54 protein-coding genes and 5 pseudogenes (2 of these 59 running past the window's edge) are annotated in these 54,511 nt (G+C 69.0%); 39 read left to right on the top strand and 20 right to left on the bottom strand.

Annotated elements, in window-relative coordinates; all coding sequences use genetic code 11:
- Nucleotides 1–3,232, top strand: the 3' portion of a protein-coding gene (locus ASC98_RS30765) for a M48 family metallopeptidase (RefSeq protein ID WP_082596148.1). 593 nt of this gene lie to the left of the window's left edge; the window shows 3,232 of its 3,825 coding nt (coding positions 594–3,825); its start codon lies beyond the left edge, outside the window; its stop codon occupies nt 3,230–3,232.
- Here ASC98_RS30765 and ASC98_RS22600 read toward each other — a convergent pair.
- Nucleotides 3,220–4,125 carry a LysR family transcriptional regulator gene (locus tag ASC98_RS22600; protein ID WP_056810640.1) on the bottom strand — a complete coding sequence of 302 codons (906 nt, stop codon included), beginning with the start codon at nt 4,123–4,125 and terminating at the stop codon, nt 3,220–3,222. The genes ASC98_RS30765 and ASC98_RS22600 overlap by 13 nt on opposite strands.
- Before the next feature lie 101 nt (nt 4,126–4,226).
- Between ASC98_RS22600 and ASC98_RS22595 the strand changes: the two genes are divergently transcribed.
- Nucleotides 4,227–5,648, top strand: a complete 1,422-nt coding sequence (locus tag ASC98_RS22595; RefSeq protein ID WP_056810645.1) for an aldehyde dehydrogenase family protein — start codon at nt 4,227–4,229, stop codon at nt 5,646–5,648.
- A gap of 6 nt (nt 5,649–5,654) precedes the next feature.
- Here ASC98_RS22595 and ASC98_RS22590 read toward each other — a convergent pair whose 3' ends face one another.
- Nucleotides 5,655–6,314 (bottom strand): NADPH-dependent F420 reductase, encoded by a 660-nt coding sequence (locus ASC98_RS22590; protein ID WP_056810648.1) that lies wholly within the window; start codon nt 6,312–6,314, stop codon nt 5,655–5,657.
- A 100-nt stretch (nt 6,315–6,414) separates the two neighbouring features.
- Here ASC98_RS22590 and ASC98_RS22585 point away from each other — a divergent pair, with 100 nt between their 5' ends.
- Nucleotides 6,415–7,368: a LysR family transcriptional regulator gene (locus tag ASC98_RS22585; RefSeq protein ID WP_056810652.1), complete on the top strand. Its 954-nt coding sequence runs from the start codon at nt 6,415–6,417 to the stop codon at nt 7,366–7,368.
- Between the two features lie 3 nt (nt 7,369–7,371).
- On the opposite strand, the gene ASC98_RS22580 is transcribed toward ASC98_RS22585, so the two are convergent.
- Nucleotides 7,372–8,874, bottom strand: a complete 1,503-nt coding sequence (locus ASC98_RS22580; protein WP_056810654.1) for an AMP nucleosidase — start codon at nt 8,872–8,874, stop codon at nt 7,372–7,374.
- Between the two features lie 108 nt (nt 8,875–8,982).
- Between ASC98_RS22580 and ASC98_RS22575 the strand changes: the two genes are divergently transcribed.
- The gene (locus ASC98_RS22575) at nt 8,983–9,744 is read left to right on the top strand and encodes a hypothetical protein (RefSeq protein ID WP_056810657.1); all 762 of its coding nucleotides are present in this window, start codon (nt 8,983–8,985) and stop codon (nt 9,742–9,744) included.
- A gap of 6 nt (nt 9,745–9,750) precedes the next feature.
- Here the strand turns inward: ASC98_RS22575 and ASC98_RS22570 are convergent, their stop codons facing one another.
- Nucleotides 9,751–10,461: an SDR family oxidoreductase gene (locus ASC98_RS22570; RefSeq protein WP_056810659.1), complete on the bottom strand. Its 711-nt coding sequence runs from the start codon at nt 10,459–10,461 to the stop codon at nt 9,751–9,753.
- A gap of 129 nt (nt 10,462–10,590) precedes the next feature.
- Here ASC98_RS22570 and ASC98_RS22565 point away from each other — a divergent pair, with 129 nt between their 5' ends.
- Nucleotides 10,591–11,178 (top strand): TetR/AcrR family transcriptional regulator, encoded by a 588-nt coding sequence (locus tag ASC98_RS22565; RefSeq protein WP_056810662.1) that lies wholly within the window; start codon nt 10,591–10,593, stop codon nt 11,176–11,178.
- A gap of 26 nt (nt 11,179–11,204) precedes the next feature.
- Here ASC98_RS22565 and ASC98_RS22560 read toward each other — a convergent pair whose 3' ends face one another.
- Nucleotides 11,205–13,130: a M61 family metallopeptidase gene (locus ASC98_RS22560; protein ID WP_056810665.1), complete on the bottom strand. Its 1,926-nt coding sequence runs from the start codon at nt 13,128–13,130 to the stop codon at nt 11,205–11,207.
- Nucleotides 13,131–13,258: 128 nt separating this feature from the next.
- On the opposite strand from ASC98_RS22560, the gene ASC98_RS22555 reads away from it, so the two are divergent.
- Complete coding sequence (locus ASC98_RS22555; RefSeq protein WP_056810667.1) at nt 13,259–14,425, top strand: diguanylate cyclase; 1,167 nt, start codon at nt 13,259–13,261, stop codon at nt 14,423–14,425.
- 35 nt (nt 14,426–14,460) lie between these two features.
- Here ASC98_RS22555 and ASC98_RS22550 read toward each other — a convergent pair whose 3' ends face one another.
- On the bottom strand, nt 14,461–15,366 hold the full coding sequence (locus ASC98_RS22550) for an AraC family transcriptional regulator (protein WP_056810669.1): 906 nt from the start codon (nt 15,364–15,366) through the stop codon (nt 14,461–14,463).
- Between the two features lie 74 nt (nt 15,367–15,440).
- Between ASC98_RS22550 and ASC98_RS22545 the strand changes: the two genes are divergently transcribed.
- On the top strand, nt 15,441–15,791 hold the full coding sequence (locus ASC98_RS22545) for a cupin domain-containing protein (RefSeq protein WP_056810673.1): 351 nt from the start codon (nt 15,441–15,443) through the stop codon (nt 15,789–15,791).
- Between the two features lie 139 nt (nt 15,792–15,930).
- Nucleotides 15,931–16,269 (top strand): hypothetical protein, encoded by a 339-nt coding sequence (locus ASC98_RS22540; protein ID WP_157597987.1) that lies wholly within the window; start codon nt 15,931–15,933, stop codon nt 16,267–16,269.
- Here ASC98_RS22540 and ASC98_RS22535 read toward each other — a convergent pair.
- Nucleotides 16,266–17,756, bottom strand: coding sequence for a deoxyribodipyrimidine photo-lyase (locus ASC98_RS22535; protein ID WP_056810677.1), 1,491 nt, complete (start codon nt 17,754–17,756; stop codon nt 16,266–16,268). The two genes, ASC98_RS22540 and ASC98_RS22535, sit on opposite strands and share 4 nt — an antisense overlap.
- A 35-nt stretch (nt 17,757–17,791) precedes the next feature.
- On the opposite strand from ASC98_RS22535, the gene ASC98_RS22530 reads away from it, so the two are divergent.
- The 9 genes and pseudogenes from ASC98_RS22530 to ASC98_RS32440 all read left to right on the top strand — a co-directional run.
- Nucleotides 17,792–18,379, top strand: a complete 588-nt coding sequence (locus ASC98_RS22530) for a YqgE/AlgH family protein (RefSeq protein ID WP_056810679.1) — start codon at nt 17,792–17,794, stop codon at nt 18,377–18,379.
- Entirely contained in the window at nt 18,372–18,764 is a 393-nt protein-coding gene (gene ruvX / locus ASC98_RS22525; protein ID WP_056810682.1) for a Holliday junction resolvase RuvX, read from the top strand. The genes ASC98_RS22530 and ruvX overlap by 8 nt, the downstream gene beginning before the upstream one ends.
- 10 nt (nt 18,765–18,774) lie before the next feature.
- Entirely contained in the window at nt 18,775–19,275 is a 501-nt protein-coding gene (gene pyrR, locus ASC98_RS22520; RefSeq protein ID WP_056810685.1) for a bifunctional pyr operon transcriptional regulator/uracil phosphoribosyltransferase PyrR, read from the top strand.
- Complete coding sequence (locus ASC98_RS22515) at nt 19,275–20,237, top strand: aspartate carbamoyltransferase catalytic subunit (RefSeq protein WP_056810687.1); 963 nt, start codon at nt 19,275–19,277, stop codon at nt 20,235–20,237. Before pyrR ends, ASC98_RS22515 begins: the two co-directional genes overlap by 1 nt.
- Nucleotides 20,234–21,541: a dihydroorotase gene (locus tag ASC98_RS22510; RefSeq protein ID WP_056810691.1), complete on the top strand. Its 1,308-nt coding sequence runs from the start codon at nt 20,234–20,236 to the stop codon at nt 21,539–21,541. Before ASC98_RS22515 ends, ASC98_RS22510 begins: the two co-directional genes overlap by 4 nt.
- 83 nt (nt 21,542–21,624) lie before the next feature.
- Nucleotides 21,625–22,374, top strand: coding sequence for a 1-acyl-sn-glycerol-3-phosphate acyltransferase (locus ASC98_RS22505; RefSeq protein ID WP_157597988.1), 750 nt, complete (start codon nt 21,625–21,627; stop codon nt 22,372–22,374).
- Between the two features lie 208 nt (nt 22,375–22,582).
- A pseudogene (locus ASC98_RS32450) lies at nt 22,583–24,817 on the top strand (hypothetical protein); the annotation flags it as partial.
- 176 nt (nt 24,818–24,993) lie between these two features.
- Nucleotides 24,994–25,256, top strand: a pseudogene (locus tag ASC98_RS32445) (RHS repeat protein); the annotation flags it as partial.
- 134 nt (nt 25,257–25,390) lie between these two features.
- Nucleotides 25,391–26,152: pseudogene (locus tag ASC98_RS32440) on the top strand (hypothetical protein); the annotation flags it as partial.
- A gap of 725 nt (nt 26,153–26,877) precedes the next feature.
- On the opposite strand, the pseudogene ASC98_RS31865 reads toward ASC98_RS32440, so the two are convergent.
- A pseudogene (locus ASC98_RS31865) lies at nt 26,878–26,986 on the bottom strand (ATP-grasp domain-containing protein); the annotation flags it as partial.
- Nucleotides 26,987–27,373: 387 nt separating this feature from the next.
- Between ASC98_RS31865 and ASC98_RS32435 the strand changes: the two are divergent.
- The gene (locus tag ASC98_RS32435) at nt 27,374–28,213 is read left to right on the top strand and encodes an RHS repeat domain-containing protein (RefSeq protein WP_369821165.1); all 840 of its coding nucleotides are present in this window, start codon (nt 27,374–27,376) and stop codon (nt 28,211–28,213) included.
- A complete protein-coding gene (locus ASC98_RS30760) occupies nt 28,198–28,692 on the top strand; it encodes a hypothetical protein (protein ID WP_157597989.1) in 495 nt (164 codons plus the stop codon). The genes ASC98_RS32435 and ASC98_RS30760 overlap by 16 nt, the downstream gene beginning before the upstream one ends.
- Before the next feature lie 190 nt (nt 28,693–28,882).
- Here the strand turns inward: ASC98_RS30760 and ASC98_RS29765 are convergent, their stop codons facing one another.
- Nucleotides 28,883–29,374: a helix-turn-helix domain-containing protein gene (locus ASC98_RS29765; protein WP_200953042.1), complete on the bottom strand. Its 492-nt coding sequence runs from the start codon at nt 29,372–29,374 to the stop codon at nt 28,883–28,885.
- 240 nt (nt 29,375–29,614) lie between these two features.
- Between ASC98_RS29765 and ASC98_RS31860 the strand changes: the two are divergent.
- Nucleotides 29,615–29,746, top strand: a pseudogene (locus ASC98_RS31860) (IS481 family transposase); the annotation flags it as partial.
- Between the two features lie 194 nt (nt 29,747–29,940).
- Nucleotides 29,941–30,360: a hypothetical protein gene (locus ASC98_RS22490; protein ID WP_157597991.1), complete on the top strand. Its 420-nt coding sequence runs from the start codon at nt 29,941–29,943 to the stop codon at nt 30,358–30,360.
- On the opposite strand, the gene garD is transcribed toward ASC98_RS22490, so the two are convergent.
- The 7 genes from garD to ASC98_RS22455 all read right to left on the bottom strand — a co-directional run bounded on the left by garD (nt 30,338) and on the right by ASC98_RS22455 (nt 37,523).
- Nucleotides 30,338–31,909: a galactarate dehydratase gene (gene garD, locus ASC98_RS22485; protein ID WP_056816081.1), complete on the bottom strand. Its 1,572-nt coding sequence runs from the start codon at nt 31,907–31,909 to the stop codon at nt 30,338–30,340. The two genes, ASC98_RS22490 and garD, sit on opposite strands and share 23 nt — an antisense overlap.
- A gap of 22 nt (nt 31,910–31,931) precedes the next feature.
- Nucleotides 31,932–32,906 (bottom strand): tripartite tricarboxylate transporter substrate binding protein, encoded by a 975-nt coding sequence (locus tag ASC98_RS22480; RefSeq protein WP_056816011.1) that lies wholly within the window; start codon nt 32,904–32,906, stop codon nt 31,932–31,934.
- A gap of 43 nt (nt 32,907–32,949) precedes the next feature.
- Nucleotides 32,950–34,233, bottom strand: a complete 1,284-nt coding sequence (locus ASC98_RS22475) for a TRAP transporter large permease (RefSeq protein ID WP_056816006.1) — start codon at nt 34,231–34,233, stop codon at nt 32,950–32,952.
- Nucleotides 34,224–34,712, bottom strand: a complete 489-nt coding sequence (locus tag ASC98_RS22470; protein ID WP_056816004.1) for a TRAP transporter small permease — start codon at nt 34,710–34,712, stop codon at nt 34,224–34,226. Before ASC98_RS22470 ends, ASC98_RS22475 begins: the two co-directional genes overlap by 10 nt.
- A gap of 75 nt (nt 34,713–34,787) precedes the next feature.
- Complete coding sequence (locus ASC98_RS22465; RefSeq protein WP_056816002.1) at nt 34,788–35,756, bottom strand: TRAP transporter substrate-binding protein; 969 nt, start codon at nt 35,754–35,756, stop codon at nt 34,788–34,790.
- A 46-nt stretch (nt 35,757–35,802) separates the two neighbouring features.
- The gene (locus ASC98_RS22460; protein WP_235581351.1) at nt 35,803–36,699 is read right to left on the bottom strand and encodes an SMP-30/gluconolactonase/LRE family protein; all 897 of its coding nucleotides are present in this window, start codon (nt 36,697–36,699) and stop codon (nt 35,803–35,805) included.
- A complete protein-coding gene (locus ASC98_RS22455) occupies nt 36,696–37,523 on the bottom strand; it encodes an NAD(P)-dependent oxidoreductase (protein ID WP_056815998.1) in 828 nt (275 codons plus the stop codon). Before ASC98_RS22455 ends, ASC98_RS22460 begins: the two co-directional genes overlap by 4 nt.
- A 295-nt stretch (nt 37,524–37,818) precedes the next feature.
- On the opposite strand from ASC98_RS22455, the gene ASC98_RS22450 reads away from it, so the two are divergent.
- The 3 genes from ASC98_RS22450 (at nt 37,819) to ASC98_RS22440 (ending at nt 41,018) form a co-directional block, all read left to right on the top strand.
- Nucleotides 37,819–38,568, top strand: coding sequence for a FadR/GntR family transcriptional regulator (locus ASC98_RS22450; protein ID WP_157598009.1), 750 nt, complete (start codon nt 37,819–37,821; stop codon nt 38,566–38,568).
- Between the two features lie 92 nt (nt 38,569–38,660).
- Nucleotides 38,661–39,572, top strand: coding sequence for a 5-dehydro-4-deoxyglucarate dehydratase (gene kdgD, locus ASC98_RS22445; RefSeq protein WP_056820476.1), 912 nt, complete (start codon nt 38,661–38,663; stop codon nt 39,570–39,572).
- Nucleotides 39,573–39,581: 9 nt separating this feature from the next.
- Nucleotides 39,582–41,018: an aldehyde dehydrogenase family protein gene (locus ASC98_RS22440; protein WP_056815994.1), complete on the top strand. Its 1,437-nt coding sequence runs from the start codon at nt 39,582–39,584 to the stop codon at nt 41,016–41,018.
- A gap of 24 nt (nt 41,019–41,042) precedes the next feature.
- Here the strand turns inward: ASC98_RS22440 and gpmA are convergent, their stop codons facing one another.
- Complete coding sequence (gpmA, locus tag ASC98_RS22435) at nt 41,043–41,789, bottom strand: 2,3-diphosphoglycerate-dependent phosphoglycerate mutase (protein WP_056815991.1); 747 nt, start codon at nt 41,787–41,789, stop codon at nt 41,043–41,045.
- A 98-nt stretch (nt 41,790–41,887) separates the two neighbouring features.
- Between gpmA and ASC98_RS22430 the strand changes: the two genes are divergently transcribed.
- From ASC98_RS22430 to ASC98_RS22410, 5 genes are all read left to right on the top strand, one after another.
- The gene (locus ASC98_RS22430; protein WP_056815988.1) at nt 41,888–42,298 is read left to right on the top strand and encodes a rhodanese-like domain-containing protein; all 411 of its coding nucleotides are present in this window, start codon (nt 41,888–41,890) and stop codon (nt 42,296–42,298) included.
- 43 nt (nt 42,299–42,341) lie between these two features.
- Entirely contained in the window at nt 42,342–42,608 is a 267-nt protein-coding gene (gene grxC / locus ASC98_RS22425) for a glutaredoxin 3 (protein ID WP_056815985.1), read from the top strand.
- Between the two features lie 130 nt (nt 42,609–42,738).
- Nucleotides 42,739–43,203: a protein-export chaperone SecB gene (secB, locus tag ASC98_RS22420; RefSeq protein WP_056815982.1), complete on the top strand. Its 465-nt coding sequence runs from the start codon at nt 42,739–42,741 to the stop codon at nt 43,201–43,203.
- A gap of 31 nt (nt 43,204–43,234) precedes the next feature.
- Entirely contained in the window at nt 43,235–44,221 is a 987-nt protein-coding gene (locus ASC98_RS22415; protein WP_056815979.1) for an NAD(P)H-dependent glycerol-3-phosphate dehydrogenase, read from the top strand.
- 10 nt (nt 44,222–44,231) lie between these two features.
- The gene (locus ASC98_RS22410) at nt 44,232–45,206 is read left to right on the top strand and encodes a tripartite tricarboxylate transporter substrate binding protein (RefSeq protein ID WP_056816072.1); all 975 of its coding nucleotides are present in this window, start codon (nt 44,232–44,234) and stop codon (nt 45,204–45,206) included.
- 6 nt (nt 45,207–45,212) lie between these two features.
- Here the strand turns inward: ASC98_RS22410 and trmL are convergent, their stop codons facing one another.
- The gene (trmL, locus tag ASC98_RS22405; protein ID WP_056815976.1) at nt 45,213–45,683 is read right to left on the bottom strand and encodes a tRNA (uridine(34)/cytosine(34)/5-carboxymethylaminomethyluridine(34)-2'-O)-methyltransferase TrmL; all 471 of its coding nucleotides are present in this window, start codon (nt 45,681–45,683) and stop codon (nt 45,213–45,215) included.
- An 11-nt stretch (nt 45,684–45,694) separates the two neighbouring features.
- Nucleotides 45,695–46,387, bottom strand: coding sequence for a ComF family protein (locus ASC98_RS22400; protein ID WP_056816069.1), 693 nt, complete (start codon nt 46,385–46,387; stop codon nt 45,695–45,697).
- 49 nt (nt 46,388–46,436) lie between these two features.
- On the opposite strand from ASC98_RS22400, the gene ASC98_RS22395 reads away from it, so the two are divergent.
- The 8 genes from ASC98_RS22395 to ASC98_RS22365 all read left to right on the top strand — a co-directional run bounded on the left by ASC98_RS22395 (nt 46,437) and on the right by ASC98_RS22365 (nt 52,805).
- Nucleotides 46,437–47,351: a class I SAM-dependent methyltransferase gene (locus tag ASC98_RS22395; RefSeq protein WP_082541988.1), complete on the top strand. Its 915-nt coding sequence runs from the start codon at nt 46,437–46,439 to the stop codon at nt 47,349–47,351.
- A gap of 141 nt (nt 47,352–47,492) precedes the next feature.
- Nucleotides 47,493–48,056 (top strand): DUF2244 domain-containing protein, encoded by a 564-nt coding sequence (locus ASC98_RS22390; protein WP_082541989.1) that lies wholly within the window; start codon nt 47,493–47,495, stop codon nt 48,054–48,056.
- A 25-nt stretch (nt 48,057–48,081) separates the two neighbouring features.
- Nucleotides 48,082–49,257 carry a cytochrome c oxidase subunit II gene (gene coxB, locus ASC98_RS22385; RefSeq protein ID WP_056816060.1) on the top strand — a complete coding sequence of 392 codons (1,176 nt, stop codon included), beginning with the start codon at nt 48,082–48,084 and terminating at the stop codon, nt 49,255–49,257.
- Between the two features lie 27 nt (nt 49,258–49,284).
- Nucleotides 49,285–50,922 carry a cytochrome c oxidase subunit I gene (ctaD, locus tag ASC98_RS22380; RefSeq protein ID WP_056815973.1) on the top strand — a complete coding sequence of 546 codons (1,638 nt, stop codon included), beginning with the start codon at nt 49,285–49,287 and terminating at the stop codon, nt 50,920–50,922.
- The gene (locus tag ASC98_RS31855) at nt 50,922–51,032 is read left to right on the top strand and encodes a cytochrome oxidase small assembly protein (RefSeq protein ID WP_235581350.1); all 111 of its coding nucleotides are present in this window, start codon (nt 50,922–50,924) and stop codon (nt 51,030–51,032) included. Before ctaD ends, ASC98_RS31855 begins: the two co-directional genes overlap by 1 nt.
- Before the next feature lie 16 nt (nt 51,033–51,048).
- Nucleotides 51,049–51,648, top strand: a complete 600-nt coding sequence (locus ASC98_RS22375) for a cytochrome c oxidase assembly protein (RefSeq protein ID WP_056815970.1) — start codon at nt 51,049–51,051, stop codon at nt 51,646–51,648.
- Entirely contained in the window at nt 51,645–51,881 is a 237-nt protein-coding gene (locus ASC98_RS22370) for a DUF2970 domain-containing protein (RefSeq protein ID WP_056815966.1), read from the top strand. The genes ASC98_RS22375 and ASC98_RS22370 overlap by 4 nt, the downstream gene beginning before the upstream one ends.
- Nucleotides 51,882–51,920: 39 nt before the next feature.
- Nucleotides 51,921–52,805, top strand: a complete 885-nt coding sequence (locus ASC98_RS22365) for a cytochrome c oxidase subunit 3 (RefSeq protein ID WP_056815963.1) — start codon at nt 51,921–51,923, stop codon at nt 52,803–52,805.
- A gap of 49 nt (nt 52,806–52,854) precedes the next feature.
- Here the strand turns inward: ASC98_RS22365 and ASC98_RS22360 are convergent, their stop codons facing one another.
- Nucleotides 52,855–53,073 carry a twin transmembrane helix small protein gene (locus ASC98_RS22360; protein WP_056815959.1) on the bottom strand — a complete coding sequence of 73 codons (219 nt, stop codon included), beginning with the start codon at nt 53,071–53,073 and terminating at the stop codon, nt 52,855–52,857.
- A 51-nt stretch (nt 53,074–53,124) separates the two neighbouring features.
- Between ASC98_RS22360 and ASC98_RS22355 the strand changes: the two genes are divergently transcribed.
- Both ASC98_RS22355 and ASC98_RS22350 read left to right on the top strand, forming a co-directional pair.
- Entirely contained in the window at nt 53,125–53,856 is a 732-nt protein-coding gene (locus ASC98_RS22355; RefSeq protein WP_056815957.1) for an SURF1 family protein, read from the top strand.
- A protein-coding gene (locus ASC98_RS22350; RefSeq protein ID WP_056815954.1) for a hypothetical protein crosses the window boundary here: on the top strand, nt 53,810–54,511 show its 5' portion. 15 nt of this gene lie beyond the right edge of the window; only the first 702 of its 717 coding nucleotides appear in the window; its start codon is at nt 53,810–53,812; its stop codon lies off the right edge, out of view. The genes ASC98_RS22355 and ASC98_RS22350 overlap by 47 nt, the downstream gene beginning before the upstream one ends.

The raw sequence follows: 54,511 nt of genomic DNA, 5'->3' as shown, positions 1-54,511 counted from the left end.
CGCCGCCCACCTGGTCGCGCGGCGCGACAAGCTCGACGCCTTCCTGAACGGCCTGTCGCGCTTCGACATCCGCATCGCGTGGGTCGGCTGGGTGCTCGGCGTGATCGTCTGGGCGATCCGCTCGCTGGTCGACAGCGCGTTCTCGGCGGTGCTGCTGGTGCAGCGTGCGCTGTCGCGCGAGATGGAGATGCAGGCCGACCTGGTGGCGGTGTCGCTGACCGGCAGCGACGCGCTGATCCACGCGCTGCACAAGCTGCAGGCGGCCGACGATTCGTGGGACCGCACGCTCGGCTTCATCGGCAGCGAGCATGGGAAGGAGCGCATCACGCGGGATGCCTTCGCGATCCAGTCGCGCGTGATGCAGCGCATGGGCCAGGTGCTGAACGACCCGCAATACCACCGCGTGCCGGCGCTGCCGGCCGACAAGCCGCAGCAACACCGCCTGTTCAAGGCCGAGGTCGCGCAGCCGCCGCGCATGTGGCTGACGCACCCGCTGAACCACGAGCGCGAGGCCAACGCGAAGCGCCATTACGTGGCTGCGCCGTTCGACGACCGCAGCGCCTGGGCGCTGTTCGATGACGCGCCGGGCCTGCGCGAGCGCGTCACCGCGCAACTGATCGGCGAGACGAAGCTCACGCCGATCGCGATCGAAGATTCGCTGCAAGCGCTCGACGAGCAGTTCGCCCGCGAAAGCCTGCAGGGCCGCTACCGCGGCGTGTACCTCGGCCGCTCGGTCACGCGCAGCGTGAAGCGCGCCGCCGAGCTGGTCGACCCGGCGCAGCGCGACGGCACGCGCGAGGCGCTCGCCGCGCTCTACCCCGAGTCGCTGCTCGACGACGTGGCGCGGCTGCGCGAACTGGAGCGCGAGCTGGCCCAGCTGCGCGCGCTGGCCTCCGGCGCGCTGAAGGCCCCCGGCGGCGTGATCCGCCATCGCGACCGCACGCTGAAGCACGGCGAGCTGCCGGGCCTGCTGAAGCGCGTCGAGCGCGAACTCCGCCAGGTCGAGCAACGCCTGCTGGCGCACGACAAGGCCTGCCGCAGCACGCACCGCGCCGCGGCGGCGCAGCTCGGCGGCGGCTGGGACGCCTACCTCGACGGCCTGCTCGCGCTGCTGCACTACGCCGACCACAGCGAGGCCAACCTGCGCGATGCGCAAGGACTGCTGTCGAACGCGTGGCAGGTCGAGAGCGCGACGCGGCGCGTCGGCAAGGCCGGCGTCGCCCGGCTGGTGGTGGTCGCGAACCAGTTGCAGTCGGCGTTGCAGCGGGTGTCGGACCAGCGCGATGCGGTGCTGCTCGACAGCACGCTGCGCGACAAGCTCGGCGTCGCGAGCTGGAGCGAACTGCTTGGCGAGTTCAAGCTGCCGCCGACCAGCAAGGACAACCTCGGCGACTGGCTCGGCGTGGTCGACGGCTGGGTCGACCAGCTGGCCGGCGCCTGCGGCCGGCTGCGCTCGCAGGCGCTCGACCAGTTGCTGCGCACCGAGGCGCTGGTCGCCAGGCGTGTGCAGGGCGAAGCGGTGCCCGAGCTGCCGGCCGCAGCGCCCGAACCCTCGCGCGCACCGTCGGACTACGACACGCTGCTGGCGGGCGGCGAACGCGAGCGGCAGACGCGCCTCGGCTGGCTCGCGCGCTTCCAGACCGCCGATGGCGCGCTGCCGGCACTGGCGCGGCTCGGCGTGGCCGGCGGCATCATCGCCGCGGTGCTGGGGCTGGGCGGCTCGGTGGGCGATGCGCAGATCGTCGTCTACAACGCGCTCGGCACGCCGATCGAGGTGTCGGTGGCCGATCGCAAGCTGGCGGTGGGGCCGAGTGCGCTCGGCCGCCTGACGCTGCCGGCCGGCCGGATGGTGAAGGTCGAATCGCGCACGCCGAAGGGCGCCTTGATCGAATCGTTCGAAGCCGATGCGAAGGGCAGCTTCGGGACCTATGTCTACAACGTCGCGGCGGCCGCGCCGCTGGTCGAGTGGACAGCAGTCTATGGCCGCACACAGAGCATCCCGGAGCGCCTGCTCGGCACGCCGCGCTGGTCGTCGACCGGCGCGGAGCATGTGTTCGAGGAGCCGCCGAAGACGATCAGCACGAAGGGCGGCGGCGGTACACGCACCGTGCTGCAGGGCCTGGGTGACCTGTCGCCGGAGCGCCAGCTGAATGCGCTGGCCAACGACGCGCAACGCCGCCAGCTGATCGCCACCCACCTGCGCTGGGATGCCGGCGGCAGCCCGCGGGCCTTGCTGTGGCTCGGCATGGTCGGCGACGACGCGCAGTTGCTCGGCCTGCTGCGCGAGCGGCTGAAGGCGACGCCCGACGAAGTGGCCGCGCTGCGGGCCGAGCAGGACGGCACGCTGGCCGAAGCGCATGCCGAGGTCTGCACGCGCCACGTGGCGGCCAGCCGGGCCGCGCCGGACAACCCGAACCTGCGCTATGCCGCGGTGCGCTGCGACAGCGAGAACCCGCAGAAGTGGCAGGCCTTCATCGACGGGCATGCCCGCTGGCCGACGCATGCGTGGTTCGGCTACGCGGCGGCGTATTCGGAGCTCGACTTCGGCCGGCTGGACGCCGGCCTGGCCGGCCTCGGCGAAGCGCGTGCCCGGCTGGCGCCGCTGGCCGAGGACATCGCGGTCGACGAGGCGCGGCTTCGACGTTTCCTGAAGCAGGACGACGCGAAGCACATGGCCGAGCTGACGCGCGCGTCGCCGGTGCTGCGCGCCCGGCTGGCGATGGAAAGCGGCACGTCGACGGCCGACGAGCCGCTGCCGACCGAGTACGCCGAACTGGCGCGCGGCCGCTTCGATGCCGCGATGAAGGCCGCGGCCACCGGCTCGGCGCACCGCCAGGCGCGGCTGCTGCGGCTGACGGCGGCGTCCGACGGCGCGGACCCGCAGATGGTCGCGCGCGCGACCGCGTTGCCGGCAGACAGCGGTGTCGACGAGGCCACCGCCTGGCTGGCGGCGGCCGTCGCGGTGCGCGGCGGACAGGACATGGCGCCCTTCGTCGCGGTCGTCGCGCGCCACTCGCCGACCGATGCGGCGTTGATGCGGATGTTCTTCGAGCAGTTGCAGAAGACGCGCGATGTCGGTGTGGCCGACCGCGTGCTCGCCGAGGTGTCGTTCCGCTGGCGGATGCACGCCTATGCGGCCGGCGTCGTGTTGCTGGGCCGCGAGGCGCCGTCGGCCTGGCGCGATGCGGCGCGCACGCTGTTGTTCGCCGACGAGCGGCCTTATTTCCTGTAGCCCTGCGTCACTTCCCGAATGAGCGCGATGAACGCCCGCAACCCCGCCGGCACATGCCGGCGCGTCGGGTAGTACAGGCAGATGCCGGCGTAGGGCGGCGTCCATTCGTCGAGCATGCGAACCAGCCGGCCCTGCTTCAGGTCGTCGCCGACGTGCAGTTCCGACAGGTAGCCGATGCCGAGCCCGGCGTGCACCGCCTCGCGCATCAATGACGGCTCGTCCAGCGTGATCGGTCCGGGCACGTCCAGCGTCAACGATTCGCCGCGCCGCTCGAATTCCCAGCGGTAGCGCGCGCCGCTCGCGAGGCGCCAGCGGATGCAGCGGTGCTGCATCAGGTCGCCCGGCGTGGCCGCCGCGCCATGCGCGGCCACGTAGTCGTGCGACGCCACCACCGCGGTGCGCATCTCGCCGCTCATCGGCACCGCGATCATGTCGCGCGGCACCGCCTCGGCGAGCCGGATGCCGGCGTCGTAGCCCTCGGCGACGATGTCGATCAGCCGCCCGTCGGTGACGAGGTCGACCTGCATCTGCGGGTAGCGCTTCAGGAAGGCGAGCACGATCGGCTCGAACACGATGCCCGCCGCGCCGACCGAGGTGTTCAGCCGCAGCGTGCCGGCCGGCGTGTCGCGCAGCAGGTTCACCGCCTCCATCGCGCCGCGAATGTCGCCCAGCGCCGGCGCGATGCGCGCGACGAACTGCTCGCCGGCTTCCGACAGCGCCACGCTGCGCGTCGTCCGGTTGAACAGCCGCACGCCCAGCCGCGCCTCCAGCCCGGCCACCGCGTTGCTCAGCGCCGACGTCGACATCCCCATGTCGGCGGCCGCCGCGCGGAAGCTGCCGTGTCGCGCCACCGCGAGCACCGCTTCCAGTTCGACGAGGCCCGAGCGGTGCATTGTCCTGATTCCCGAAACGAGTCGTGAAGGTTCATGCAGCTTATCAAATCAATGACGGGCACCTAGATTCGCTGCATCCCTTCAGCGCACAGGACATCGACATGCACGACATCACCCGGATCTACCTCGACGGTGCCTTCGTGGCCCCGCACGGCCAGGAACGCTTCGACCTCTTCAACCCGGCGACCGAGGAACGCATCGGCCAGGTCACGCTCGGCGACGCCGACGACGCGCGGCGTGCGATCGCGGCCGCCAAGCGGGCACTGCCCGGCCTGTCGCGCAGCCCGAAGGCGGAGCGTGTCGCGATGCTGCGCCGCCTGCACCAGGCGGTGCTGGCGCGTGTCGACGACATCCGCGACGCGACCATCCTGGAGTACGGCGGGCCGGTCTCGCGCGCGCAATGGGGCGCGCAGTACGCGGCCGACGCCTTCCTGCTGGCCGCGCAGACGCTGGAGGACTACCCGCTCGAACGCCGCATCGGCCGCGCCGAGGTCGTGATGGACGCGGTCGGCGTGGTCGGGCTGATCACGCCATGGAACGCGAACGCCGGCTTCATCTGCACCAAGCTCGCGACCGCGATCGCGGCCGGCTGCAGCGCGGTGATCAAGCCCAGCGAGATGAGCGCGATCCAGACGCAGGTCGTCACCGAGGCGCTGCATGCGGCCGGCCTGCCGCCGGGCGTGTTCAACATCGTCAATGGCCGCGGCGACGTGGTCGGCGCCGAACTCGGCACGCACCCCGATGTCGCGAAGATCTCGTTCACCGGCTCGACGGCGGTCGGCAAGGGCATCCTGCGCGCCGCGGTCGACACGATGAAGCGCGTGACACTCGAGCTCGGCGGCAAGTCGCCGACCGTGGTCCTCGACGACGCCGACATCGGCGACGCGGTGAAGCTCGCCGTCGCCGCCGGCTTCATCAACAGCGGCCAGGCCTGCATCGCCGGCACGCGCATCCTGGTGCCGCAGGCGCGCATCGCGGAGTACGCGCAGCGCATCGGCGACGCGGTGGCGCAGCTGCGGGTCGGCGACCCGGCCGATCCGTCGACGACGATCGGGCCGATGGTGAGCCAGCGGCAGTTCGATCGGGTGCAGCGCTACATCGGGCTCGGCATCGCCGAAGGCGCGCGGCTGGTGGTCGGCGGCGCGGGCCGGCCCGACGGGCTGCCGCGCGGCTGGTTCATCCGCCCGACGGTGTTCGCCGACGTGCGCAACGACATGACCATCGCGCGCGAGGAGATCTTCGGCCCGGTGCTGTCGATCATCGGCTACCGCGACGAGGAGGACGCGATCGCGATCGCCAACGACTCGGTCTACGGCCTGCAGGCCTATGTGTCGTCGTCGAACCCGGCGCGCGCCCGGGCCGTGGCGGCACGGTTGCAGGCCGGCCGCGTGCAGATCAACGGCCTGCACCACGAGCCGCTCGCGCCGTTCGGCGGCTTCAAGCAATCCGGCCTGGGCCGCGAGTTCGGCGCGTTCGGACTCGAGGCCTTCCTCGAGCCGAAGAGCGTGCTCGGCGCAGCCTGACCGGCCTCAGTCGGGCTTGCGGTTCAGCAGGCTGAAGCCGTGCGTCCAGTGGTTGTTGCCGACGCCGTAGCGGATCCAGATCATCGCGAGCGGCTCCAGCAGGCGGGCCTGCTCGATGCCGCCGAGGTCGATCGCGCTGCGCCAGCCGAAGCTGCGCAGGATCGCCGCGACCTCGGCCTTGGCGCCGGCGTCGTTGCCGGCGATGAACATGTCCGGTTCGCCGTCGGCCAGCTTCGGCTGCACCATGTGGGTGGCGGTGATGATGTTGAAGGCCTTCACGACCTTCGACTGCGGCAGCAGCCGCTGCACGGTTTCGCCGGCCGAGTCGGTGAAGCCGAGCGCGAGCGCCGGCTGGCCCGAGCTGAAGTCGACCGGGTTCACGGCGTCGATCACCGTCTTGCCGGCCAGCGCATCGGCCAGCGCCGGCGTCAACGCGGTCTTCAGCGCGGCCCACGGCAACGCGATGACGGCGCTGTCGGCCTGCCGTGCGGCGGCGACCAGGCTGGCCGCGGTGCTGCCCGGTGCGGCGGCCAGCGCCGCGCGGGTCTTGTCGCCGCCGGTGTCGCGGCTACCGAACACCACGCGGTCGCCGCGGGCGATGAAGCCCTTTGCGAGCGTGCTGCCGACGAGGCCGTTGCCGAGGATGGCGATGGTGGAAGAACTCATGGTGGACTCCAGAAGAGATGTCGATGTCGTCATTCTGCGAAGCCATCATCCTCAACGTAAGATGGTTGCTGGTTCATGAACTCATAACCTGAGGTTGAGAATGGACGCAGCGCAGCGGGTGCCGGCCATCCTGTCCTTCGTGCAGACCGCCGACCGCGGCAGCTTCGCCGCGGCGGCCAAGGCGTTGGGCATCTCGGGGGCGGCGGTCAGCAAGAACGTCGCGTCGCTGGAGGCTTCGCTCGGCGTGCGGCTGCTCAATCGCACGACGCGGGTGCAGCGGCTCACGAACGAGGGCGAGGCCTTCCTCGAGCGGGCACGCGTCGCGATCGACGCGCTGGACGCGGCGGTCGACGCGGTGGCGGCGCAGCGCGCCGAGCCGAGCGGCCGGGTGCGCATCTCGTGTGCGACCCACTACGGCCAGAGTTTCCTGCTGCCGCTGATGCCGGGCCTGCGGGCACGCCACCCGGGGCTGGTCGTGGACCTGGATTTCGACGACCGGCGGGTCGACCTGATCGCGCAGGGCTACGACCTCGCGCTGCGCGGCGGCCGTGCCACCGATTCGGGCCTGGTGTCGCGTCCGGTCGGTCGGCTCGAGATGGTGCTGGTGGCAACGCCGGCCTACCTGGCTGCCCGCGGCGTACCGCGCACCCGGGCCGACCTGCCGGTGCATGACGTCGCGCTGGTGCGTTTCCTGAGCGGCGAGGTCTCGCCATGGACCTTCCGCGAGCCGGACGGCTCGACCGTCGACTTCTGGCCCGAGCGCTGCGTGATGACGATCTCGACCGGCGCCGCGGTGGAGACGGCGCGCCTGGACCTGGGCATCGTGCAGGTCGGGCTGCCGCAGGCCTGGCCGCTGCTGAAGTCGGGCGAGCTGAAGGCGCTGTTCGTCGACGAGCACGTCGCCGGTGACCGCGAACTGGCGCTGCACTATCCGCACCGGGCGCTGGTCGCACCGCGGGTGCGGGCGACCGTCGATCACCTGGTGGCGCAGCTCGCCTCGGTCGAGGCGCTGCACGTCACGCGCGACGACCTGCGGCCGTACGCCGCGCAGTGAACGCTACTGGAACGCGACCTCCGCAAAGCTGCGCAGCTTGCGGCTGTGCAGCTGGTCCACCGTCTGCGCCCGCAGCAGCTCGACCGCACGCATGCCGATGCGCAGGTGCTGGTCGACGCGCTCGCGGTAGAAGTGGTTGGCCATCCCCGGCAGCTTGATCTCGCCGTGCAGCGGCTTGTCGCTGACGCACAGCAAGGTGCCGTAGGGCACGCGGAAACGGAAGCCGTTGGCCGCGATCGTCGCGCTCTCCATGTCGAGCGCCACTGCGCGGCTCTGGCTGAAGCGGCGTTCCGGCGTGCGCTGCGGCAGCAGCTCCCAGTTGCGGTTGTCGGTGGAGGCCACCGTGCCGGTGCGCAGGATGCGCTTCAGCTCGTAGCCGGTCAGCTGCGTGATGTCGGCCACCGCGGTCTGCAGTGCCACCTGGATCTCCGCCAGCGGCGGGATCGGCACCCACAGCGGCAGGTCTTCGTCGAGCACGTGGTCTTCGCGCACATAGCCGTGGGCCAGCACGTAGTCGCCCAGCGCCTGCGTGTTGCGCAGCCCGGCGCAGTGGCCCAGCATGATCCACGCATGCGGGCGCAGCACCGCGATGTGGTCGGTGATGGTCTTCGCGTTGGCCGGGCCGACGCCGATGTTGACCATCGTGATGCCGGCGCCGTCCTCGCGCACCAGGTGGTAGGCCGGCATCTGCGGCAGCCGCGGCGGGATCGAGCCGAGCTCGTCGCCCGGGCGGTGCGCGGTGCCGGTGCGCCGCGTGATCACGTTGCCCGGCTCGACGAACGCCAGGTACTCGCTCGCCGGATCGGCCATCGCCTCGTGGCCCAGGCGCACGAACTCGTCGATGTAGAACTGGTAGTTCGTGAACAGCACGAAATTCTGGAAGTGCTCCGGCGCGGTGCCGGTGTAGTGGCGCAGCCGGTGCAGCGAGTAGTCGACGCGCGGCGCGGTGAACAGCGACAGCGGGTGCGACTCGCCGGGCCGCGTCTCGTAGGTGCCGTTGGCGATCGCGTCGTCCATCGCGGCCAGGTCGGGCAGGTCGAACATGTCGCGCATCAGCAGCCGCCGCTCGGGGCCCAGGCTGCCTTCGAGGTGGTCGTGCTCGGCCAGCGAGAAGTGCACCGGGATCGGCTGGCTGCTGACGCCGACCTCGAGCGCGACGTTGTGGTTCTTCAGCAGCAGCCGGAACTGCTCGAGGTAGTAGCCGTTGAACAGGTCGGGCCGTGTCAGCGTGGTCTCGTAGGTGCCGGGGCCGGCGACGAAGCCGTAGCTCAGCCGCGAGTCGGCACGCGCGACGGTGTCGGTGTGCACGCGCACGAACGGGTAGCAGGCCCGCACATGCTCGGTCGGCGCGGTGCCCGCGACGAAGCTGTGCAACGCGCCGCGCAGCTGCGCCAGGCTCTGCTCGTAGATGGCCTTCACCTGCGCGAGCGCGGCGACCGGGTCGGTGAAGCGCTGGGTGGCGATGGGGACCGGGGGGCCGGCCGGCGGCGTGGGAGCAAGGGACATGGAGGGTTCCTGGAGCCGTTCGTGACTATTCTCGCGCGCCGCCATGTCCCGCGCCGCCCGGGGCTTCCTACAATTTGCGTCCATCAGAATCATTCGAGGAGGACGCTCATGCCCATCGCAGGCCTCGGGCTGCACATCGTCATTGCCCTGTTCTTCGCGGTCCACGCGGTGCGCAGCCGCCAGCAGACCTACTGGCTGTTCGTGCTGTTCTCGTTTCCCGGGCTCGGCAGCATCGTCTACTTCCTCGCGATCTACCTGCCCGATTCGCGGCTGGAACGCGGTGCGCGCAAGGCCATCGTCGCGGCGGTGAAATCGCTCGACCCGACGCGCGAGCTGCGCGATGCCCGGGCCGCCTTCGAGTACACGCCGACCGCGCAGAACCAGATGCGGCTCGCCGCGGCGCTGTACGACGCCGGCGAGTTCGACGAATCGGCGCAGACCTGGGAGGCCTGCCTGAAGGGCCCGTTCTCGACCGACCTGGAGATCCGCCGCGGCGCCGCGCGGGCCAGCTTCGCGCGCGAGCGCCCGCAGGAAGCCATCAGCCACCTGAACGCGATCCGCGCGCAGGATGCGAGCTTCCGCGAGGAAGAGATGTCGTTGCTGATGGCCCGCTCGCTGGCCGCGGCCGGCCGCCACGGCGAGGCGCGCGAGGCGTTCGAGCAGGCGGTGGCGCGCTTCGGCAGCTTCGAGGCGCGGGCCGAGTTCGCGATCTGGGCGCTGCTGCAGCGCGAGACCGAACTCGCCGCGCGGCTGCAGGTCGAGATCGAGCGCGCGACCGAGCGCTGGAACCGCCACACCCGCGAGCTGAACGCCGAGCTGATGCGGCGCCTGCGCCTGGCACGCGACCAGACCAGGACGCCGTCCGCCTGACCGGGCTCAGGCCGCCGCCGGTTCCCCCAGGTACACGCCGCGCGGCGCGGCCAGCCCCTGCCGCACGCCGCGGCTCAGGTCGTCGGCCAGCACCTCTTCGGCGCCGCTCGCGAGCGCGTCGATCACCTGCTGCGCGACCTGGTCCGGATCGGTCTTCGCCGCGTCCAGCCCCTTCGTCATGTCGGTGTCCATGTAGCCGACGTGCACCCCCACCACCTGCGTGCCCTGCGCGCGCAGTTCGCCGCGCAGCCCGTTGGTCAGCGACCAGGCGGCCGACTTGCTCGCGCTGTAGGTGGCAGCGCTCGGGATGCTGAGCCAGCTCAGCACCGACAGCACGTTGACGATCGCACCGCCGCCGTTGGCCTTCAGCACCGGCGCGAAAGCCTGGCTCAGCGCCAGCGGGCCGAAGAAGTTGGTCTCCATCTCGGCGCGTGCCGCGTCGGCACTGCCGGCCGCCAGCAGCGGCGAGCCGCGCGTGATGCCGGCGTTGTTGATCACGACGCTCACGTCCTGCAGGCGCGCGGTCGCGGCGGCGATGTCGCCGGCGTTCGTCACGTCGAGCTTGACCGCTTCGACGCCCGGCAGCGTGATGCCGGACGGGTCGCGGGCGGCGGCATAGACCTTCTTCGCGCCGGCGGCGAGCAGCTGCTTGACCAGCGACTTGCCGAGGCCGCGGTTGGCTCCGGTCACCAGGATGACGGCATTGCGGATGTTCATGGCGGGGTCCTTTCAGGGAACGTGAAACGTGTTTTACATGACGGTCGTCATGATTGAATTATATGACGCATATCATTTATCATGTCAAGCGGCGTCGTGAGCAACGCCGCACTCGAAAGGTCATCCCCGATGAAAGTCAGCCGTGAACAAGCCCTGCAGAACCGCGAACGGGTGCTGGAGGTCGCCGCGAAGCTGTTCCGCGAACGCGGCTTCGACGGCATCGGCGTGGCCGACCTGATGAAGGGCGCCGGCATGACGCACGGCGGCTTCTACGGCCAGTTCGGCTCGAAGGAAGACCTGATGGCCGAGGCCTGTTCGCGGGTGTTCGATGCGGGGGGGCAGCGCTGGCAGCGCGTCGTCGGCGACGCGGCGGCACGCGGCGAAGACGGCCTGGCCGTGCTGGCACGCAGCTACCTGTCGGTCGAGCACCGCGACGAACCCGGCGACGGCTGCGCGGTTGCGGCGCTCGGCGCGGAGGCCGCGCGCCAGGGGCCGGCACTGCGGGCCGCGTTCACCGCCGGGGTGCGCGGCGCGGTCGACTTCATCGCCGCGCTGGTCGGCGGGCGCAAGGCGCGGCGGCGCGAGCGCGCGATCGTCGCGTATGCCGCGATGATCGGCGCGCAGGTGCTGGCCCGCGCGGTCGACGACGAGGCCTTGTCGAACGAGATCCTGCAGGCGGTCGCGGCGGACCTCGCCGGCGAGCCGGCCGCCGCCTGACGCGGGTCAGCTCGACTCGACCGAACTCAGCGCAGCGGCGCGAACAGCGTCGCCAGGCGGTCGGGCGTGCCGTCGATGCGCTGCAGCGACGGGTAGCGCAGCCCGCCGCGCCACTCGATGCGCACGCTGCGGTACAGGTCGCCCGACTTCAGCAGCAGCTCGACCGGGTTGCCGTCCTTCGCGGCGGTGACGGCCTCCTTCAGCAGGTCTTCGGTGTACGCGCGGCCGTTGACGGCCAGCAGCGTCGCGCCCGGCGCCATGCCGGCGTCGAAGGCCGGGCTGCCCCAGTTCACGTTGCGCACCTTCGCGGCCTCGCCGATGTCGAAGCCGAGCGAGTAGTTGAAATCGGCCACCTTGTAGGCCGCCATCCGGGCCTTGTAGTGCTCGCTCGGCTTGTCGCTCCACGCGAGCTTCCAGCCGGCGGCGGCGATGCCACCGGTCGGCGCCGGCCGGTCGTGCGTGTCCAGCCGCTGCCGCAGGAAGCCGGCCCAGTCGTAGGCCTGCACGCGGTTCAGCTCCCGCACCACGTCGTCGAAGCCGTAGGTCAGCGGCTGCACGCGCTTCGGCTCGGCACCGAAGAAGGCCCGCGCGAAGTCGTCGAGCGAGCGCTTGCCATTCGAGCGCTCGCGGATCAGCATGTCGGCCTCCAGCCAGATCAGGCGCGATTCGTCGTAGTAGTCGGCGGAGCGCTGCCACGAGGTCCAGTCGCGGCGGCCGCGCGTGGCCCACAGCAGCGGTTCGTTGGTGGTGTCCTGCAGGCTGCGCCAGGCACGGCCGGCGCGGGCGTCGAGCAAGGCCGCGGTCTCGGCCAGGTCGTCGCGCGCATCGGCCGCACTGACCAGGCCGGAGCGGGCAGCCAGCACCGCGCCCCAGTACTGCGTCTGGCCTTCGTAGACCCACAGCAGGCTGTCGCGCATCGGCGTATTGAAATGCGGCGTCCACAGGTCGGCCGGGCGGCGGAACTTGCCGTTCCACGAATGGGTGTACTCGTGCGGCAGCAGGTCGCGCCCGACCGAACCCTTGCTCCACTCGGTGAAGTAGCCGGGCTTCACGCCGTTCTCGCTGGACTGGTGGTGCTCCAGTCCGATGCGGCCGAACTGGTCGCTGAGCGCCAGCAGGAACTCGTAGTGCGTGAAGTGCCGCGACGCGAACACCTTGTCGGCCTGCGTGACGAGCGCGCGGTGCGCCGCCAGCTGCTCCGGGCTGATGACACCCTGCGACGCCCGGTCGGCGACGACGTTCAGGAACACCGGTGCGCGGCCGGCGGCGCGCGCGCCGGGGTCGAGGTCCAGGCGCTGCAGGTGGCGGCCGGCGAACACCGGCGAATCGACCAGCGTGTCGAGGTCGGTGGCCTTGAAGGAGAAGGTCGACCCGCGGGCGGTGGCCGCGCCCTGCGAAGCCAGCTCCAGCGCGGTGCCGGCCAGCCAGCCGGCGGGCAGCGTCAGACTGGGCTGCACGGTGATCTTCGCGGCGGCATGGCCGGCCGGGTACAGCACGACGGCGTTCCATTGCACGCCGAGCATGTCGGGCGTGACGACCGGCCGTTCGTCGCCGGGCTCGAGCGGCGTCAGGAACTGGAACTCGATGTCGAGCGACGTCGCGCCGGCCGGCACCTCGACGTGGAAGGCCGCGCTGTCGACCCCATCGCGCACCCAGGCGACCGGCTTGCCGCCGGCGCTGAGCTGCAGGCCGCTCAGCTGCGCGAGGGCTGCGCTCGGCGAATGCGTGCCGGGCAGCCAGCGCGGGTAGTACAGCGCGAGCGGGCCGGGCGAGACGGGAATCGTCTCGCGCACGCGGAAGATCTTGCGGTCGAGGTCGGTGGCATCCACCGCGAGGCTGATCACGCCCGGGTAGGGCGCGTCGCTCAAGGCCGGCAGGGTTTGCGCGGCGGCGAGCGGGGCAAGGGTGGCCAGGCTGATGGCGGCCACCGCGGTGCGAAGGGTCGGGTTCATCGGGGTCCTGTGAGTTGGACCGAAGACGATAAGCGAAAACTTCGTCACGCTGCCGCTGCCTGAAGCGGCAGGACGCAGCGATGCGCCCGGATCCGTGGCGACAATCCACCGTCGCAGCCTTCGCCGCCATGGACCCCGCCACCGTCATCCTGATGCTCGCCATCCACCTGCTTGCCAGCGGAGGCCTGATGGCGCTGGTGTGGCGGCGCATGCCCGGGGCACCGGGTCTCGGGCGGTGGGCGGTCGCAAGCGGCTTGTTCGGTCTCGCCTACCTGGCACGGCTGGTCGGCCTGCTCCAGGGTGTCAACCTGCTCGGCCTCGGCTCCGACGGCGTGTTGCTGTTGGCGGTGCTGCTGTTCGGCGATGGCGTGCGCGAGTTCGTCGGCCGCGCGCCCATGCCCGCGCGTCGCGTCGCCTTGCTGGCGGTGGTGCTGTTCGGAACCGAGGTGGCCGTTGCCGTGGCTGGCGGTGCGCAAGCGCGTTACATCGCGCTCAGCGTGCTGCTCGGCACCCAGTATGCGTTGATCGGCTGGACGCTGGCCGTCGAACGCCGCAACCAGACGGTGCCGCTGCAGGCGCCGCTCACGATACTGGCGTTCATCGTCAGTGCCCTCGCGGCGACGACGCTGCTGCGCGCCGTCGACATCGCGGTGCGTGGCATGCCGGTCGTGTTCCATGGGACCCTGGCGCAGGTCTACTACCTCTACTCGTCGGTGGCCGCGGTCGTCACCGCGCTGACGCTGGTGTGGATGCTGCTGCTGCGCCTGAACGGCCAACTGAGCGAGATGGCCACGCGCGATGCGCTGACCGGGGTCTTCAACCGCAACGGCCTCGTGCGGGCGCTCAAGCAGCACTTCGACCAGCGCCAGGCCGCGCCGCTGACGCTGCTGCTGCTCGACATCGACCACTTCAAGCGCATCAACGACACGCTCGGCCACGCGACCGGCGACGCGGTGCTGCAGGGTGTGGCCCGTGAGCTGACGACGCAGCTGCGCGTCGGCGATTTCGTCGCGCGCCTCGGTGGCGACGAGTTCCTGATCGGTTGCGTGGGTGCCGATCAGGCGACCGCCCTGGCGCTGGCCGGGCGGCTGCACAGCGGCGTCGGCCGCTTGCAGGTGCCGGCCGCGAACGGCGCAGGCGTCGCGGCCTGCACGATCAGCCTCGGGCTGTCTGCCGCGTTCGATCGTTTCGACGCCTGGGAGCCGGCGGCGCAGCAGGCCGACCGGGCGCTGTACCGCGCAAAGGCAGCAGGTCGCGACGGCGTGCAATCGCACTGGGTGACGCTCGGGACCTGAGCCATGGCCACCGACCCGATGCTGCAGATGCGGGCCTACACCGAGCTGGCGGAGGCGGTGCCCGCGCCGCCGTCGGCCCTCGCCTGAGCGCCCATCTGGCGCAGCCAGGCGCCGGGCGCCAGCCCGGTCGCGCCCTTGAAGCGGCGGCTGAAATGGCTCTGGTCCGCAAAGCCGGCGTCCAGCGCCGCGAGCGCCGGCGCGATGCCGGCCAGCAACAGGCGCTTCGCGTGCTCGAGCCGCACCGCATTCAGGTAGACGTGCGGCGGCACGCCGAAGTGCTGCGCGAAGGCGCGGCTCAGGTGCACGCGCGACAACCCGGCTTCGCGGGCGAGTTCGCTGACCGACAGGTCGCGCGACGCGTGCGCGCGGATGTGGTCGCGCACGCGCAGCATGCGCTGCGAGCCGGCGGCCAGCGGCCGGGCGTCGCCCGCCGGCGTCTCGCCATGCCGTTGCAGCAGGCGCACCAGCACCTCGGTGGTCAGGGCCTCGCCGCGCAGCGACTCCTGCGGCTGGCCGATGGCGGCCATCGCGCGCTGCAGCGCGGCGGCGGCCTGCGGGTCGTGCACCACCGGCTGGCGGAAGAAGCTGCTGGCGCGCGTGCCGGCGTCGCGCTGCAGGTGGCGCGGCAGCGCGGCCGGGTCGACATAGAGGATCGCGTAGCCGAAGCCTTCGTCGGTGCCGCGCTGCCCGTCGTGGGCCTCGTCGGGGTTGAACAGCAGCAGGTCGCCCGGCAGGCTGGCGTGGGCCGCACCGCGGCAGTGGAAGGTCTGCACCCCGCTGTGCGTGACGCCGATGGCGTACTGCGCGTGGCTGTGCCGCTCGAAGACGTGCTCGGTGAAATGCGCCTGCATCAGCGTGATGTCGGGCGTGGCGCCCGGCTGGAAACGGGCCCAGTCGGAGGCGTTCGGGGCGCCGGGGCCGCCGGAAGGCGCGGTGATCATGCGACAAGCGTACAAGACCCGCGCGGCACTCGCCGGCAGACTGCGTGCGGTTTCACTCTGCACGCCAGGCTTCCATGAACGCGATCGACCTGCACGACAAGCTCGAGCTCTTCCACGACCACTGGGCACCGCGCACCGTGGCCGAATACAACGGCCACGACGTGATGGTGGTCAAGGTGGCCGGCGAGTACCGCTGGCACGCGCACCCCGACACCGACGATTTCTTCCTGGTGCTGAAGGGCCGGCTGCACATCGACCTGCCGGACGGCACGGTCACGCTCGGGCCGGGGCAGATGTTCATCGTGCCGCGCGGCGTGCAGCACCGGCCGTGGGCCGACGAGGAGACGCACATGCTGCTGATCGAGCCGACCGGCACGCCGAACAGCGGCGACGTGGCGACGGCGGCGCCGCGGCGCGTGCTGTGATGGCGTGACGGTGGCAGACAAAGCGCCCACGCCGGCGGCCGCACGGAACTGACGCGCCGACGCGGTCACCCACCGCCGATCGTCAACGCGCAGCGGGAGTCTTCTGGTGGGAATCGGCCCTTTCGGCGGCGTCAAGGGCGTGAGCGATCCGCTGCCCGACCGGCCCGCGCCGCCGCGGCAGGCTTACCTGGTCGTGAGGTTCAGCCGCGGGCGCTGCGGGGCGCGGACCACGGTCGCTGAGGCCTGCTTCGATGGCGCCGACGGGCAGGGGGTCGACGCGCTGGCGGACATCGTCGGCTCCGACGTTTCGGGCGACGAGGACGTGTCCGTCGCCGCGCCGCGCCGCCGCGCGCGGGGTGGCGTCAGCCGGGCCAGCGGGGCGCCTCGCGGCGGACAGCGCCGGCGCCAAGGGCGCGGCGACCAGCGGGGGCGCGAGGCGCCGGCGTTTGACGAGGCGGACGACGACGACGGCGCCTAAGCCTCCGCGCTGCCGGCGTCCTTCACCACGGCATAGCGCGCCAGCGTGCGCTCGCGCGCCTCGTCGTGCATCACGATCGGCAGCGGGTAGTTGTCGCCCAGCCGCACGCCGGCCTCGGCCAGCTCGATCGGCCGCGCCAGCCACGGCGCGTGGATCGCCTTGTCGGACAGCCTGGCCAGCACCGGCAGATAGCGTCGGATGAACTTGCCGGCGGCGTCGAACTTCTCGCTCTGGCTCACCGGGTTGAAGATGCGGAAGTAGGGCTGCGCATCGCAGCCGGTCGACGCGGCCCACTGCCAGCCGCCGTTGTTGGCCGCGAGGTCGTAGTCGTTCAGGTGCTGCGCAAAGTAGCGCTCGCCCCAGCGCCAGTCGATGCCCAGGTCCTTGGTCAGGAAGCTCGCCACCACCATGCGCAGCCGGTTGTGCATGTAGCCGGTCTGGTTGATCTGTGCCATCGCGGCGTCGACCAGCGGGTAGCCGGTGCGGCCCTCGCACCAGGCGTCGAACAGTGTGTGGGCCTGCTTGCCGTGCTCCCAACGGATCGCGTCGTAGGCCGGCTTGAAGGCCGCGCCGACCACCCGCGGGTGGTGGTGCAGCACCTGGTGGTAGAAATCGCGCCACACCAGTTCCGACAGCCACACCGCCGCGCCGGCCGAGCCGTGGTGCATGCGCTGTGCCGCCTCGCGCGCCAGCGTGCGGATCGAGACGGTGCCGAAGCGCAGGTGCATCGACAGGTAACTCGGCCCTTTGACCGCCGGGAAATCGCGCGCCTCGCCGTAGCGCTCGATGCGCGGCAAAAAGTCGTCGAGCAGCGCCTGCGCGCCGGCCTCGCCGACGCCCTGTTGCAGCTCGCGCAGGTTTGTCGGCTCGAAGCCGATGTCGGCCAGCGACGGGATGTCGCCGGCGACATCGTCGGCCGGCGGCGCCAGCCGGTGCGCGTAGCGTTCCACCGGGTACGCGCTGACATAGAACGGCTCCAGCTTGCGCAGCCAGGCGTTCTTGTACGGCGTGAACACGCTGTAGGACTTGCCGCTGCCGGTCAGCAGCTCGTTGCGCTCGAACACCACGTGGTCCTTGCCGGTGTGCAGCGCGATGCCCAGGTCGGCCAGCGTGCCGCGCACCCGGGCGTCGCGCGCGAGCGAGGCCGGCTCGTCGTCGTGGTTGGCGTACACCGCCTGCACGTGCAGCTCGCGGGCCAGGCGCGGCAGTTCGTCGACCGCGACACCATGGCGCACCAGCAGGCCCGCGGCGCCGGGCGCCAGCGCCCGCAGCCGGGCGTCGAGCGCGGCCAGGCTGTCGCGGATGAACTCCACCCGCCGGTCGGCGCGCGGCAGCGCATCGAGGATCTCGCGGTCGAGGATGAAGCCGCACCAGACCTTGCGCGCGGCCTTCAGCGCATGGAACAGCGCGGCGTGGTCCTCGGCGCGCAGGTCACGCCGGAACCACACCAGCGCCGAGTCCAGCGACGGCTCTGTAACCTTTTCCATCGGGCGAGTGTGCCGCAGTCATAAAATGCCGCCCTATGCCTGCCGCGACCATCAACCTGACCAACCAGTTCCTGATCGCCATGCCGGGCATGGCCGACGACACCTTCGCCGGCGCGGTGATCTACCTGTGCGAGCACACCGAGAAGGGCGCGCTCGGCCTGGTGATCAACAAACCGATCGACATCAAGCTGAAGAACCTGTTCGAGAAGGTCGAGCTGACCCTCGACCGGGCGGACCTGGCCGACGTGCCGGTCTACTTCGGCGGCCCGGTGCAGACCGAGCGCGGCTTCGTGCTGCACGAGCGGCTGGGCGGCGAAGCGGGCGAGGGCGGGCACTACAACTCGTCGCTGCAGATCCCCGGCGGGCTCGAGATGACCACCAGCAAGGACGTGCTGGAGGCGCTGTCGCACGGCGCCGGTCCGAAGAAGATCCTCGTGACGCTCGGCTACAGCGGCTGGAGCGCCGGCCAGCTCGAGGAAGAGATCGGCCGCAACGGCTGGATCAACGTCAGCGCCGAGCCCGGCATCATCTTCGACACGCCGGTCGAGCAGCGCTACGACAAGGCGCTGTCGCTGCTGGGCATCGACCCGCGCATGCTCTCGCAAGAGGCGGGGCATGCATGAGGCGGCCCGTTCGTTCCTGGCCTTCGACTTCGGCACGCTGCGCGTTGGCGTGGCCACCGGCAACACCGTGACGCGCACCGCGACGCCGCTTCGCACCGTGGCAGCGGTCGGCGATGCGCGTTTCGCGGCCCTCGGCAAGCTGATCGCCGAATGGCAGCCCAGCGCGCTGGTCGTCGGCGTACCGGTGCACCCCGACGGCGCGCCGCACGAGAACACCGTGCGCGCGCAGCGCTTCGCACGCCAGCTGCACGGCCGCTTCCGGCTGCCGGTGCACGAGGTCGACGAGCGCTACACCACCACCGAGGCCCATGCGATGGGGGCGAGCGACGTCGATGCGACGTCGGCGGCCATCATCCTGGAGCAGTACCTGCGAGCACTTCCTTGAGGACCACCTGATGGGCACACTGCATCTCGACGCCGAAGCGTTGTACAAGGACCTGCAAGCGGTCGTGCGCAACCTGCTGCAACCCGACACCGTGCTGGTCGGCATCTGGTCCGGCGGCGCCTGGCTGGCCGAGCGGTTGCACGAGCAACTGAAGCTGCCGGGCGAGATCGGCGTGATCTCGAGCGCCTTGCACCGCGACGATTTCGCGTCGCGCGGCATGTCGAGCGCCGACCCGACGCGGCTGCCGTTCGAGGTCGACGGCCGACCGGTGCTGCTGATCGACGATGTGCTCTACACCGGCCGCACGACGCGCGCGGTCATCAACGAACTGTTCGACTTCGGTCGGCCGGCCAGCGTCACGCTGGCGGTGCTGGTCGACCGCGGCGGGCGCGAGCTCCCGATCCAACCGGCGTACTCGGCGGCGCGCATCACGCTGCCGCGCGAGCAGCGCCTTCGTCTCGCCCGCGACGACGAAGGCCGATTCACCTTCGACATCCAGGAAGGCAGCTGATGCTCTCGAAGCGAAACCCGCAACTCAACGCGCACGGTGAACTGATCCACCTGCTCTCGATCGAGGGCCTGCCGCGTGCGGTGATCCACCACATCCTCGACACCGCCGGCACCTTCCTGAGCGTCAACGACCGCGACGTGAAGAAGGTGCCGCTGCTGCGCGGCAAGAGCGTGTTCAACCTGTTCTTCGAGAACAGCACGCGCACCCGCACCACCTTCGAGATCGCCGCCAAGCGGCTGTCGGCCGACGTGATCAACCTCGACATCGCCAAGTCGAGCGCGGCCAAGGGCGAGAGCCTGCTCGACACCATCGCCAACCTGTCGGCGATGCATGCCGACATGTTCGTCGTGCGGCACGGCGAGAGCGGCGCACCCTACCTGATCGCGCAGCACTGCGCGCCGCACGTGCATGTGGTAAACGCCGGCGACGGCCGCCATGCGCACCCGACGCAGGGGCTGCTGGACATGTACACGATCCGGCACTTCAAGAAGGACTTCAGCAACCTGACGGTCGCGATCGTCGGCGACATCCTGCACTCGCGGGTCGCGCGCTCCGACATCCACGCGCTGACCACGCTGGGCGTGCCCGAGATCCGCGCGGTCGGCCCGAAGACGCTGGTGCCGGCCGACCTGAAGGAGATGGGCGTGCGGGTGTGCCACGACATGGCCGAGGGCATCCGCGGCGCCGACGTGATCATCATGCTGCGCCTGCAGAACGAGCGCATGAGCGGCGCGATGCTGCCGAGCGCCGGCGAGTTCTTCAAGAACTACGGGCTCACCGACGAGAAGCTCGCGCTGGCCAAGCCCGACGCGATCGTGATGCACCCGGGGCCGATCAACCGCGGCGTCGAGATCGATTCGTCGGTGGCCGACGGCAAGCAGAGCGTGATCCTGCCGCAGGTCACCTTCGGCATCGCGGTGCGCATGGCCGTGATGTCCACCATCGCCGGAAACAACGCATGAAACTCCTGATCAAGAACGGCCGCCTGATCGACCCGGCGTCGGGGCTGGACCAGACCGGCGACATCGCGATCGCGGCCGGCCGCATCGTCTCGCTCGGCAGCGTCAGCGCCGATTTCCATGCGAGCCGGACCATCGACGCGAGCGGCCTCGTCGTCGCACCCGGACTGGTCGACCTGGCGGCGCGCTTGCGCGAGCCGGGGCACGAGCACGAAGGCATGCTCGAGTCGGAGATGGCCGCGGCAGTGGCCGGCGGCGTGACCAGCCTGGTGTGCCCGCCCGACACCGACCCGCCGCTCGACGAGCCGGGCCTGGTCGAGATGCTGAAGTTCCGCGCGCGCAACCTGAACCACGCGCACCTGTACCCGCTGGGCGCGCTGACGCGCGGGTTGGCCGGCGAGGCCATCACCGAGATGGCCGAGCTGACGGAGGCCGGCTGCGTCGGCTTCTCGCAGGCCGACGCGCCGCTGACCGACACGCTGGTGCTGCAGCGCTCGATGCAATACGCCGCCACCTTCGGATACACCGTGTGGCTGCGGCCGCAGGATGCGCACCTGGGCAAGGGCGTGGCCGCGAGCGGCGCGCTGGCGACACGGCTCGGCCTGTCGGGCGTGCCGGTGATCGCCGAGACGATCGCGCTGCATGTCATCTTCGAGCTGATGCGGGTGACCGGTGCGCGCGTGCACCTGTGCCGCCTGAGCAGTGCGGCCGGCATCGCGCTGGTGCGGCAGGCCAAGGACGAAGGACTGCCGGTCACCTGCGACGTGAGCGTCAACCACCTGCACCTGACCGATGTCGACATCGGCTACTTCAATGCCGCGATGCGGCTGACGCCGCCGCTGCGCCAGCAGCGCGACCGCGACGCGATCCGCGCCGGGCTGGCCGACGGCACGGTCGATGCGCTGGTCAGCGACCACACGCCGGTCGACGAGGACAACAAGAACTTGCCGTTCGCCGAAGCCGAGCCGGGCTCGACCGGGCTGGAGCTGCTGCTGAGCCTGGCGCTGAAATGGGGCGACGAGCAGCGGCTGCCGCTCACGACGACGCTGGCGCGCATGACCTGCGATCCGGTGCGGGTGCTCGGCGAGAGCCTGGGTTCGCTCGGCTCGAGCGCGGGGCGGCTGGTGCAGGGCGGCATGGCCGACCTGTGCCTGTTCGACCCGAGTGCGCGCTGGACGGTGGAGCCGGCGAAGTTCCGCAGCCAGGGCCGGCATTCGCCGTTCTCGGGCTACGAGCTGCCGGGTCGGGTGGCCACGACCCTGGTGGCCGGGCAGGTGGCGTTCGAAGCCGAGCCCGGCGCGCGGTAGATGACAGCCCCCACGTCGCTTCGCTCCTGCCCCCCGAGGGGGTGCTCAGCCGCCTTGAGGCGGCTCGGCGCCGGCTGACCCCCGTGCGGACACTGCGCGCCGCCTGGCGCATCGTGGCCTGCCTGGCGCACGTGCTGCGCGGGGTGCTGATCTGCGCCTTCATCTTCCCGTTCCTGAGCCCGGCGCGTCGCGTTGCGCGGGTCGGGCCGTGGTGCGCGGCGATGTTGCGGCGGCTGGGCATTCGCGTCGTCGTGCAGGGCGAGGTGCATGCGGCGCCGGTGATGGTCGTCGCGAACCACGTGTCCTGGATCGACATCCTTGCGATCAACGCGGCCTGCACCGCGCGCTTCGTCTCGAAGGCCGACATCCGCCAGTGGCCGGTGATCGGCTGGCTGACGGCATGCGGCGGCACGCTGTTCATCGAGCGCGAGCGCAAGCGCGACGCGATGCGCGTGGTGCACCAGGTGGCCGAAGCGCTGCAGGGCGGCGACGTGATCGCGGTGTTTCCGGAGGGAACGACCAGCGACGGGCACGGCGTGCTGCCGTTCCACGCGAACCTGCTGCAGGCGGCGATCACGACCGGCACGCCGGTGCAGCCGGTCGCGCTGCGCTATGCGGATGCGACGCATGCGGTGAGCCCGGCGGCGGCCTACATCGGCGACACCAGCCTGCTGCAATCGCTGTGGTGGGTGGTGATGGCCGAGGGCCTGACGGCGCAGGTGACGGTGCTGCCGGCGCATTACTCGGCGCATGCGCAGCGGCGGGAGTTGTCGGAGGCGGTGCGGGCGGGGATTGTGAGTTCGATGGGGAATCCGGATGGTTCCCGCAGCTGAAGTGCGGTGGATCTGCACCGTTCGGCACCGGAGTGACGCTTGCGTTCCGTGAGGAATTGGCGAATCGTCAACGATTGTCGGAGGGCTCCGACAAGCACTTGTTCCTGTCACTCCGTTCCCGTCTAATGCGGCGGCTCGCGTTGAAGAAGTCTCCCGAAGAAGTACCGGGCGCGAAGCAAAGATGCATTGAGGTCGACGAGGAGGACTCATGGGAAGCCGTTGGAGGCTCCACCAGTTTGGTGGGGCGCGGGTGTGTGCGCTGGTGTTGAGCGCGTTGTTGATGGTGGCCTTGCGCGTGGGCGCGGCCGAAGTGGTGCCACCGCAGGTGCAGTGGCAGAACAACAAGGCGGTGCCGCCGGAGCTGGTCGACGGTTCGGCCCCTGACCATATCGCAGCCTGTGCACAGGCCTACAGCAAGCCGTGTGTGCAGGAGATCCGGTACTACCACCAACCTCCGGCCTACCAGGAGGCGATGTGCCGTGCGCCGTACATCCCGCAGTACCTGCCGCAGTCGGGCGTGTGCATAGAGACGTACGCGCTGGGCTACCCCGATTCGGGGTGGAATTACTACGTGTACTCAGCGTACTGGATCTATGACGTGATCCCGGTGACGTGTCCGGCCAACTCGACGAAAGGCTCCGACTGCTCCTGCAACGAAGGCTACACGGCCGACGGCACGACGAATCAGTGCGTGCCGATGATCGAGGTGCCGAAGGCGAGCGCACCGCCGCCGCCGGAGTGCGAGGTGTGCAAGGGCAATCCGATCTTGCCGCTGCGTGGCGTCAAGCGCGAGGTGGTGGACACGGGCCTGGCGATCGGCAACACGACGCTGCAGTTCACCTACGACAACACCGGCCGGATCCCCAAGGTGTGGGCCAACCCGCCCGTCGACCAAGCGAGCAAGGCACCACGCCATGGCCCGCTGGGCAGCGCAATGTGGTTTGGCAACCTGCACCGCAGCGTGGCGCCGATGAGGAGCGGCGACAGCGCGTCGCCCAGGCTGCCGAACCCGATGGTGTTCGACCGCGGCACGGGTGTTTCCAAGACGATGACCAGCACGGGAGGCGCGGCGCCAGAGGCGGAGCCTGGGAACGGAGATCGGTTCGTCACGCTGGTTGATGGCAGCATCCTCTACACCGATAGCACGAACAACGTGCAGGAGACGTACACGAGTGCGGGCCGACTGACGGCGATGGCTTGGCCCGACCGCACGCGCATCGACTTCAGCTACAGCGACGCGTCGACGCCCACGAGCGTGGCGCCGTTCCCCGGCTTGCTGATCCAGGCGATCGACAACCGCGGGCACAGCGTGAGCTTCGCGTACACGGCCGGGCCGGACAGCAGCGCGCGGTTGGGCACGATCACGGATGCGGGCGGGCAGGTGACGACGCTGGTCTTCGACGGCCAGGACAACCTGGCCGGCATCGCCTGGCCCGACGGGACGACGAAGACGCTTCTGTACGAGCGCACGGATCTGCCATGGGCACTGACCGGTGTGACCGACGAGCGCGGCGTGCGGTATTCGACTTTCGGGTACGACGCAGAAGGGCGGGCGATCAGCACCGAGCACGCCAACGGCGTGGACCGGTACACGGTGAGCTACGCGACCCCGCCGAGCGTCCGCGTGACGGAGCAGCGCGACGGCGGCTACCTGGCCCGGTCCTATGACTGGATCGCCCCGCAAGGCATGGTGATGACGGAGCCGAGCGGGCAGACGACGACGTGGAGCTCGCTGAGCCTGAACGGCAAGAACTACTTTGCTGATCAGGCCCAGCCGGCCGGAGCGGGCAGCCTGCAGAGCAGCCGCAGCCAGAGTTACGACGCGAACGGCAACATCGCGAGCCGCGACAACTTCAACGGCACACGCAGCTGCTACCTGAACGACCTCGTGCGCAACGTGGCGACGGCAGCGGTGGCAGGACTGAGCCCGGGTCAGAACTGCGCGGCGGTGACGACGACGAACGCCGGGTTGCCGGCCGGCGCGGTGAAGACCAGCACGCAGTGGCACCCGGACTGGAGCCTGCCGATCAGGGTGGCGACACCCGGGCAGATCACGACGAGCGTCTACAACGGCCAGCCCGATCCGCTCAACGCCAACGCGGTGGCAAGTTGTGCACCGACCGCGGCAAGACTGCTGGACGGCCAGCCGATCGCCGCGCTGTGCAAGCGGGTGACGCAGGCGACGACGGATGCCGACGGCCACCTCGGCTTCTCCGCCACGCGGCAGGCCGGCACCCTCGACACGGTGCAGACCTGGACGTACGACGTGGACGGCCGGGTGCTGAGCTCGACCGACAGCGACACCGACACGACCACCTTGGCGTACCACGCCGAGACGAACGAGGACCACCAGCGTGGGGACCTGAAGTCGATCACGACCTCGCTCGGCAAGGTGACGACATTCGACCGCTACAACCGCTACGGCCAGGTGCTGCAGAGCACGGACCCGCAGGGGATCGTGACGGTGAACACCTATGACCTGCGGCAACGGCTGCTGACGAACACCGTTGGCGCAGAGACGACCACGTATGCCTACGACGAAGCCGGTCAGCTGAAGAAGGTCACGTTCGACAACGGCAGCTGGGTGGGCTTCGACTACGACGGTGCCCACCGGCAGGNCGACCACGTATGCCTACGACGAAGCCGGTCAGCTGAAGAAGGTCACGTTCGACAACGGCAGCTGGGTGGGCTTCGACTACGACGGTGCCCACCGGCAGGTGGCGGCGTACGACCACAAGGCCAACCGCATCGACTACGTGCTCGACAACGCGGGCAACAAGACCGACGAGCACGTGCAGGACCCGGCCGGCTCGCTCAAGCGCGGGCTGACCCGGGCGATGGATGTACTGGGCCGCGCCCAGCAGCGCACGGGCAGGGAGTGAGCACATGAACAAGACGACGATGAACCGCCACCTGATTGCCGGCGCAGCGGCGGCGTTGCTGAGCGCGCCTCCGCTGCGCCTGGCCGCGGCGGCTCCNGGCCGCGCCCAGCAGCGCACGGGCAGGGAGTGAGCACATGAACAAGACGACGATGAACCGCCACCTGATTGCCGGCGCAGCGGCGGCGTTGCTGAGCGCGCCTGCGGCCTTCGCACAAGTGCCGCTTCCGCCGGTGTCTGCGACCCCGGTGACGACCTATGAATACGACGCCGGGGGCAACCCGACCAAGACCACCAGGGCACCCGACAGCCTGAATCTGCAGAACAAGGCAGCCTACGACCCGCTGGGCCGGGTGAAGGAGTTGACCGACCCGAAGAACGGCAAGACCGCGATCGAGTACGACGGCGGCGGGCGGCCCACCAAGGTGACCGACCCGCGCAGCCTGGTCACGCAGTACCCGCGCAACGGCTTCGGCGACGCCACGCAGTTGATCAGCCCGGACACCGGCATCACCAACATCACATACGACGCGGCCCGGCGGCTGAAGACCCGCACCGACAGCCGCGGGGTGACGGAAACCTACACCTACGACCTCGAAGGCCGGTTGACCAGCGTCGTCTACACGCAGAGCGGACAACCCAGCCAGACCACCACGTGGAGCTGGGACCTGACCGGCCCGGACTACACCTACAGCATCGGCCACGTGAGCCGTGTGGATCACCCGAGCGGCTTTGCCCGCTTTCGATACGACCCGCGAGGCCGGATCACCGAGACCGTGCAGTCGGTGAACGCGAAGGCCGGTGCGAACACGGTGCCGATCCTGACGACGGTGAAGTACGCCTACTCGCACGGCGACCTGATGAGCATCACCTACCCGTCGGGGCGGCAGCTGATCCTCNATCCTCGAGCCGCTGTACAGCATCACCGGCCGCGCCTGAGCCGGATCGATCACCCGAGCGGCTTCGCCCGCTTCCGGTACGACCCGCGGGGCCGGATCACCGAGACCGTGCAGTCGGTGAACGCGAAGGCCGGTGCGAACACGGTGCCGATCCTGACGACGGTGAAGTACGCCTACTCGCACGGCGACCTGATGAGCATCACCTACCCGTCGGGGCGGCAGCTGATCCTCACGCGCGACGTCGGTGAACTCATCGGCATGAGCCTGGCGCAGACGGCAGGCGGCACGCCCATCCCGCTGATCAGCAACGTGAAGTGGGAACCCTTTGGCCCGGTGAGCGGCTGGGACTGGCACATGGCCAGCGGCCTGGTGAACCACACGAGGCTGTTCGACCTGAGCGGGCGCATCGTGCGCTACCCGCTGGGCAACGTGCTGCGCGACGTGAGCTACGACGCGGCGGACCGCATCACCGGCTTCTCGCACCTGCTGGCCAGCGACGGTACGCCGCAACCGGCGCTGAACCAGGGCTTCGCTTACGACGAGAACAGCCGGCTGACCAGCATCGTCACGTCGGCAGCGAGCTGGGCGATCGCCTATGACCCGAACGGCAACCGCACCAGCGTGAGCCTGAACGGCATCCCGAGCACCTACAACACCGAGGCGACGAGCAACCGGCTGAGCAGCATCACGAACCCGGCACGCAGCTTCAGTTACGACAACGCCAAGACCTTCAGGATCTTGTCGGGCGTGTTGTGGGCCACCTCTTCGATGTCCATGCCGCCTTCGCTGCTGGCCATCATCCGCCGCCCGCACCCACTGGAAAGGCCGCTGAAGNCGATCGCCTATGACCCGAACGGCAACCGCACCAGCGTGAGCCTGAACGGCATCCCGAGCACCTACAACACCGAGGCGACGAGCAACCGGCTGAGCAGCATCACGAACCCGGCCCGCAGCTTCGGCTACGACAACGCCGGCAACACGACCAGCGACAGCGCGGCGTACACGGCGACCTACGGCCTGAACGGCTCGATCGCGAGCATCACGAAGGTGGGCGTGACCGGCAGCTACGACTACGATGCAAGCAGACGGCGCATCCGCAAGGTGACGAGCGGCGAGGTCGTGGTCTTCGTGTACGACCTCGAAGGTCAACTGCTGGGCGAATACGACCAGACGGGCCAGGCGATCCGCGAGTACGTGTGGCTGGACAACATCCCGGTGGCGATGTTCATGCCGGACCCGGCCAACGCGAGCGGCCCGCCGCTCATCGCCTACATCCACGCCGATCACCTGAATGCACCGAGGGTGGTGGTGGACACCAGCAACCGGGTGCGTTGGCATTGGCTGGCCGAGCCCTTCGGGACGACGGCGCCGGCGAACAATCCGAGCGGGCTGGGCATTTTCACGCAGAACCTGAGGTTCCCGGGGCAGTATGCGGATGCGGAGAGTGGGCTTTGGTACAACTACTTCCGCTACTACGAGTCGGGCGAGGGGCGGTATATACAAAGCGATCCGATTGGATTTTCCGCAGGCGACCTTAGTCTCTATTATTATGTTGGCGGGAATCCTTTAACCTATGCCGACACGGCCGGTCTTGCAAAGATCGTCGGACGGCCCGATGGATTTCAAGAGGGGCTGGCTTGGGCAAGAAAATACAAGGATTTATTCGCCTACAATGATCTCATGCGGAAGCGGATAATTGCGCAGTGCAAGAATGACGGCGGAAAAGTGCTTCGTCGATTCGACAACTGGGTCATAAAGATCGACCCAAATATTGATGATCCGCTGCGACGGGCACGAGAGAATTTTGCTATAACGAATTATTCTTCGCAAACCTCCCAATTCAATTTAGCTTTTTTTAATACTGTCGCGACGGACCCGGGGCAGGGATTGATATTTGCTCACGAATTTCGGCATCTGATGCCAGGGAACCATACGATCAACGGATCGTCTACACTCGGTAGTGTGCTCTCAGGACAATCAGGAAAATCTCCCGCCGAGCAGGATGCAGATAGTTGGGCAAAAGAATTTTTGAGAGGAGCATGCACGTGCGAAAGCCAGTGAAGTTGAATGCCATCATAGGCACCTTTGTGCTGCTTTCGAGTACCTTGTGTTTTGCGGGCTCGAAGGAAAATATTGAGTATGTCAGTTTATTTGGTGAAAGAGTAATGGTGCTGGGCTTAGGCCTCAAGACCGTTAGGTTATTGGATCTCGAGTATCCATTGTTGAGGTGCCCTAAAGGGGATCGTTATATTTGCGTCAAGTCGGAAGTTTTGACCTTTGCCATCCCAAGGGCGGGTGTGTGGCCAAGCGCGTGGGATTACGATAATGCGCAATATATCGTGCTGAAAGAGGATAATTTGGCATTCAACGGCGAATCGCTTAATTATAAGGTTATCCGCCAGACGTGGCGCGGCCAAGTGGTGGATTATATATATTCGGCGAAGCGAGGCGTCATTGCAATTAAGGCAAAGGATGGCGAGCAGTTAACCTTGAGTACCGCTTGCGGCTTTGCTGCTGCATCAACGAATCGCTGCCAATAGAGGGGCGTCTCAAAGCTGAAGTGCAACACCCGGCCGCATCAATGCGTGAGTTGACGCTGAGTCGGCGTTGAGTATGGCGTCGAATGTCCGGATCGGCGAATCCCAGTTGTGCGTAGCCCGAGGCCGGTTGTTCGTCTCGTCGGCGATGGCATCAAGTTCGTCCTGGCTGAACACCGACAGTGCCCGGGCATCACTCGGTCCTCCACTTCGGGCGGGAGCACGTGGATGTTGAGCATCTCGGCGATCTGCCCGCGCCGGTCCTGGCCCGCAGACCGCGGTCTGCGGGTGCTCTTGCTCTGACGCAGGCAACTGATGAGCTGGCGGCGCAACTCGCCGCTGGCGTGCGCGTAGATCGCGTGTAGATCGTCTCGTGCGAGACCTGCATGTCGGGTTCGTCGGGCCACATGCGCACCAGTGTGCATGCGATCTGGCCAGGCGACCAACGCCACGACAGGCATGTCTTGACCACCAGCCACAGCTTGCCTTCGCGGTATAGCTTCGGCCAAGGCCGCCCCGCTTGGCGGCGGGTCTGCGCCATACGTTGCGCTCGGGCCGACGCGTACGCCTTCCTCTGCTCCGTGTTGCGTTGCGGCTCCCGGCTCACTGTGCTAGCCGAGCGGTCAATTGCACGGGCTATGGCCCTCACTCCAAAGCCTTGCTGCCGCTGGCTCGCAATGCTCATGCGATCTTCTGGCTGCAATTGCTGATTTCGTCTTTTGCATTCCTTGACCTTACCCGTTGGCAAGGTGTTGCACTTCAGACTGGAGACGGCCCAGGTCCGGCAATCGCCTCTTGTCGATGACGATGTCGGCCCGGCGCTACAACTTCACCAGGGCCCCAGTGCGCAAGTGGGAAGGGCTGGGAAGCGCCTGCTGACCTGAGCCGCCGCCCTCGCAAGCTGAGCACCACGCTGTCGGCCGGCGAGGAGGCTGTGGTGTTCGAGTTGCGCCGCATGCTGTTGCTGCCGCTGAACGACTTGATCGTCATCACGCGCGAGTTCATCAATGCGGACGTTTCCCGCTCGGCGCTGAATCGCTGGCGATGTTCACGCCGGTCGATCACGCACGCCTGCGCGGGGCGTCTCAAGCAAGTCGACCGATGCAGCCGCTGACGGTTTCAGGGCTGCGAAGCGGAGCGCCTGTTCATCAAGCGCACGTCCTAAGGGTTTGCGAGACCCTCCCATCTGCATACTTTCTGCATCATCGATTCGGACAGTCGAGCTCTCCACAACCACCAGGGAGCAGATCGATGTCATCACATGAACCCCCCGAGGAGGAACGCCGCGGCCCCTCCGGATTGACGGTGCTGGAACTGGCTGCACTCCTCCCACCGCTCGAGCCGCTGCCGCCTCCACCGCTGTTCGAGCCCGATCCGCCGCCGACCCTGTGGCGCGTGATTCCCCGGTTGCTGTTCAGCATCGTCCTCGGCGTTCTCGCCGCGATGCATGCCGGCATCTTCTTTTATCGCGATGAGGAACCCTTCAACCAGCTCCACTGCCTGGAACTCGTCAACAGCTCCGGCATCTTCGCCATCACCGCGGTGCTCTGCGCACTGGCCGGCGCCGGGCTGCTGTCGAAGCTCAAGCAGGCGTTGCGCGATCGTCGCGAAGGCCGCCTCGACAGCCATCGCGACAGCGCCGCACCATTCAGGTCACCGGGGCCGGGTTGAACAGCACCAGCGCGTTGTGAAGCTTCCAGCGCTCGGCCCAGGTCTTCGTGCGGCCGCTGGCCACGTCGAGCATCAGGCGGAACAGTTCCCAGCCCACGTCTTCGATGCTGGCGTCGCCATCGGCGATGCGCCCGGCGTTGACGTCCATCAGGTCGTGCCAGCGCCGTGCCAGGTCGCTGCGGGTCGCCACCTTGATCACCGGGCACTCCGCCAGCCCATACGGCGTGCCGCGGCCGGTCGTGAAGATGTGCAGGTTCATGCCGGCCGCCAGTTGCAGCGTGCCGCAGATGAAGTCGCTGGCCGGCGTGGCCGCGTAGGTCAGGCCCTTGGTGGCCAGCTTCTCGCCGGGTGACAGCACGCCGGTGATCGGCGCGCTGCCGCTCTTGACGATCGAGCCCATCGCCTTCTCGACGATGTTCGACAGCCCGCCCTTCTTGTTGCCCGGCGTCGTGTTCGCGCTGCGGTCGACGCGGCCCTTCTGCAGATAGGCGTCGTACCACGCCATCTCGCGCACCATCGCCTCGGCGATCTCCGGTGTTGCCGCACGCGCGGTGAGCTGCGCGATGCCGTCGCGCACCTCGGTGGTCTCCGAGAACATCACGCTGGCGCCGGCACGCACCAGCAGGTCGGTCGCAAAGCCCACCGCCGGGTTGGCGGTGACGCCGCTGAAGGCATCGCTGCCGCCGCACTGCACGCCCACCACCAGGTCGCTGGCCGGGCAGGTCTCGCGGCGGCGGCTGTTCAGCCGCTCCAGGTGCGCGCGCGCGGTCGTCATGATCGAGTCGATCATCGACATGAAGCCGACATGCGCCTCGGCCTGCAGGCACACCACGTCCAGCGCGTCGGCTGCCGTTGCGGCACCGCGCTCGTCGCGGATCGAGATCGTGCCCGGCGGCAGCAGCCGCTCGGGCTGCAGCTTCTCGCAGCCCAGGCTGACCACCATCACCTCGCCGCCGAAGTTCGGGTTCAGGCTGATGTTGCGGAGCGTGCGGATCGGGATGATGGCGTCGGGCGCATCGATCGCCACGCCGCAGCCGTAGGTGTGCTCCAGCCCCACCACGTCGTCGACGTTCGGGTAGCGCGGCAGCAGCTCGGCCTTGATGCGCTGCACCGCAAAATCGACGACGCCCGCCACGCACTGCACCGTCGTCGTGATCGCGAGGATGTTGCGCGTGCCGACCGAGCCGTCGGCATTGCGAAACCCCTCGAAGGTGTAGCCGTCGAGCGGCGGCATCGGAGGCGCGGCGCGCGTGGCCATCGGCAGGCCGGTGAGCTCGCGTGCCTCGGGCATCTGCAGCAGCCGCTCGTGCACCCAGCTGCCGGCCGGGATGTCCTTGGCCGCGAGGCCGATGCTGACGTGGTAACGCAGCACCGGCGCGCCGGCCGGCAGGTCGACCAGAGCCACCTTGTGGCCCTGCGGCACCGCATCGCGCAGCACCAGGCCGCCGTCCAGCACCGTGCCGGCGGGAAGCCCGCCGTCGTTGGCCACGATCGCGACGTTGTCGAGATCGTGCATCTTGATCGTCAGCGGTTTCTTCACCTCGGCCATGCTGCTCACCTGTTGCGTGCCCTCAAGGCTTGACGTTGCCGTCCTTGACGATCTTCGCCCACTTCACCAGCTCGCTGCGGCCGAACACGGCAAACTGCTCCGGCGTGTTCGGCGTGTACTGCAGGCCCAGCGTCTCCATCTTCGCCTTCACCTCCGGCATTGCGATGATCTTCGCGACCTCGGCGTTCAGGCGCTTGACGATCGCCGGCGGCGTGCCGGCCGGCGCATAGAAGGCCTGCCAGCTGGCGACGTCGAAGCCGGGAACGCCGGCTTCCTGCAGTGTCGGCACGTCGGGGAGCGCGATGCTGCGCTTGGCCGAGGTCACCGCCAATGCGCGCACCTTGCCGCTCTGCACGAACGGCAGGGCCACCGTCACCGTCTCGAAGCTCATCGGGATCTGGTTGCCGATCACGTCCTGGATCGCCGGCGCGCTGCCCTTGTACGGCACGTGCGTCAGCTCGGCACCGGTCAGCAGCTTGAAGGTCTCGCCCGACATGTGCTGCGAGCTGCCCTGTCCGGACGAGGCGAACGCGATGTCGCCGGGCTTGGCCTTGGCCGCGGCGATCAGCTCCTTCACGGTCTTGTACGGTTGCTCGGTCGCGACCAGCAGCACGTTCGAGATGCTGCCCAGCAGGATGATCGGCGCGAAGTCCTTGGCCGCGTCGTACGGCATCTTCGGTTGCAGCACCGGGTTGATCGCATGGCTCGCGATGGTGCCGAGCAGGATGGTGTAGCCGTCGGCCGGCGACTTGGCCACCGAGTCGGCGCCGATCACGCCGCCGGCACCGGCCTTGTTCTCGACCAGCACCGTCTGCTTCAGCTCGACCTGCAGCTTGTCGGCCAGCAGGCGCGCGAGGATGTCGGAGGTGCCGCCCGCGGCGAACGGCACGACGATGCGCACCGGCTTGTCGGGCCAGGCCGGCGCGGCCTGCGCGCCGAAGGTGGTGGCGGCAACGGAAGCGGCGGCCAGCGCGAGAAGGGTTCGACGAACGATCATGGTGTGTCTCCTGGAGTCTTGGAACGAAAGCCTGTGTCGTCGATCAGCGCAGCACCACGCCCGGCAGCCACAGCGAGAACGCCGGCACGTAGGTGACCAGCATCAGCGCGGCGATCAGCGCGCCGTAGAACGGCCAGATCGTCTTCATCACGGTGCCGACCGAGACGCCGCCGATCGCGCAGCCGACGAACTGCGTCGTGCCCACCGGCGGCGTGTTCAGCCCGAGCGCGCAGTTGATCAGCATCACCATGCCGAACTGGATCTCGCTCATGCCGTAGTGCTGGCAGATCGGCAGGAAGATCGGCGTGCACACCAGGATGGTGGCGGCCATGTCGAGGAAGGTGCCGAGCAGGAACAGGATGATGTTGACCAGCAGGAAGATCACCCACGGGCTGGACGTCACCGCCGACAGTGCCTGGCCTGTCAGCGTGGGCACCTCGTACAGGCTGATGATGTAGCCGAAGGCCGCCGAGATGCCGATCAGCAGCAGCACGACGCCGGTGGTCTTCACCGCCTTCGCGGCCGCCTTCAGGAACTGCTCCCACTTCAGCGAGCGGTACACCACCACGCTGAGGATCAGCGCGTACAGCACCGCCACCGCCGCCGACTCGGTCGCGGTGAACACGCCCGACAGGATCCCGCCGAGGATCAGCACGACGACGAACAGCCCCGGCAGCGACGCCGCGAAGGTGCGCGCGACGATGCTCCAGCCCGGGAAGGTGCCGGCCGGGTAGCCGCGCTTCACCGCCACCAGGTAGGCCGCGGCCAGGTTGCACAGCGTCAGCACCAGCGCCGGGATCAGGCCGGCGAGGATCAGCTTCGCGATCGACACCTTGCCGCCGGCCGCCAGCGTGTAGATGATCATGTTGTGGCTGGTCGGCATCAGCGCGCCGACCAGCGCCGCATGGGTCGTCACGTTGACCGCGTAGTCGGCGTGGTAGCCCTGCTTCTTCATCATCGGGATCATCACGGCGCCCATCGCCGAGACGTCGGCCACCGGCGAGCCGGAGACGCCACCGAACAGCGTGCACGCGACCACGTTCGACATGCCCAGGCCGCCGCGGATGTGCCCGACCGCCGCGTTCGCGAAGTTGACGATCTTGTCGGCGATGCCGCCGTACAGCATCAGCTCGCCGGCGAAGATGAAGAACGGGATCGCGAGGAACGAGAACACGTTCATGCCCGAGGTCATCTGCTGGAAGATGACCGCCATCGGCAGGCCTTCGTACAGGATGGTCGCGAGCGCCGACAAGCCGATCGAGAACGCCACCGGGACGCCGAGGATCAGCAGCCCGAAGAACGTGATGCAGAGAATGGTCAGTGCCATGCCGGTTCAACCTCAATGCCACGCAGCAGGGCCACGATGTGTTCGATGGAAAAAAGAATGATCAGCAGGCCGGCCGCGATGAAGGGCACGTAGCGCCAGGATTCGGAGATGCCGAGCGTCGGGATCTTGTAGTCGCCCACCGAGTCGAACATCAGCGCGCAGTTCCACGCCATCAGCGCGCCGAACAGCATTGTCAGCAGGTGGATCAGGATCTCGGTCGGCAGCTTCGCCTTCTCGGGCAGCAGGAAGCCGAGCAGCTCCATGCCGATGTGGCCGGCGTCGCGCACGCCGACGGCGCAGCCGAGCATCGTCACGTAGAGCACCAGCACCAGCGCCAGGCTCTCGGCCCAGGTGGGCGTGCTGTTGAGCACGTAGCGGCCGAACACCTGGTAGAGCACGGCGGCGAGCAGCAGCACCAGGCCGGCCACGCCGAGCCGCAGGCAGGCCTTCGCGACGGCTGCGCAGAATTTCGTGTACATCGGGATTCCTTCACCGCGGCGGCCCGTGCCGCCGCGGTGGGTCAGTGAAGGACGATCGTCGGACCGTCCGCGGAATTACTTCGTGTCCTGGATGCGCTTGACCAGGTCCCGCAGCTTCGGGTCGGCCAGGAACTTGTCGTAGACCGGCTTCATCGCGGCCTGGAACGAGGCCTTGTCCACGTCGATGATCTGCGCGCCGGCGGCCTTCACGGTGGCCAGCGACTTCTCTTCGCGCTCGTCCCACAGCTTGCGCATGAACGGCACCGATTCCTTCGCGGCCTGGCGGATCGCCTTCTGGTCGTCCGGGCTCAGCGTGTCGAAGACGCGCTTCGAGAACAGCAGCACCTCGGGCGCCATCGAGTGCTCGGTCTTCGAGTAGTACTTGGCCACCTCGAAGTGGCGCGAGCTCTCGTACGACGGGTAGTTGTTCTCGGCACCGTCGACCAGGCCGGTCTTCAGCGCGGTGTAGACCTCGCCGAAGGGCATCGGCGTGGCGTTCGCGCCCATCGCCTCGAGCAACGCGACCCACAGGTCGGACTGCTGCACGCGCACCTTCAGGCCCTTCGCGTCGGCCAGCGTCTTGATCGGCTTCTTCACCGTGTACATCGAGCGCGCGCCGCTGTCGTAGTAGGCCAGGCCGATGAAGCCCTGCGCTTCGCAGCTCTTCAGGATCTCTTCGCCGATCGGGCCGTCGAGCACCGCGCGCATGTGTTCCTTCGAGCGGAACAGGAAGGGCATCGTCGGCACCACGGTGGCCGGGCAGATGTTGTTCATCGGCGCGATGTTCACGCGCGTCATCGGGATCGCACCGATCTTGGTCTGCTCGATCGTGTCCTTCTCGGCACCCAGCGAGCCGTTGTTGAACACCTTGATGCTGTGCTTGCCGTTGGTCAGCTTCGACAGCGTCTGGCCCATCTGCTTGACGGCCAGCACGGTCGGGTAGTCGTCGGGGTGGATGTCGGTCGAGCGGAACTCGGTGGCGTGCGCCGTGCCGAGGGCGGCCAGTGCCAGCGCGGCGGCCAGCGTGCGGATCGTGTGGGTCATGGTCTTGTCTCCGGGTGGATGGGCTAACGAGTCTTCTGGAATCAGGTCAGAAAGCGAAGGCGGCTTCGGGCAGGCCGGTCACGCCGGGCTCGGTGACGAACACCGAGCCGTCGGGGGCGTCGTCGGCCGCGCTCGGCAGCCGGATCGAGGTGATGAACAGGTGGCGCAGCTGCGGGCCGCCGAACGCGCACATCGACGGCTTGGGCACCGGCACCGGGATCGAGCGGTCGAGCCGGCCGTCGGGCGTGAAGCGGTGCACCAGGCCGGCGTCGTTGGCGCAGATCCAGTAGCCGCCGTCGGCATCGACCGCGGCACCGTCGGGACGGCCCGGGTGGCGGTTCATGTCGACGAATTCGCGGCGCTGCGTCGGCGTGCCGTCGGCGTCGAGGTCGAAGGCCCAGATGCGGCGCACGCTCGGGTGCGAGTCCGACAGGTACATCACCTCGCCGCGCGGGCTGAACGCCAGGCCGTTGCCGGTGATCAGGCCGGACACCAGCGGCGCCGACAGGCCGCGGCCGTCGAGCCGGAACAGCGCGCCGAACGGCGACGCGAGCGACATGTCGCGCACCATCGTGCTGGACCAGAAGCGGCCCTGGCGGTCGCAGCGGCCGTCGTTGAAGCGCATGCCGTCGCGCGGGTGCGCGATGTCGCACAGGCGTGTCGCGGTCAGGCCGGAGGCCGACAGCCGCAGCTGGAACACGCCGCTCTCCATCGCCGCCACCAGCCCGCCCTGCGCATGCAGCGCGAGGCAGGCGACGCGCTCTGCGCAGGCCCAGCTCTCGACGCGGCGCGTGGCCCAGTCGAAGCGGCGCACCTGCCGGCCTTCGATGTCGACCCAGTACAGCGCCTGCTCGGCTACCGACCACAGCGGGCTTTCGCCGACCTGGTCGCGCGACGCGTCGAGCTTGTCCATGTGCAGCGTCGAGCTCACGGGTGCCGTCATTCGAACGGGCCGGTGCGCACGAAGGCCCCGCCCTGGTACAGCACGGCCGGGTCGTTGTAGTCGAGCGGCGCCTGGCGCTCCTCGACCGCGGCACGGAACGGCTCGGAGCTGTCCTGCGGCACGTAGCCGAGGTGCTTCGCCTTGGTGTTGTCCCACCACTGCGTGCGGTTGTTCGACATGCCGTAGACCACGCTGTAGCCGACCAGCGGCGCCGTCAGGCACGACACCACCAGCCGCTCCAGGTCGTCGAAGCTCATCCAGGTGGCCAGCATGCGGCGGTCTTTCGGTTCGGCGAACGACGAGCCGATGCGCAGGCAGGCGGTCTCGATGCCGTAGCGGTCGAAGTAGAAGCGCGCGAGGTTCTCGCCGAACGCCTTGCTGACGCCGTACAGGCCGTCGGGCCGCGGCGCGGCGTCGGTGCCGAGCACGTCGTCCTGCCGGTAGAAGCCGGTCACGTGGTTCGAACTCGCGAACAGCACGCGCCTGACGCCGTGCTTGCGAGCCGCTTCGTACAGGTTGTAGGTGCCGACGATGTTGGCCTGCAGGATCGGATCGAATGCCGCCTCGACCGACACGCCGCCCAGGTGCACGACGGCATCGACGCCTTCCAGCAGGCCATGCACCGCGGCGCCGTCCTGCAGCGCGACCTGGCTCAGTTCCTCGCCGTCCGCGGCCGTGCCGAGGTCGGCGAGGTCGGACAGGCGCAGCACGTCGCAATACGCCTTCAGGCGCGGTCGCAGCACGCGGCCGAGGCCGCCGGCAGCGCCGGTCAGCAGCAGGCGCTTGAAGCGCAGGGAGGTGGTCGAGGTCGGCGGGGTCGTCATCGGCAAAGGTTCTTTCACGGCCGACCGCGGGTCCGCGCTGTCGGCAACAGGTACGTCATCAGTTGTCGTACAACATGGTGAATGATTCGCGACGGCAGGGGGCTTGTCAAGCTGGCGGAATGAGGGTAATCCCGGGGCCGGCCTGCGCGTTCGCAACGGCAAACGGTGTCGTCGAACACGTACATTGTTGTACGACGACGAGCGGTCGTTGTCGACCCGCGGAAGCCCGCTTGCCGCGCCGACCGCCTGTCGTACAGTCGAAAGCCCTTTCAACGACCTTGCCATGAGCCGCCCGATGCACGTCCCGCCAACTCCTGCTGCGACCGACCTGCCGCGCCGCCGGCCGCGCAGCCTGGCCATCGGCCTGGTCGAGACGCTGAGCGCGCGCATCCGCGACAACGTGATGCGGTCGGGCGACAAGCTGCCGACCGAGGCCGCGATCATGGACGAGTTCGGCGTCAGCCGGACCGTGGTGCGCGAGGCGCTGTCGAAGCTGCAGGCCGGCGGACTGGTCGAGACGCGGCATGGCGTGGGCACCTTCGTCGTCGGCAGTGGCGGCACGCAGAACTTCCGCATCGATCCGGAGCAGATCGCCACCGCCCGCGAGGTGATCGCGGTGCTCGACCTGCGCATCGGGCTCGAGGCCGAGGCGGCGGGGCTCGCGGCGGTGCGCCGCACCGATGCCAACATCGAGGTGATGCGCGGCGCGCTGGCCGCGTTCTCGTCGGCCATCGAGCACGACGGCGACGCGATCGCCCCCGACTTCCAGCTCCACATGGAGATCGCCCGGGCCACGCAGAACGTGCACTTCGTCGAGCTGATGACCTACCTGGGCACGATGATCATCCCGCGCGCCCGGCTCAACACCGCGAAGGTGGCCGGCGAGGGCCGGCGCGAATACCTGCACCGGGTGAACGTCGAGCACGAAAGCATCGTCAACGCGATCGCCGGGCGCGACCCGGAGGCGGCCCGCGCCGCGATGCGCACGCACCTGGCCAACAGCCGCGAGCGCCTGCGCCGGGCCGACGGCGGCACCTCGCCCTAGGCGCATTGCGGTCGGCCCTCTTGAATCTGCGCGACCCATGTTGTACGATGACTGACAACTGATCCAACGCCAGCACTTCATTGGAGACGCGCATGTCACCCCAGGAACTCAAAACCACCATTTCGTCCGGCCTGCTGTCCTTCCCGGTGACGGACTTCGATGCGCAGGGCAACTTCCAGCCGTCGACCTATGCGAAGCGGCTCGAATGGCTGGCGCCGTATGGCGCCACCGCGCTGTTCGCGGCCGGCGGCACCGGCGAGTTCTTCTCGCTGGTCAGCGAGGAATACAGCCAGGTCATCAAGGTCGCGGTCGACACCTGCAAGCACAGCGTGCCCATCATTGCCGGCGTCGGCGGCCCGACCCGCCAGGCGATCGCGATGGCGAAAGAGGCCGAGCGCCTGGGCGCCAAGGGCCTGCTGCTGCTGCCGCACTACCTGACCGAAGCCGGCCAGCAGGGGCTGGTGGCGCACGTCGAGGCGGTGTGCAAGTCGGTGAAGATCGGCGTGATCGTCTACAACCGCGCGGTCTGCAAGCTCAGCGCGGCCAGCCTGCAGCAGCTGGCCGACCGCTGCCCGAACCTGGTCGGCTTCAAGGACGGCGTCGGTGAGATCGAGGCAATGGTGACGGTGCGCCAGAAGCTGGGCGACCGCTTCGCGTACCTCGGCGGCCTGCCGACCGCCGAGGTCTATGCCGCGGCCTACAAGGCGCTGGGCGTGCCGGTGTACTCGTCGGCGGTGTTCAATTTCGTGCCGAAGACCGCGATGGATTTCTACCGTGCGGTCGCGGCCGACGACCGGGCGACACAGAGCCGCCTGATCGACGACTTCTTCCTGCCGTACCTCGACATCCGCAACCGCCAGGCGGGCTATGCGGTCAGCATCATCAAGGCCGGCGCGACGCTGGTCGGCCACCCGGCCGGCCCGGTGCGCCCGCCGCTGACGGACCTGACGGGTGAAGAAGTCGAGATGCTGGCCGCGCTGATCAAGCGCCTCGGCCCGCAGTAAGGGACTGACATGTCTGAACACCTGAATTACATCAACGGCGCGTGGGTCGCCGGTTCGCGCTTCGTGCCGAACATCAACCCGTCGGACCTCGCCGACACCGTCGGCCAGTTCGCGAGCGCGACGGCCGCGCAGGTCGACGAGGCGGTGCAGGCCGCCCGCGCCGCGGCGCCGGCCTGGGGCGTCTTCAGCGTGCAGGCCCGGGCCGATGCGCTCGACCGCATCGGCAGCGAGATCCTCGCGCGCCGCGAAGAACTCGGCATGCTGCTCGCCCGCGAGGAAGGCAAGACGAAGCCTGAAGGCATCGGCGAAGTCATGCGCGCCGGCAACATCTTCAAGTTCTTCGCCGGCGAATGCCTGCGCACGCCGGGCGAGCTGCTGCCGTCGGTGCGGCCGAACATCGGCGTCGAGATCACGCGCGAGCCGGTCGGCGTGGTCGGCATCATCAGCCCGTGGAACTTCCCGATCGCGATCCCCGCCTGGAAGATCGCGCCGGCCCTCGCCTACGGCAACTGCGTGGTGTTCAAGCCAGCCGACCTGGTGCCGGGCTCGGCCTGGGCGCTGGCCGAGATCATCTCGCGTGCCGGCCTGCCGGCCGGCGTGTTCAACCTGGTGATGGGCGCGGGCCGCGAGGTCGGGCAGGCCATCGTCGACCATCCCGGCATCGATGCGATCAGCTTCACCGGTTCGCAGGGCGTGGGCAAGCAGGTCGCGCAGGCCGCGGTCGCGCGCGGCGCGAAGGTGCAGCTGGAGATGGGCGGCAAGAACCCGCAGCTCGTGCTCGACGACGCCGACCTGAAGCAGGCGGTGGAGCTGTGCGCGCAGAGCTCGTTCTTCTCGACCGGCCAACGCTGCACCGCGTCGAGCCGCCTGATCGTCACCGCCGGTATCCACGACCGTTTCGTCGATGCGCTGGCCGAACGCATGCGCGGCCTGAAGGTCGGCCATGCGCTGGGCGCCGGCATCGACATCGGCCCGGTGGTCTCGAAGGCGCAGCTCGAGCAGGACGAGCGCTACATCGAACTCGGCCAGGCCGAAGGCGCGCGCCTGCTGGCGGGCGGCCAGCGCGTGAAGGCCGAGACCGACGGCTTCTTCCTGGCGCCGGCACTGTTCGTCGACTCGACGCCGCGCATGACGATCAACCGCGAGGAGATCTTCGGCCCGGTGGCGTCGGTGATCCGCGTGAAGGACTACGACGAAGCGCTGGCCGTCTGCAACGACACGCCGTTCGGCCTGTCGGCCGGCATCGCGACCGGCTCGCTGAAGTACGCGACGCACTTCAAGCGCCACGCGCAGGTCGGCATGGTGATGGTCAACCTGCCGACCGCCGGCGTCGACTACCACGTGCCGTTCGGCGGCCGCAAGGGGTCGAGCTACGGCCCGCGCGAGCAGGGCAGCTACGCCCGTGAGTTCTACACCGTCGTGAAGACGGCCTACACCGGCGTCTGAGGTGGCCGGTCACCCGGCGCGAACTCAGGCCTTCTTGCCCTGGTTCGCGACGGCAGCTGCAGCGGCCGCCGCGGCCTCGGCATCACCCAGGTAGTAGCTCTTGATCGGCTTCAGGTTCGCGTCGAGTTCGTAGACCAGCGGGATGCCGTTCGGGATGTTGACGCCGACGATGTCGGCATCGGCGATGTCGTCGAGGTACTTCACCAGCGCGCGGATGCTGTTGCCGTGCGCGGCGATCACGATGCGCTTGCCCGCCTTGATGGCCGGCGCGACGCTGTCGTTCCAGAACGGCAGCACGCGCGCGACGGTGTCCTTCAGGCATTCGGTCAGCGGAACGTCTTCGGGCCGCAGCTTCGCGTAGCGGATGTCCTGGCGCTGGCCGCGCGGGTCGGCGGCGTCGAGCGCCGGCGGCGGCGTGTCGTAGCTGCGGCGCCAGATCAGCACCTGCTCGTCACCGTACTGCTTGGCCATGTCGGCCTTGTTGAGCCCCTGCAGCGAACCGTAGTGGCGCTCGTTCAGGCGCCAGCTGTGCACCACCGGCAACCAGGTGCGGTCCATCTGGTCGAGCGTGTGCCACAGCGTCCAGACCGCACGCTTCAGCACCGAGGTGTAGGCGATGTCGAAGTCGTAGCCTTCGGCCTTCAGCAGCCGGCCGGCCTGCTTGGCCTGCTCGACGCCGGTCGGTGTCAGGTCGACGTCGGTCCAGCCGGTGAAGCGGTTTTCCAGGTTCCAGGTCGATTCGCCGTGGCGGATCAGCACGAGTTTGTACATGGCAGGCAGTGGTTGTGGGGCGGGCGGGGCGCGGCCCCGGGGAGGCAGACCGCCGAATTCTATAATTCGCGTCTGCTTCCAACCCTTGGGCCTCGCCTGTGAAATTCCTTCTCGACAACTGGTATCTGTTCGCGGTGGCCCTGGTGTCCGGCGGTCTGCTGCTGTGGCCCACGCTGCGGCGCGGCGCGCAAGGCGGGGCGCTGTCCACCGCCGATGCGGTGCACCTGATCAACCGCGAGAAGGGCGTGCTGATCGACGTCAGCGAGCCGGCCGAGTTCGCCGCGGGCCACCCCGCCGGCGCGAAGAACGTGCCGCTGGCACAGATCGAGACCTCGAACGCACTGCCCAAGAACAAGGCCTTGCCTCTGGTGGTGGTGTGCGCGAGCGGCGCACGCGCCACGCGCGCGATCGGTATCCTTCGCAAGGCAGGCTACGAGAACGCTCGCGCACTGGCCGGTGGCCTGAAGGCGTGGCGCGAGGCAAGCCTGCCGGTCGAGAAGTCGGCCTGAGGTTTCCAGGGCCGTCGTCCAGGCCCGTCGTTGGAGCGAAGCGATGCAAGCCGTGAAGATGTACACCTCGATGGTGTGCCCCTATTGCCACCGCGCGAAGCAGCTGTTGAAGTCGCGCGGCGTCGACCAGATCGACGAAGTGCGCGTCGACCTGCAGCCGGGCTTGCGCGACGAGATGATCGAGCGCACCGGTCGCCGCACCGTGCCGCAGATCTTCATCGGCGACACGCATGTCGGCGGCTGCGACGACCTGATCGCGCTCGACCAGCGCGGCGGCCTGACGCCCCTGCTGTCGGCGGCCGCCGCCTGACGCGCCCCACGGCCTCTCGCACACGAGGCGTTTCAATTCGCCCCCGGCGCCTCGGACATAATCCGCGCCGCAGCCCGCACGATCGCTTGCGGGCTTTTGTCCATCCGAATTCGTCACCCGCGAGAGCACCATGTCCGACGACACCCAGACCCCCGTGTTCCAGATCCAGCGCCTGTACCTGAAGGACATGTCGCTCGAGCAGCCGAACTCGCCGCAGATCCTGCTGGAGCAGACCCAGCCCCAGGTCGACATCAACCTCGGCCTGGCCGCCGAGCCGGTCGCCGAGGGCGTCTACGAAGTGAGCGTCACCGCCACCGTCACGACCAAGGTCGCCGACAAGACGCTGTTCCTGGTCGAGGCCAAGCAGGCCGGCATCTTCGAGATCCGCAACATCCCGGAGGACCAGCTGCAGCCGATCATCGGCATCGCCTGCCCGCAGATCATCTACCCGTACCTGCGCGCCGTCATCTCCGACATCTGCACGCGCGCCGGCTTCCCGCCGGTGCTGCTGGCCGAGGTGAACTTCCAGGCGATGTTCGAGGCACAGCAACAGCAGCAGGCCGCGAACGGCGCTGCGACGCCGTCGATCAACTGATTCGTCCGACCCGAGCGACGCAGGGGCCGCGGTGAAGCTCACCGTTCTTGGAGCCGGCGCATGGGGCACGGCGGTTGCCGTGAGCACCTCGGCACGCCATGACACCCGCCTGTGGGTGCGCGATCCGCAGCAGTGCGAGCGCCTGCAGACGCGCGGCGAGAACCTGCGCTACCTGCCGGGTATCGCGCTGCCGCCGTCGCTGGTGGTGTCGTCCGATTTCGACAGCTGCGTCGAGCATGCGCGCGGCGGGCTGATCATTGTCGCGACGCCGATGGCCGGCCTGGCCGAGGTGTTGCGCCGCCTGCCGGCCGACGCGAGCGGCGTGCTGTGGCTGTGCAAGGGCTTCCAGGACGGCACCGGCTGGCTCGGGCACGAGGTCGCGCGCGGGGTGCGCCCGAACGACCGCCGCGTCGGCGTGCTGTCGGGCCCGAGCTTCGCGCTCGAGGCCGCGCTCGGCCGGCCGACTGCGCTGGTCGCCGCGAGCGCCGATGCCGAGCTCTGCGAGCAGGCCGTTGCCGCGCTGCACGGCGAGAGCCTGCGCATCTACACCTCGAGCGACGTGGTCGGCGTCGAAGTCGGGGGCGCGGTGAAGAACGTGATGGCGATCGCCGCCGGCATCGCCGACGGCATGGAGCTCGGCCTCAATGCGCGGGCCGCGCTGATCACGCGCGGGCTGGCCGAGATCACGCGGCTGGGCGTTGCGCTCGGTGCGCGGCCCGACACCTTCATGGGCCTGTCCGGCCTCGGCGACCTGGTGCTCACGACCACCGGCGACCTGTCGCGCAACCGCAAGGTCGGACTGCTGCTGGCCGAAGGCCTGCCGCTGTCGAAGATCCTGGTCGAGCTCGGCCACGTGGCCGAAGGCGTGGCCTGCGCCGCGACCGTGCTGCGCCGCGCGCGGGCGCGCTCGGTCGACATGCCGATCACCGAAGCGGTGGTCCGCGTGCTCGAAGGCCGCGACACGCCCGAACAATCGATGCGCCTCCTGATGATGCGCGATGCGCGTCCCGAAAGCTGACCTGATGAGCCTGCCGAAACGTCGCGATGTCCTGTTGGCCGGCATGGCCGCCGCGCTGTGGGGCGCTCTGCCCGCACATGCCCAGGCCTGGCCCGCCCGCCCGATCCGCCTGGTCGTGCCGTTCCCGCCCGGCAGCTCGCCGGACATCATCGCCCGGCTGGTCGCCGAGCCGCTCGCACAGGCGCTCGGCCAGCCGATCGTCGTCGACAACAAGCCCGGCGCCGGCGGCAACCTCGGCACCGGCCTGGTCGCGAAGGCAGAGCCCGACGGCTACACCTTCCTGTTCACGATCCAGGGGCCGCTGGTGACCGCGCCGCTGCTGTCGAAATCGCTCGGCTACGACCCGCTGAAAGACCTGGTGCCGGTGACGCTGGTCGCGACCTCGCCGAACGTGCTGGTGGTCGACCCGAAGCTCGGCGTCGACACGCTGGCCGACTTCGTGCGCGTCGCGAAGCAGAAGAAGGGCCAGCTGAACTACGGCAGCGTCGGCAACGGCAGCGCGGCGCACCTGGCGATGGAATCGTTCAAGGCGCGCGCCGGCCTCGACATCGTGCACGTGCCTTATCAAGGCTTCCCGCAGGTGGTCAACGCGATCCTGGCCGGCCAGGTGCAGGCCGGCTTCATGGTGCCGGGCATCGCGATCGGCCAGGTGAAGGCCGGCAAGCTGAAGGCGCTGGGCGTCACGACGCTCGGCCGTTTCGGCGCATTGCCCGACTTGCCGACCCTGGTCGAGCAGGGCTACGCGGGTTTCGAGGCGATCTCGTGGCAGGCGGTGCTCGCGCCGGCCCGCACGCCGCAGGCCGTGGTCGACCGGGTGTCGGCCGAGCTGGTGCGCATCATCAAGACCGATGACGTGCGCGGCAAGATCCTCGGCCAGTACTTCAGCGCGGCGGGCACGGCGCCCGAGGCGCTGGCGGGCCTGATGAAGACCGAGCGCGAACGCTGGGGCAAGGTCATCAAGGCCGCCGGCGTGCAGCCGGAATAGGGCGGTCTACGCGCCGTCGGCGTAGCCGTTCTGGCGCCACGCCTCGAACACCGCGACCGCGACCGCATTGCTGAGGTTCAGGCTGCGCTGCCCGGCGCGCAGCGGCAGGCGCACGCGCTGGTGCGCGGGAAACGTCTCGCGCAGGTCGGCCGGCAGCCCGGCCGTCTCCGACCCGAACACCAGCCAGTCGCCGGCCCGCCATGCCACCTCGGCGAACGGCTGGCTGCCGCGCGTCGTGAACGCGAACAGGCGTGTCGGGTCCGGCTGCATGGCGTCGACGAAGGCCTGCCAGTCGGCATGCCGCCGCACCGGCGCGAACTCGTGGTAGTCGAGCCCGGCACGCCGCAACAGCCGGTCTTCCATCGAGAAGCCGAGCGGCTCGATCAGGTGCAGGGAACAGCCGGTGTTGGCCGCGAGCCGGATCACGTTGCCGGTGTTCGGCGGGATCTCCGGGTGGACGAGGACGATGTTGAACATGGGCGCGATTGTCAGTCGGCGGTCGATGGACGCGGCGTGCGCGCGACGACCCAGGCTTCGACGCGCGCCACGCCGGCCTGCTTCAGCACCCGCGCCAGCTCGGCCAGCGTCGCGCCGCTGGTCATCACGTCGTCGACCAGCGCGACGTGCCGGCCGGCCAGCTCGCCGCGCCGCAGCGGCTCGACCGCGAACGCACCGCGCACGTTGGCCGCGCGCCGCTCGGGCGGCAGCTCGAGCTGGTGCGCGGTGGCGCGCAGCCGCAGCAGCAGGCCCGCATCGGCGCGCGCCGGGCCGCCGGCGGCGAGCCGCCGTGCCAGTTCCCAGGCCTGGTTGAAGCCGCGCTCGCGCAGGCGTTCGACGGCAAGCGGCACCGGCAGCAGCAGCTGCGGCCACGGTGCGGCATCGCGCTGCCGTGCCGCATGCAGGCGCGCGGCCAGCGCATCGGCCAGGTCGAGCGCGCCGTTGAACTTGAAGCGGGCGACCAGCCCGGACCACGGGTGCGCATAGCCGGTGCCGGCAAAGGCGGCGTCGAACGGCGGCGGTGCCAGCACGCAGGCGCCGCAGGTCGCGACGCCTGCCGGCACCTCCAGCGCGCAGCGGTTGCAGCGTGGCACGGGGACGGCGAAGCGCTGCACGCAACCCCGGCACACGCGGGCCGCGGCGCCGGTCTCCCAGCCTTGGCACACCGCGCACAGCGAGGGCATGTGGCGGAGCAGGCGCGAGAAGATCACCAGCTCAATATACTGCCCGCCGATGAGCGATTCCCCTTCGGCCGACACCTCGCGACGCTTCGATCGCGCGGTCGTCGTGCGGGCGCTGCGCCGGCTGGCCGGCGCGCCGCAGGCGCCGTGGCTGCACGGCGAGATCGCGCGGCGCATGGCCGAGCGCCTGGCCATCGTGCGCAAGCAGCCGGATGCGATCGCCGACTGGTGGAGCTTCGGCGGTGCCGGCGCCGAGCACCTGGCGCGCGCCTACCCGCAGGCGCGGCGCATCGCGGTCGAGCCGACGCCGGCGCTGCGCGAGCGCAGCGCGGCGCTCGCGAAGTCGCCATGGTGGTCGCCGAAGCGCTGGAGCGGCGCGCCGGTGACGGTCGTCGCTGCCGACCAGGTCGAGCCCGGCAGCGTGCAGCTGGTGTGGGCCAACATGATGCTGCAGGCAGTGTTCGACCCGCCGGTGGTGCTCGGCCAGTGGCAGCGCGCGCTGGCGGTCGACGGCTTCGCGATGTTCTCGTGCTTCGGCCCGGACACGCTGAAAGAGCTGCGCGCGTTGTATCGCCGCCTCGACTGGCCGGTGCCGGCCGCCGATTTCGTCGACATGCACGACCTGGGCGACATGCTGGTGCAGGCCGGTTTCGCCGATCCGGTGATGGACCAGGAGCTGATCACGCTGACCTGGGCCGACCCGCAGGCGCTGCTGGCCGAGTTGCGCGGGCTGGGCGGCAATGCCGCGCCGGAGCGCTTCGCCGGGCTGCGCACGCCGCGCTGGCGCGCGCGCCTGCTGGCCGCGCTGCAGGGCCTGGCCGGGCCGGACGGCCGCATCTCGATGAGCTTCGAAGTGGCCTACGGGCATGCGTTCAAGGCGCCGCCGCGGGTGCCGATGGCGGCCGAGACGACGGTGTCGCTGGACGACATGCGTGCGCTGGTGCGCGCGCGCCAGGGTTCAAGCTGAGGGCCTCGGGATGGCCGCCTGCGCTAAACTCGCGGGCTTGAAAAATGCGGTTTCGTCCGGGGTGCGCGGCCAGGGGTGCGGCAGCGGGTCGGGGAAGCCGTCGAAGAATAGATCTCTGGAGGCAACTGGAGAACGCGCAGTATGTCCACAAGCTCGTCGGCGGCGTGGCAGCCCTCGGCACCCCGGGCAGAGTTTCGCTTCGGTCACGAATCCCGCGGGGAGGGTGGCCCGGCAGGCTGGTCGATCGACTGGCTGCTCAAGCGCAACTGCTCGATGGCGCCCAGGCAGCTGCTCGCGTTCTACCTGTCGTTGTGCATCCTGTCGTTGGGCATTGCCACGATGTTCTGGTTCCAGGGCGCACGAATGATCATGACCTTCGCCTGGATCGAGTTGTTCGCCGTCGGTCTCGCGCTGTGGGTGGTCGCGCGCCACGCGACCGACAGCGAGAGCATCGTGCTGCGCAACGACCGGCTGACGGTGGAAGTCGCGAACGGGCAGCAGGTCGAGCGGGTGGAGTTCCAGCCCGCGTGGGTGCGGGTGGAACCGGCCCATGGCGACCAGTCGCTGATCGAGTTGTCGGGCCAGGGGCGTCGGATTGCGGTGGGGCGCTTCGTGCGGCCCGAGTTGCGCAGCCAGCTGGCGCAAGAGTTGCGCCATGCGCTGCGGCGCTGGCAACAAGGGGCGGCGCGGCCGTCTCCGGTGTGATTTTGGGAAAACTGAAACGACCATGATGAAGCAGACGAAAACACTTTGGCAGCGGGCGGGAGAACTCAGCCTCGGCCTGGGCGCCGCGTTGGCCACATCGGCTGCCATGGCCGTCAACAGCCTGCCGGGAGGGCCGGCCGTCAACCAGCTCGACCTGCACCCGCCGGTCACCGCGATCGCCGCCGAGCAGCGCTGGCTGCACTACTTCGTGATGATCATCTGCGTCGTGATCTTCCTCGGCGTGTTCGGCGTGATGTTCTATTCGATCATCAAGCACCGCAAGAGCAAGGGCGCGAAGCCGGCCAACTTCCACGAGAGCACCACGGTCGAGATCATCTGGACCATCGTGCCGTTCGTGATCGTGATCCTGATGGCGCTGCCCGCCACCAAGGTGGTGGTCGCGATGAAGGACACCAGCGCGGCCGACCTGACCGTCAAGGCCACCGGCATCCAGTGGAAGTGGGGCTACGACTACCTGAAGGGCGAGGGCGAGGGCATCGGCTTCGTCTCCACGCTCGACGTGACGCAGCGCGAGATGTCCGACTCCGGCAAGCCGTCGGGCGACGACTACCTGCTGAAGGTCGACAACCCGCTGGTCGTGCCGGTCGACAAGAAGGTGCGCGTGATCACCACCGCCACCGACGTGATCCACGCCTTCATGGTGCCGTCGTTCGGCATCAAGCAGGACGCGATCCCCGGCTTCGTGCGCGACACCTGGTTCCGCGCCGAGAAGATCGGCGACTACTACGGGCAGTGCGCCGAGCTGTGCGGCAAGGAGCACGCCTACATGCCGATCCACGTGAAGGTGGTGTCCGCCGAGGACTACACCAAGTGGGTCGACGGGAAGAAGAAGGAAATGGCCGCTGCCGCCGACGATCCGGCCAAGGTCTGGGAGCAGCCCGCGCTGCTCGCGCGCGGCGAGAAGGTGTACGCCGCCAACTGCGCCGCCTGCCACCAGCCGAACGGCAAGGGCGGCGGTCCGATCAAGCCGCTCGACGGTTCGCCGGTGGTGCAGGATGCCGACAAGACCAAGCAGATCCACATCGTGCTGAACGGCCAGAACAACGGCGCGATGCCGTCGTGGAAGCAGCTGTCCGACACCGACATCGCCGCGGTCGTCACCTACACGAAGAACAACTGGTCGAACAAGACCGGCCAGACCGTGCAGCCGTCCGAAGTGCTCGCCGAGCGCAAGCAATAAGCCAGCGTCGCCCAAAGGAACCCACCCATGAGCGCAGTTCTCGATCCCCACGGCCACTCGCATGATGCGCACGACGCGCACGGCGACGAGGCGCACCACCACCCGCACGGCTGGCGCCGCTGGGTCTACGCGACCAACCACAAGGACATCGGCACGCTGTACCTGCTGTTCTCGTTCACGATGCTGATGGTCGGCGGCATCCTTGCGCTGCTGATCCGCGCCGAGCTGTTCCAGCCGGGCCTGCAGATCGTCAACCCGCAGCTGTTCAACCAGCTGACGACGATGCACGGGCTGATCATGGTGTTCGGCGCGATCATGCCGGCCTTCGTCGGCTTCGCGAACTGGATGGTGCCGCTGCAGATCGGCGCGGCCGACATGGCCTTCGCGCGCATGAACAACCTGAGCTTCTGGCTGCTGATCCCGGCCGCGCTGATGCTGGTGGGTTCGTTCTTCATGCCCGGCGGCGCGCCGGCGGCCGGCTGGACGCTCTATGCGCCGCTGACGCTGCAGATGGGCCCGTCGATGGACGCCGGCATCTTCGCGATGCACATCATGGGCGCGAGCTCCATCATGGGCTCGATCAACATCATCGTGACCATCCTCAACATGCGCGCGCCCGGCATGACGCTGATGAAGATGCCGATGTTCTGCTGGACCTGGCTGATCACCGCCTACCTGCTGATCGCGGTGATGCCGGTGCTGGCCGGCGCGATCACGATGACGCTGACCGACCGCCACTTCGGCACCAGCTTCTTCAACCCCGCCGGCGGCGGCGACCCGGTGATGTACCAGCACATCTTCTGGTTCTTCGGCCACCCCGAGGTGTACATCATGATCCTGCCGGCGTTCGGCATCGTGAGCCACATCGTGCCGGCCTTCGCCCGCAAGCGCCTGTTCGGCTACACCTCGATGGTGTACGCCACCGCGTCGATCGCGATCCTGTCGTTCATCGTGTGGGCGCACCACATGTTCACGACCGGCATGCCGGTCACCGGCCAGCTGTTCTTCATGTACGCGACGATGCTGATCGCGGTGCCCACCGGCGTGAAGATCTTCAACTGGATCGCGACGATGTGGCGCGGCTCGATGACCTTCGAGACGCCGATGCTGTTCGCGGTCGGCTTCATCTTCGTGTTCACGATGGGCGGCTTCACCGGCCTGATCCTGTCGATGGCGCCGGTCGACATCCAGCTGCAGGACACCTACTACGTGGTGGCGCACTTCCACTACGTGCTGGTGGCCGGCTCGCTGTACGCGATGTTCGCCGGCTTCTACTACTGGGCGCCGAAGTGGACCGGCGTGATGTACAACGAGACGCGCGGCAAGATCCACTTCTGGGGCTCGCTGATCGCCTTCAACGTCACGTTCTTCCCGATGCACTTCCTGGGTCTCGCCGGCATGCCGCGCCGCTATGCCGACTACCCGATGCAGTTCGCCGACTTCAACATGGTCGCGTCGATCGGCGCGTTCTGGTTCGGGCTGATGCAGGTCTACTTCTTCCTCTTCATCGTGCTGCCGTGCATGCGCGGCAAGGGCGAGAAGGCGCCGCAGAAGCCGTGGGAAGCCGCCGAAGGCCTGGAATGGGAAGTGCCGTCGCCGGCGCCGTTCCACACCTTCGAGACGCCGCCGAAGCTGAACGCGGCGGCCACCAAGGTGATCGGCTGATGACGCCGGAGCAGAAGAGGAACAACCGCCGGCTGGGCTGGATCCTGGCGTCGGTGGCGGTGGTCTTCTTCATCGGCTTCATGGCCAAGGCCGCTCTTTTCGGGCTTTGATCCGGACCCCGACGTCATGAGCGACCCAGGCCTGAAGACCGACAACCTGCGCATGGCCGGCAAGCTGGTCGTCGTGGCGGTCGCGATGGCCGGTTTCGGCCTGGCGATGGTGCCGATGTACCGCTCGATCTGCGAGGCGCTCGGCGTCAACGTGCTGTCGCTGTCGGAACGCGCGGTGCCGGGCAATTCGGATGCGACGCACAAGAACACGCAGGTCGATGCGAGCCGCACCATCACGGTCGAGTTCGATGCGAACGCGCACGGGCCGTGGGAGTTCAAGTCGATGCAGCGCTCGATCGACGTGCACCCGGGCGAGCTCGCGACGGTGATGTACGAGTTCCGCAACGTGCAGAACCGCACGATGACCGCGCAGGCGATCCCGAGCTATGCGCCGAAGCAGGCCTCGCCGCACTTCAACAAGCTCGAGTGCTTCTGCTTCAGCGAGCACACGCTGCAGCCGGGCGAGTCGAAGCAGTGGCCGGTGGTGTTCGTGATCGACCCGAAGCTGCCGAAGGACGTCAAGACGATCACCTTGTCGTACACCTTCTTCGAGGTGGCGGGCGGCAAGGTGGCGGCCGCGCCGAAGGAGTCGTCGGCGGTGAAGGGCGGCTCATGAGCGATGGTCTCAAGGATGCGGTGAAGCGCCGCGGCTCGTTCCTCGCGACGATGAAGGCGGTCGCCTGGTCGTTCTTCGGGGTGCGCAAGTCGGGCGACTACGAGAAGGATGTGGAGCAGCTGAACCCGGTGCACCTGGTCATCGCGGGCGTCCTCGGCGCCGCGCTGTTCGTGATCGTGCTGGTGCTGCTGGTGCAGTGGGTGTTGTCCAGCGGTGTCGCCACCGCGGGCTGAAGAGTTGAAGAGAAACAGATCGGACTAGCAGGAGAAAACATGTCGTCAGCGACGCATTCGGGCCAGGCGCCCCACTACTTCGTTCCGGCGCCTTCGCGGCATCCGGTCATGGCCGCCTTCGGCCTGCTGATGGTGATCTTCGGCGGTGGCCAGTGGGTCAATGGCCACGGCTGGGCGGCGTACCTGGTGCTGTTCGGGCTGCTGTGGTGGGCCTTCGTGCTGAAGCAGTGGTTCGGCGACGCGATCGGCGAGAGCGAAAGCGGGCTGTACAGCGACCGCATCGACGTCTCGTACCGCTGGAGCATGAGCTGGTTCATCTTCTCCGAGGTGATGTTCTTCGGCGCGTTCTTCGGCGCGCTGTTCTGGGCGCGGCTGCATGCGGTGCCCAACCTCGGCAGCTTCGACAACGCGATCCTGTGGCCCGACTTCAAGGCGATCTGGCCGAGCTCGGGCGTCGGCATGACCGCGGCGCCGGCCGGCACGGTCGAGCCGTTCCGCACGATGGGCCCGTGGCCGATCCCGACCATCAACACCGCGCTGCTGCTGAGCTCGGGCGTCACGCTGACGATCGCGCACCATGCGCTGATCGCCGGCCACCGCGCGAAGACCATCGGCTTCATGTGGGTCACGGTGCTGCTGGGCATCCTGTTCCTGACGCTGCAGGGCTACGAATACCACCACGCCTACACCGAGCTGAACCTGAAGCTGTCGTCGGGCGTCTACGGCTCGACCTTCTTCATGCTGACCGGCTTCCACGGTTTCCACGTGTTCGTCGGCATGCTGATGCTGCTGTTCATCACGCTGCGGCTGCAGCGCGGGCACTTCACGCCGCAGCGCCATTTCGGCTTCGAGGGCGCCGCGTGGTACTGGCACTTCGTCGACGTGGTCTGGCTCGGCCTGTACATCGTCGTGTACTGGCTCTGAGCGACGTCCGATGAAACAAGAGCGCCTCGCGGCGCTCTTTTTCTTTGGATCAGCCGGTGCGGATGCCGGTCGGGTGGATCCAGCCCATCCAGTAGCTGAACAGGATGATCGCGAACAGCAGCACCGACAGCCCGACCCGCACCGCGAGCGCCCGCATCATGTTGCCGCTCTTCGGCTTGCCGTCGCGACCGTCGCGCATCATGAAGACCCCGGCGAATGCCAGCGCACCGATGATGAGAACGAAGGCGACGCCGATCAGGTATTTCATGGGCCACGATTATTCCACCGCGCACCGCTGCGCCGTCGGCAGGGGCAAGGCATGAGCAGCGCCCGCCAGCGCGCCGCGATCGTGCTGCTCGCGACGCTGGTCGGCATGGCCGTCACCGCGCGGCTCGGCGTGTGGCAGCTCAGCCGCGCGGCGGAGAAGCGGGCGTTGCAGTCGGCGCTCGATGAGCGCGCGCACCTGGCGCCGCTCGACGACGCGTCGCTCGCTACCACCGCGGCGCAGGCCGAGCTGCAGCACTACCGCCCGGTGCGCCTGCGCGGCACCTGGCGGGCGCAGAACACCGTCTACCTCGACAACCGGCAGATGGACGGCCGCCCGGGCTTCTTCGTCGTCACGCCGCTGCTGCTGCCGGGCGGCGATGCGGTGCTGGTGCAGCGCGGCTGGGCACCGCGCGACATGGCCGACCGCACGCGCGTGCCGGTGGTGCCGACGCCCCCCGGCGAGGTCGAACTGCTCGGCCTGATCGCCCCGCCGCCCGCCCGGCTGTTCGACTTTGCCGGCGGCGTGGCCGCTACCATCCGGCAGAATCTCGAACCCGCGGCGTTTTCGCAGGAGATCGGTGTCCGGCTGCGGCCGCTGTCGGTGCAGCAGCAGGACACCCCGGGCGCGGCCGGCGACGGCCTGGCGCGCCGCTGGCCGGCCCCCGCGGTCGACATCCACAAGCACTACGGTTACGCGTTCCAGTGGTTCGCGATGTGCGCACTGATGGCAGGTCTGTATGTCTGGTTCCAACTCGTCCGTCCCCGGCTCCGGCGCCGTGCCTGATTCGCCGCTGAACTTCAGCGTGCATTCGCTGCCGTCGCCCGTGCTGGCCGACGCGCAGCGCCGCACCGCGGCCGGCCGGCTGCGCATGCTGCTGGTGCTCGCGGTGTGTGCCGCGCCGGTGATCGCGTCCTACTTCACCTACTTCGTGATCCGGCCCGAGGGCCGTACCAACTACAGCGAGCTGATCACGCCGTCGCGGCCGATGCCGGCCGACCTCGGCCTGCGCACGCTGGGCGGCGAGCCGGTTGCGGCCGAGGCGCTGCGCGACCAGTGGCTGATCGTCGTCGTCGGCGATGCGGCCTGCGACGCCACCTGCGAGAAATACCTCTACCTGCAGCGTCAGATCCGCGAGGCGCTCGGCCGCGAGAAGGAGCGCGTCGACAAGCTCTGGCTGGTCACCGACGCGCGCACGCCGCGGCCCGAGGTGATGCAGGCGATCTCGGTCGGCACGCCGGCCGCGGTGCTGCGCGTCCCGCGCGAGCGGCTGGCGGCCTGGCTCGCACCGGCCGACGGGCAGACGCTCGCGCAGCACATCTACCTCGTCGACCCGATGGGACAGTGGATGATGCGGGTGCCGCCCGACCCCGATGCCGCGCGGCTGAAGCGCGACATCGAGAAGCTGCTGCGCGCGTCCGCGTCGTGGGACCAGCCCGGC

Source organism: Rhizobacter sp. Root1238 (assembly GCF_001425825.1).
Lineage (GTDB): Bacteria > Pseudomonadota > Gammaproteobacteria > Burkholderiales > Burkholderiaceae_C > Rhizobacter.
Note: the sequence above shows the minus strand (reverse complement) of the source record. Positions and strands in the feature narration are given on the sequence as shown.

Excerpts from the sequence above, each read along its gene's own strand:
- grxC (WP_056815985.1), top strand. The coding sequence starts at position 42,342 with ATGCAAGCCGTGAAGATGTACACCTCGATGGTGTGCCCCTATTGCCAC.
- ASC98_RS22570 (WP_056810659.1), bottom strand. The coding sequence starts at position 10,461 with ATGAACATCCGCAATGCCGTCATCCTGGTGACCGGAGCCAACCGCGGC.
- ASC98_RS22515 (WP_056810687.1), top strand. The coding sequence starts at position 19,275 with ATGCTCTCGAAGCGAAACCCGCAACTCAACGCGCACGGTGAACTGATC.
- ASC98_RS22370 (WP_056815966.1), top strand. The coding sequence starts at position 51,645 with ATGAGCGATGGTCTCAAGGATGCGGTGAAGCGCCGCGGCTCGTTCCTC.
- ASC98_RS22375 (WP_056815970.1), top strand. The coding sequence starts at position 51,049 with ATGAGCGACCCAGGCCTGAAGACCGACAACCTGCGCATGGCCGGCAAG.
- ASC98_RS22470 (WP_056816004.1), bottom strand. The coding sequence starts at position 34,712 with ATGTACACGAAATTCTGCGCAGCCGTCGCGAAGGCCTGCCTGCGGCTC.
- ASC98_RS22455 (WP_056815998.1), bottom strand. The coding sequence starts at position 37,523 with ATGACGACCCCGCCGACCTCGACCACCTCCCTGCGCTTCAAGCGCCTG.
- ASC98_RS22480 (WP_056816011.1), bottom strand. The coding sequence starts at position 32,906 with ATGATCGTTCGTCGAACCCTTCTCGCGCTGGCCGCCGCTTCCGTTGCC.
- ASC98_RS22595 (WP_056810645.1), top strand. The coding sequence starts at position 4,227 with ATGCACGACATCACCCGGATCTACCTCGACGGTGCCTTCGTGGCCCCG.
- ASC98_RS22360 (WP_056815959.1), bottom strand. The coding sequence starts at position 53,073 with ATGAAATACCTGATCGGCGTCGCCTTCGTTCTCATCATCGGTGCGCTG.
- pyrR (WP_056810685.1), top strand. The coding sequence starts at position 18,775 with ATGGGCACACTGCATCTCGACGCCGAAGCGTTGTACAAGGACCTGCAA.
- ASC98_RS22450 (WP_157598009.1), top strand. The coding sequence starts at position 37,819 with ATGCACGTCCCGCCAACTCCTGCTGCGACCGACCTGCCGCGCCGCCGG.
- ASC98_RS31855 (WP_235581350.1), top strand. The coding sequence starts at position 50,922 with ATGACGCCGGAGCAGAAGAGGAACAACCGCCGGCTGGGCTGGATCCTG.
- ASC98_RS22365 (WP_056815963.1), top strand. The coding sequence starts at position 51,921 with ATGTCGTCAGCGACGCATTCGGGCCAGGCGCCCCACTACTTCGTTCCG.
- ASC98_RS22535 (WP_056810677.1), bottom strand. The coding sequence starts at position 17,756 with ATGGAAAAGGTTACAGAGCCGTCGCTGGACTCGGCGCTGGTGTGGTTC.
- garD (WP_056816081.1), bottom strand. The coding sequence starts at position 31,909 with ATGGCCGAGGTGAAGAAACCGCTGACGATCAAGATGCACGATCTCGAC.
- ASC98_RS22530 (WP_056810679.1), top strand. The coding sequence starts at position 17,792 with ATGCCTGCCGCGACCATCAACCTGACCAACCAGTTCCTGATCGCCATG.
- ASC98_RS22580 (WP_056810654.1), bottom strand. The coding sequence starts at position 8,874 with ATGTCCCTTGCTCCCACGCCGCCGGCCGGCCCCCCGGTCCCCATCGCC.
- ASC98_RS22460 (WP_235581351.1), bottom strand. The coding sequence starts at position 36,699 with ATGACGGCACCCGTGAGCTCGACGCTGCACATGGACAAGCTCGACGCG.
- ASC98_RS22555 (WP_056810667.1), top strand. The coding sequence starts at position 13,259 with ATGGACCCCGCCACCGTCATCCTGATGCTCGCCATCCACCTGCTTGCC.
- ruvX (WP_056810682.1), top strand. The coding sequence starts at position 18,372 with ATGCATGAGGCGGCCCGTTCGTTCCTGGCCTTCGACTTCGGCACGCTG.
- ASC98_RS22475 (WP_056816006.1), bottom strand. The coding sequence starts at position 34,233 with ATGGCACTGACCATTCTCTGCATCACGTTCTTCGGGCTGCTGATCCTC.
- ASC98_RS22560 (WP_056810665.1), bottom strand. The coding sequence starts at position 13,130 with ATGAACCCGACCCTTCGCACCGCGGTGGCCGCCATCAGCCTGGCCACC.
- ASC98_RS22590 (WP_056810648.1), bottom strand. The coding sequence starts at position 6,314 with ATGAGTTCTTCCACCATCGCCATCCTCGGCAACGGCCTCGTCGGCAGC.
- ASC98_RS22545 (WP_056810673.1), top strand. The coding sequence starts at position 15,441 with ATGAACGCGATCGACCTGCACGACAAGCTCGAGCTCTTCCACGACCAC.
- trmL (WP_056815976.1), bottom strand. The coding sequence starts at position 45,683 with ATGTTCAACATCGTCCTCGTCCACCCGGAGATCCCGCCGAACACCGGC.
- kdgD (WP_056820476.1), top strand. The coding sequence starts at position 38,661 with ATGTCACCCCAGGAACTCAAAACCACCATTTCGTCCGGCCTGCTGTCC.
- ASC98_RS29765 (WP_200953042.1), bottom strand. The coding sequence starts at position 29,374 with ATGAGCATTGCGAGCCAGCGGCAGCAAGGCTTTGGAGTGAGGGCCATA.
- ASC98_RS22400 (WP_056816069.1), bottom strand. The coding sequence starts at position 46,387 with ATGCCCTCGCTGTGCGCGGTGTGCCAAGGCTGGGAGACCGGCGCCGCG.
- secB (WP_056815982.1), top strand. The coding sequence starts at position 42,739 with ATGTCCGACGACACCCAGACCCCCGTGTTCCAGATCCAGCGCCTGTAC.
- ASC98_RS22510 (WP_056810691.1), top strand. The coding sequence starts at position 20,234 with ATGAAACTCCTGATCAAGAACGGCCGCCTGATCGACCCGGCGTCGGGG.
- ASC98_RS22490 (WP_157597991.1), top strand. The coding sequence starts at position 29,941 with ATGTCATCACATGAACCCCCCGAGGAGGAACGCCGCGGCCCCTCCGGA.
- ASC98_RS22550 (WP_056810669.1), bottom strand. The coding sequence starts at position 15,366 with ATGATCACCGCGCCTTCCGGCGGCCCCGGCGCCCCGAACGCCTCCGAC.
- ASC98_RS22585 (WP_056810652.1), top strand. The coding sequence starts at position 6,415 with ATGGACGCAGCGCAGCGGGTGCCGGCCATCCTGTCCTTCGTGCAGACC.
- ASC98_RS22600 (WP_056810640.1), bottom strand. The coding sequence starts at position 4,125 with ATGCACCGCTCGGGCCTCGTCGAACTGGAAGCGGTGCTCGCGGTGGCG.
- gpmA (WP_056815991.1), bottom strand. The coding sequence starts at position 41,789 with ATGTACAAACTCGTGCTGATCCGCCACGGCGAATCGACCTGGAACCTG.
- ASC98_RS22395 (WP_082541988.1), top strand. The coding sequence starts at position 46,437 with ATGAGCGATTCCCCTTCGGCCGACACCTCGCGACGCTTCGATCGCGCG.
- ASC98_RS22575 (WP_056810657.1), top strand. The coding sequence starts at position 8,983 with ATGCCCATCGCAGGCCTCGGGCTGCACATCGTCATTGCCCTGTTCTTC.
- ASC98_RS32435 (WP_369821165.1), top strand. The coding sequence starts at position 27,374 with ATGTTCATGCCGGACCCGGCCAACGCGAGCGGCCCGCCGCTCATCGCC.
- ASC98_RS22355 (WP_056815957.1), top strand. The coding sequence starts at position 53,125 with ATGAGCAGCGCCCGCCAGCGCGCCGCGATCGTGCTGCTCGCGACGCTG.
- ASC98_RS22440 (WP_056815994.1), top strand. The coding sequence starts at position 39,582 with ATGTCTGAACACCTGAATTACATCAACGGCGCGTGGGTCGCCGGTTCG.
- ASC98_RS22465 (WP_056816002.1), bottom strand. The coding sequence starts at position 35,756 with ATGACCCACACGATCCGCACGCTGGCCGCCGCGCTGGCACTGGCCGCC.
- ctaD (WP_056815973.1), top strand. The coding sequence starts at position 49,285 with ATGAGCGCAGTTCTCGATCCCCACGGCCACTCGCATGATGCGCACGAC.
- ASC98_RS22565 (WP_056810662.1), top strand. The coding sequence starts at position 10,591 with ATGAAAGTCAGCCGTGAACAAGCCCTGCAGAACCGCGAACGGGTGCTG.
- ASC98_RS22390 (WP_082541989.1), top strand. The coding sequence starts at position 47,493 with ATGTCCACAAGCTCGTCGGCGGCGTGGCAGCCCTCGGCACCCCGGGCA.
- coxB (WP_056816060.1), top strand. The coding sequence starts at position 48,082 with ATGAAGCAGACGAAAACACTTTGGCAGCGGGCGGGAGAACTCAGCCTC.